This window comes from Sphingomonas sp. P3_C5 (genome assembly GCF_056402635.1).
This window is the reverse complement of the sequence record NZ_JBFUHA010000001.1, coordinates 961078-1010000: the sequence shown is the minus strand read 5'-3', so window position 1 is coordinate 1010000 and position 48923 is coordinate 961078. Positions and strand designations below refer to the sequence as shown.

The window sequence follows — 48923 nt, the reverse complement described above, 5'->3', positions numbered from 1 at the left end:
TTACGTATGGATACGTGAAGGACTTGCGAGTAACGACCTAATTTAACCGAGCACCTGGCACCTTGAATGCCAGACCCGGGGCCGCCGCCCACATGTCCCTTCATCTAAACCGACAATGTCAAAGAGCGCAAAAGCCCGACGCCTTACCAATCCCCTTTTTAGTGGGGCGGTCTGGCGCCTGGTTTATGGTGACTGCAGAAGCGAACCGTCTGGTCCGTCGCTGCGGTGGAGCTCATTTAGGTGGGCTTCCTTTTACCGTCAACGCCTTTTTGCAATTTTCTTACACTCACCCCCGAAACCCGCGGAAATCTGCGGTTTACGGCTCTGAAAGACCCTTTGGCGCAGGGTGTTTGGACCATGGAATCGGCCGAATCACCCCCGAATCACGAGTTTGACTCGCTCAAGAAGCAGGTCAGGAGCGCGATTATATGGCGTTCGGGCAGCCAGATCCTCGCTCAGCTGGTGCAATGGGCGGCGACCTTCCTCGTGATTCGGATCCTGGCCCCTTCGGATTACGGCCTGTTCGCGATGACGCAGGTGATCCTGGTCTTCCTCAACATGCTCAATGGCTATGGTCTGGCCAGCGGGCTCATCCAGCAGAAGGAGATCGGCCAGCGCGAGATTCGCCAGCTGTTCGGCATGCTGCTGTTGCTCAACGTCTCGCTGGGTGCAGCGCAGTTCCTGCTCGCCCCGCTTGCCGCGGCTTATTATCGGCAGCCGATCGTTGCCGATATGCTCCGGGTGCAGGCGCTGCTCTATCTCGCCACCCCCTTTATAGCGCTGCCGGCAGCGCTCCTTTCCCGGTCGATGGATTTCCGGCTGCAGGCGCGGGTCAACATCATCGCGTCGATCGGCAGCGCGAGCACGGCGCTTGGCGGCGCGCTTGGCGGCTTCGGTGTGTGGACGCTTGTGTTCGCGCCGATCATGTTTTTCACGATCCGCGCGATCGGCATGACGATCGCCGCGAACTCGCTGGTCTGGCCGAGCTTCGATTTCCGCGGCGCGGGCAATATCGCCCGCTATGGCGGGATCATGGCCGCGGGCCAGCTCTTCTGGTTCGCGCAGAGCCAGGCCGATGTGTTCATCGCCGGCCGCTATTTCACCGCGCATATGCTCGGCATCTATACGACCGGCCTGTTCCTCACCCAGATCTTCGTCTCGAAATTCGTGCCGCCGCTGAACGAGGTGGCTTTTTCCGCCTATGCGCGGATCCAGCACGATACACAGGCGGTGGCGACTGCGTTCAACCGCAGCGTGGCGATCATCATGATCGCCGCCCTGCCCTTCTACTTCGGCCTCGCCGCGACCGCGGAGCCGCTGGTGCTGACCGCTTTGGGGGAGAAATGGCGCGAGGCGATTCCCGTCGTCCATCTGCTCGCACTGGCGATGCCGTTCATGACGCTCCAGGTTCTGCTCCAGCCTGCCTGCGACGCGCGCGGCTATCCGGGAATCGGCGTGCGCAACGGCGCGGCCGGGTCGGTCGTGCTGGCGATCGGCTTCCTGATCGGAGTGCGCTGGGGACCGACTGGCCTCGCGGCGGCATGGATCTGCGCTTATCCAGTCTATCTCGCGATCAGCATGTGGCGGGCACTCCCCGTGATCGGCACTAATGTTCGCTCAGTCGCCGACGCGATAGCCCCCGCCTTGCTGGCCGCGCTGGCAATGGCGGTGGCGGTAAGTGTCGCAGACCGGGCCTTGCCGCCCCTCCATCCCTTGCCAAGGCTGGCGATTCTCGTTGCGATCGGCGGCCTGGTCTATGGTGGCTGGCTGCTCGCCTTCTCACGCCAGGTCGTGCGCGAGCTGATCGCGATCGTCCGGCACCGTCCGCTTCCTGCCACGGCGCCGGCGAGCGGCTTCTGACGTGCGGATAGAGTCCGACCTGTACAATGTTCTGTACAGACGAAAAGTGTCAGCACCCGCATGACATTTCCAACCGACGCGCTCGAAGCGACTGCCGCTGGCACCGTGATTCAACCGCGCCCATAGCTGCGCTAACTGGAATGATCGCAGCGGAAAGCCGCTATGTCTTTCTCATCGTCGGCAACGGAAACGACCCTGATCTTCAGGGACGCCGCTCCTAGGCTGACTGTATATAGCTCCGCATCGCCTCGGCATCCGCCTCGATCCGATCGATGCGGTATTTGACGAGGTCACCGATCGAGACGACGCCGATCACCCGCCCGCCCTCGACCACCGGCAGATGACGGATTCGCCGTCGCGTCATCAGCGAGAGCGCGCCGATCGCGGCTTCGCCCGGCCCGACCGTGATCGCAGGCGCGGTCATCACCTCACCGACCTTGAGGTCGAGCGCAGCCGCGCCATGACTCTTCAACGCGTGGATCACGTCGCGCTCGGAAAAGATGCCGCTGACCGAGGGACCGTCCATCACCGGCAGCGCGCCGATTCGTCGGTCGGCAAGCAATGCGACCGCCTCAGCCACGCTCTGGTGCGCAGTGACCGAAACCACTTCGCGCCCCTTCCCGCTCAGGATCGCTGCTATCGTCATCGACCTTACTCCTCCTGCGTGGATCGGTTTTTTCCCGAGTCCGTTGAGGCGCTTGAGGATTCCACGTTTGGCGAGCAATGGGAAGCATGAGCGAACGCAAACCCGGGCTTGATGACACCGAATACGCGGCTTTTGCCTGGGGCCGGTATCGGCGCATCATGCTTTGGATGAGCCTATTGTCTCTAATCGCCGGCATCGTGGCCGCGGTGGCGCTCAATCACTTCTACGGTCCGCTCAACCTGATCGCGATCCTGGCGGCGATCGGAGGCATCGGCGGATCGGTGCTGATGGCATCGGCGCTGATGGGGCTGGTGTTCCTGAGCTCGGGCAGCGGGCATGACGAGTCGGTGGATCACCGCGAATAAGTCTCGCGCGATGCCCGTTAGCGCTCGACCTCCAACTTCAGCGCAAAATCGAGCTTCGCCTCGCCATCGGCAGGCACCGTCACCCGCCACATCCTGCTGCCCTTTTGTTCGACCAGCTTCTCGCTTGCCGAAACAACAGGGTAGGGAATCATGAATTCGAAGCGTTGCGGCTTATCCCGCGCATTGGTGACCCGAATCGCAAAAGGCCTGAGCCCCTCCGCCGGGGGCCGCGCCACGATCCGATAGCGGACATCGCTGCTCGCGCCCGCCTGCAACTCGACGTCCTCACCGATCGCGCGATCGTCGAGCTGGCTTTCATAGATCAAAAGGGGCGCTCCACCGGCCTTCTCGAACAGCGCGACACTGCCACCGGGAAGCGGCAGGCCAAGGCCTTTCCTCTCGCGATTTTCGGTTCGCAACACCAGGTCGCTCGGGCTGCTTTCGAGCCCGGCATCATGCTCGTTATAGTCGAAGTCGTCAAAACGAGCGGTGTAGATCCGGTCGAAGCGAATCTTGCGGCGGTCGATCATCGCTACCTGCTTCCGGCTCCGCGCCGCCACAGTAACAGGCTCGGGGATGCGGTAGAGCTTGAGGTCGCCCAACTCCTCCTGAGTCGCCACCATCACCACCGCGACCGCGACCGGCGTTGCCATGGCCATCGCCCGAAAGCGTGTCCCAGTGACGACAATGTCGGAATATTCCCCCACCACAAAATCCGGTGACGGCGGCGGCGGCGGTTTGGCAATGGCCCAGCGATCATGCGTGCTCGTAATATCCATCGGCCAGCATTGAAGATGCAGCTCGGGCGTCGGCCCCTCGGGCTGCGACCGACTACCCTCCGTGTTCGGCGCGCCGGCAATCGCCTGGGTCCGCGCGCCGGAAAAGCCCTGGCTGCCGCCATTCGCCACCGTCATCCAGGCAAACAGATCGAGTGTCTTGCCATCATCGGCGATGCTGGCGACATAGTTGGCGGACCAGTCGAAGCCCTGGGACAGATAGGATAGCTGAATAGTCGCGGTCGCGGGCGCAACGCTCTCGGTCACGACCGAGAGCGTTGGTCTGGCGAAGAGATCGTCAGGCACGCTCGGATAGGACAATGCTTCGGGGAGGCCTGAACAGCCGAGCGCCTCAACCCCTTCGGCAGTGGTCAACACAACACCACCGCCCGGGCCCGCTTGAATGATTGCATCCTCCACCGAGACCTTCCCCGTAGCGCGACTGGTCCGGGTGACGGTGACGCTCCGCTTCAGATACGCGTCGATCAGGCCGGCGGGCGAGAGCAGCCGCAGATCGCGATTTTTCTCCCTCACCCCGCGCGGCAGACCGGTCACGATGGCGGTTTCGGGGAGCATCCCCTCAGCGACGCCTTCGAAGCGGAGGATCGCTCGACCGGCGGGCAGGCTGATTGTCCGCGTCTCGGTGATCAGCGCATAGCCGCCTGGCCAGCTCGAATCGATAGCACGCCCATTGCGTCCGCGGTCGGGGTAGAGCGTCACCGATGCGGCATCGACCCGGTCGGATATGACAATCGTCTGCGCCGCAGCCGGAAGCGCAGCGGCGATCGACAAAGGCAGGAGGAGACTGCACCGCCGGACGGTATGGCCGAGCATCAGCCTCGCCTGTCGAGCGCGATGTTGAGCGAAGCGGCGCCGTTCGCCGGCACGGTTATCCGCCAGACCTTGCGGCCCTTGCGTTCCACCAGGGCGCTGTCAGTCGACGCGATCCTGAGCGGCAGCGCCAGCTCGAAGATTTCAGGAGTCGCCCGGGCATTGGTGACGCGGACGGTGAAGGGCGCTCGCCTGCCGGTTCGCGGCCGGGCGACGATGATATAGCGCAGATCGGTGCTCATCCCGGCGCCGAACTCAACCTCCTCCCCGATCGCGCGATCGGCCAGATTGCTCTCAGCGACGAGCATCGGCGCGCCCCGAGCGGCCTCGAAAACCGCCACTGCGCCGGCCGGCAAGGCGAGGCCAAGGCCTTTGGTGTCGCGGTTCTCGGTCCGTAATATCAGGGCAGCCGGTCGGCTCGGCATCTCGCCGGGCGGTGTATAGATCGAGGCGTTGAAGTCACCGGTATAAATCCTCTCGAACGGCACGCCTTTGCGATCGATCATCTTGACCTGCTTGCGGCTTTGGGCGGCAACCGTGACTGGCTCGGGAATGCGGTACAGCTTGAGGTCGCCCAAATCCTCCTGCTGCGTCATCATGTCGGACGGCGGCGGGGGCGGCGGCGGGGGTGGCGGGGGCGGCGGCGGGAGTATCTTCCTTCTGTTCCGGCGCGATATGCTGTCAACGATCATGAACGATTCGCGCACGAGAATCCGCGGCTCCGGCGGGGCGCGATCAATGCTCCATTTGGGGTGGGTGCTGGTGATGTCCATCGGCCAGCATTCGAGGTGAAGCGCGGGTGGAGGCCCCGTAGGCAGCAGGCGGGTCGGTTCGCGGTGCAGTCGGCCGGCGACCGCCTGCGTGTTGGCACCGGTAAAGCCCTGGCTGCCACCATTGGCGACCGTCAGCCAGGCGAACAGGTCGAGCGTCTTGCCGTCCGCCCCTACGCGCGCGACATAATTGGCGGCCCAGTCGAAACCCTGGGCGAGATAGGAAAGCTGCACCGTCGCAGTGGTCGCCACCGCGCTGTCGGTCACGACTGAGAGGGTCGGTCTGGCCGACAGATCGTCTGGCACGCCCGGATAGGAGAGCCGCTCGGGAAGGCCCGAGCAGCCGAGCGCCTCGACGCCGTGCGCTGTCGTCAGCACGACGCCGCCGCCCGGGCCGGCCTGGATGACCGCGTCCTCCACCTTCACCGCGCCGGTCGCCCGGTTGGTGCGGGTGATGGTGACGCTGCGCTTGAGATAGGCGTTGACCAGCGCCGCCGGCGACAGCAGCCGCGCATCGCGATTCTTCTCGTTGATTGGCTTCGGCAAGCCGGTGACGATCGCCGTCTCGGGCATGGTTCCTTCGGATACGCCTTCGAACCGGATCACTGATCGGCCGGCAGGCACGGCGATCGTCCGCGTCTCGGTGATCAGCGCATAACCGCCAGGCCAGCGTGGGTTGATCGCGCCCTCGCCGCGTCCGGGCTGGCGATACAGGGTGACGGACACGGCATCGATCCGAGCCGACACAACGAGCGTCTGTGCCGCGACGGTAGTCGCGGTGGTGAGCAGGCCGAGCAGGATGGCGATGCCGCGCATCAGCCTCGCGTCTTCAGCACCAGACTCAGTGACGCGTCCCCATTGGCGGGGACGATCACCCTCCAGACCTTGCGGCCCTTATGTTCGACCAGCGCCGTGCTGATCGAGGCAATGCCGGCCGGTGGCATTGCGAGCTCGAACGTCTCCGGCGTCGGCCGCGCATTGGTGACGCGCACGGTATAGGGCGCGCGCTTTCGGGTCCGAACCTGCGACGTGATTGCGTAACGGACATCACTGCTCGTGCCGGCACCGAACTCGACCTCATCGCCAATCGCGCGATCTTTCAGGTTGCTCTCGCCAACCAGCATCCGCGTTTCGCCAGCCGCTTCGAAGATCGCGACCTGGCCTGCAGGCAAGGGCAGGCCAAGGCCGTTGATGTCGCGATTCTCCGTCCTCAAGACCAATGCCGCCGGCCTGCCCCCGCCTGGCTGGCCGTAGCCTGCGGCAGTGAAGTCGGCGGTATAGATGCGGTCGAAGCGGATCCCCTTCCGGTCGATCATCGCCACCTGCTTGCTGCTTTGCGCCGCAATCGTGACAGGTTCGGGGATACGGTAGAGCTTGAGGTCGCCCAGTTCCTCTTGCTGCGCCATCATCGGTGGCTCGGGCGCCGCGAACCTCATAAGGGCTACGCCCGGCACGCGCTGAAGGACCTCCGAGATACTTTTGTCAGGAAGGGCCCCGATTTCGTCAGCGGTGATAGCGGTTATAGTAGCTATTCGGTCGATACCCCATTTCGGATGCGTGCTGGTGATGTCCATCGGCCAGCATTGCAGGATGAGCTCGGGCGGCGGCGCCTTGGGCAACCGTGCGGCTGCCTCGCGGTGAATCCCGCCTGCAACCGCCTGGGTGCCGGCATCGGCAAAGCCCTGGCTTCCGCCATTCGCGACCGTCAGCCAGGCGAACAGGTCGAGCGTCCTGCCGTCCTCGGCGACGCGCGCGACATAATTGGCTGCCCAATCGAACCCCTGCGAAAGATAGGAAAGCTGCACCGTCACGGTCCCCGCCTCGCTGCTGTCAGTCACCACCGACAGGGTCGGCTTGGCGGACAGCCCTTCGGGCACCCCAGGATAGGACAAAGATTCGGGCAGCCCCGAGCACCCCAGCGCTTCAACCCCATCGGCCGTAGTCAGCAACACCCCGCCGCGCGGCCCCGACTGGACCACCGCCGCCTCCGTCCTGACCTTCCCCGTCGCACGATCAGTGCTGGTGACGATGACGCTCCGCTTCAGATAGGCGTTGATCAGCGACGCCGGCGAGAGCAGCCGCGCATCGCGATTCTTCTCGTTTATCCGTTTAGGCAAGCCGGTGACGATCGCGCTTTCCGGCAGCATCCCCTCCGACACGCCTTCGAACCGGATCACTGATCGACCCACCGGCACGGTAATCGTCCGGGTTTCAGTGATCAGCGCATAGCCGCCGGGCCAGCGCGGGCTGATCGCTCCCTCACCCCGGCCCGGGTCGCGGTAGAGCGTGACCGCCACCTTATCGATCCGCTCCGAATCGACGACCGTCTGCGCCGCCGCGGGTGCGGCGGCGAGCAGGGCAATCAGAAGGGCCAGGCGCCGCATCGTCAGTAGCGCGTGTCGAACACCACGCTGAGCGATGCCTTGCCATTGGCCGGCACGGGCACCTTCCACTCCATCCGGTCAGCGGAGATACGATTGCCGGCGACGGACGGCTCGATGATCCGGACATCGCCCCACAAGCCGTCCTGCGCGAAATCGATCGTCACCGGCTCGGGCCGGGCATTGGTAAAATCATAGCGCATCGTCGTGCGCCACCGGCTCGACGACAGTCGCTTGCGTTCGACCACCACCGCCATGCCTTTCACGTCGAACGCCTCGCCGGTGCGGATCGACATTTGCGATCCCATCGGCGTGGCGTCGATCCGATTTTCGCCGATGAACTGCGGATCGCCGCGCGCGTCGCGCATATAGACGCGGATCGTGCCCGCCGGGAGCTGATCGCCGAGCCCGCCACTTTTCGACGTCGAGAATTTGAGCACACTCAAGGCGCTCCGCGGCTGCTCGTTCGTGCCGAGCCAGCCATTGGTCCATTCATAGGCCTTGCGGCCCGGCGCCCCCTTCACGTCGAGGAAGCTCACCTGCTTCTGCTGCGCATTGGCGATCGTGGTGCGATCGGCGAGCGGATAGATATAGTAATTGCCGAGCCGTTCATGGATGCTCGTCTCGGTTCCGGCCTGGTCGAGCCGGGCATCGGCAAGCTGCGAGAAACCCTGCGCCCCGCTATTGGGGTTGCCCGCCACCAGCAGCACGTTCGCGTCGCGATAGGTTGTGCCGGTGCTGTTGGTGAGCGTGACCCAGCCCTGCATGTCGACCGCACCCTTTGCCTCGTCGAACAGCATGACATAGTCGCTGGTCCAGCCGAGCCCGGGCGTCAGATAAGTGAGCGTCGCTGGCACCCGCCCGGCGCGCGCGACCTGGAGCGTGACTGACAAGGTCGGCCGCGCACGCAGATTCTCTGGCACCTTGTCGAACACCACGCGCACCGGCAGCCCGTCATCGCGAAGCACCTCGATCCGCTGGCCGATCTGGAGCACGATGCCGCCATTGGCCGCCAGCACCTTGGCCTGCTCGCGCGTCTCGACGCCCGTCGCTGGGTTGGTGCGCACGATCGTGACGACTGAGCCAACCGCCTTTTCCATCAGCTTGTCGGGCGACAGCAGATCGAAGTCGAAATTCTGCTCGACAATGCCGATGCCGGGGCCGGCCAGCGTAACCGTCTCCGAGCGGATCTGCGCCGACACATCGGGAAAATCCTGCCGCGTGCGGCCCGCCGCCAGATCGAGCTGGCGAAGATCCTGCACCAGCGACTGGCCGTTCTGATAAATAGTGACCGCCACGTCGCCCTGAGCATTGGGCGTCCGAACATCGGCGCTCGGGGCAATTTGCGGAGCCGTTTGAGCCTGAGCCACCAAGGGCAATGCTACAAGCGCCGTCGTTGCCACCCACAAACGCATCGCCACCTCCCCAATGATTTAGGCCATGCTAGGGGCAAGCGCTCGCAGGTCAATCGAAGACGAGAGATAGCGTCGCCTACTCCCGATTGTCTTACCTGCGCGCCCAACGAAAAAGGCCGGCCCCGCTGCTGCGGAACCGGCCTTTTCGAACTTATCGGTCGATCAGCTCGCCGAGGTCGTCTCGCTCGCTGGCGGACGGCCACGGCGACGGCGGGGCTTTTCCTCGGCCTCGTCGGGCACCACGGCTGAAACGTTCAGCGACGGCGGCAGGAGATCGGCCTCGAACATGGCGGGAGCCTCTTCCTCGACCACGCGGCGCGGCGGACGGCCGCGGCGCGGACGCTCCGGGGCTGCGGGTGCCGGCTCGGGGGCTGCGTCCTGGACGGCAGGAGCCTCCTGACGAACCGGCGCTTCGCGCTGGATCTGTTCGCGCTGGGCCTGTTCCCGCTGGGGCCGCGCTTCACGACGCGGCGCGCGATCTTCGTCATCCTGCGCATAAGGCGCACGGTTGCCGCGGTCCCCGTTGTTGCGGTCCCCGCCATTACGGTCATTCCCGTTGCGATCGTCGCGGGCATAACGATCGTTATTGCCCTCATAGCCATTGCCGTTGTTGCGCGAGCGCGGGCGCTCGTCATCATATTGGCCTGGCTGCTGTCCGGACTGCTGCCCATATTGCTGGTTGCCGTTGGGGCCTTCGTTCTGGCGATTGCCACGATCCTGGTTGCCCCGGTCCTGGCGATCCTGCCTGTCCTGATTGCCGTTCTGGCCGCCATTATAGCCATTGCCGTTAGACTGGCGCGGCTCGGCGACGCGAGGCTCCGGGCGCGCGATCGGCTCGCCGTCCTCGTCATATTCCTGCTCGTCTTCCTCGTACGGAGCGCCGCCATTCTGGCGCCGGTTCTCTTCGAAGCGCGAGCGCGTCTCGGCGAGGACGCGGAAATAATGGTCCGCGAACTGCAGATAATATTCAGTGTTGACGCGGTCGCCCTGCATCTGGGCGTCTCGCGCCAGCGTCTTGTATTTCTCGAGCAACTGGGCGGCATTGCCGCGCGCGCGGTTGTCGATCCGGTTGCCATTATCCTGGCGGCCCGGGTTACCTTGCGGGCGCTGTTGCTGCCCGCCACGACCGCGACGGCGGCCGGCCTGACGATTATTGATCAAGTGTTGTTGTCCTGTCCTTCGAAACCAACTCGGTCGTGCTCCAGAAATGTGGATGCATGTCCCTTGGCTCGTCCACGCCGACCATCGACGAAACGCGCCTGCCACGGTCGCCGGACGACAGCGACTTCATGACGAAGGGAGCGGGCAACAGCCCGTTTTCAACCGGTTATGAAGAAAACGCGTGCCCCTGCCCCGCTCATAGCGGCTGACGGGCCAATCTCCAAGAGGAATATTGTGTCGATTTCGGGACTTTTCAAGTGACGACCAGCGCGCGGGGATTGCCGCCAAGATCGTGACGGAGGCCGACAGAGAAGCCTTGTGCGGTAAGGAGCGCGGTTACCGCATCGGCCTGGGTCGAACCGATCTCGAGAATCGCAGCGCCGCCGGGTGCGATCAGGCGGGGGAGCTGCGGCGCGATGATGCGATAGGCGTCGAGGCCATCGGCACCCGCGAACAGGGCGATATCGGGCTCATAGCCCTGCACCTCGGCAGGTAAGGTTTCGCTGGTCCCGATATAAGGCGGGTTCGACAGGATAAGGTCGAACTGCCCTTGAAGGCCCTTTGCCCAGTCACCGAGCTTGAAACGCGCCCGATTCTCCATCCCGAGGTCGTCCGCGTTGAGCTCGGCGTAGTCGATCGCCTTCTCAAACGAATCGATCCCGAGGCCATGGGCGTGCGGCCATTGATCAAGCGCGGCCAAAAGCAGCGTGCCCGGGCCGGTCCCCAAATCGAGGATCGTCGCTGGTGAACGCCCGGCAAAATGCTCGAGCGCCGCCTCGATCAATGTCTCGCTGTCGGCGCGCGGGACCAGCACACCGGGCCCGACCTGAAGCTCGATCGTCCAGAAGGCACGGGTGCCGGTGATATAGGCGATCGGCTCATGCGCGAGGCGGCGGGTGACGAGGGGGGCGAAGGTTCCGGGGGCGGGGTCGTCGAGATGACGGAGGAGCAGCGCTTCCCGCGTGATGCCGAGGGCGTGGGCCATCAGCAATTCGGCATCCAGGCGGGGGGTTTCGGAAACGCCAGCGAAGGCGCCGGCCACTTCAGTGAGCGCCCTTCTTACCTCCCCTCCCGCTTGCGGGAGGGGATTGAGGGGTGGGCTCCCGCTCACCGCACGCGCTCCGCTTGTGATTGGCCGGGCGCCCGCTCCCAGTGGCGCGGCAGCCCTGCCCCCCGGGCAGGGCCAAGAGCCGCGCCACTCCTCCCGCAGGCGGGAGGGGAGAAATCAAGCATCAAGCGACGCCAGCCTTTCAGCCTCGTCCTCCGAGATCAGCGCCCCGATCAACTCGTCCATCTTGCCGTCGAGAATTTCCGGCAGCCGGTGCAAGGTCAGGCCGATCCGGTGATCGGTCACCCTTCCATCCGGGAAATTATAGGTCCGGATCCGCTCCGAGCGATCCCCCGACCCGACCATCGATTTTCGCGCACCCGCCCGCTCGCTGTGCAACCGGTCGCGCTCGAGCTCGTACAGGCGGGTGCGGAGCACTTTCATCGCCTTCGCCTTGTTCTTGTGCTGCGACTTCTCATCCTGCTGGATGACGACGAGCCCGGTCGGGATATGCACGATCCGCACCGCCGAATCAGTGGTGTTGACGGACTGCCCGCCCGGACCCGAAGACCGATAGATATCGATCCGCAGATCCTTGTCGTCGATCTTCACATCGACCTCTTCCGCCTCAGGCAGCACCGCGACGGTGGCAGCTGAAGTGTGGATCCGTCCGCCCGCCTCAGTGACGGGCACGCGCTGGACGCGGTGGACGCCGCTTTCGAACTTGAGCCTGGCGAACACGCCCTTGCCCTCGACCGAGGCGATCGCTTCCTTGAAACCACCCGAATCGGAAGAGGAGGCCGAGATCAGCTCGACCCGCCAGCCCTGCGATTCGGCATAGCGCTGGTACATGCGGAACAGATCGCCCGCGAACAAAGCCGCCTCGTCGCCGCCGGTCCCGGCGCGGATCTCGAGCATCGCCGCGCGCTCGTCGGCCGCATCGCGCGGCAGCAGCGACAGGGCAAGCGCGCGCTCGGCATCAGGGAGGGTCGATCGGATCGACTCGATCTCCTCGCGCGCCATCGCCCGCATCTCGGCGTCGCCATCCTCTTCCATCTGCGCAAGCGTCTCGAGCTCAGTCCGCAAGCGCTGCACCTCGCTCGCCGCGCGCGCGACCGGCTCGAGCTCGGCATATTCCTTGGAGACGGCGACAAAGCGATCGGACGGCAGGTCGCCGGTCGCCATCTGCGCCTGCAACTCATCGCGCCGCGCCTCGATCTGCGCGATCCGTTCGGGGGAGATGGTGGTCATGAAGCTTGCAGCGCCCCGGCCAGATCAGCCAACGCAACCTGCGACTGCTCGCCGGAACCGAGCGTCTTGACTGACGCGACGCCCTTGGCGAGCTCGTCGTCGCCGAGGATCACGGCGAAGCGCGCACCCAGTGCATCGGCCTTGGCCATGCGGCGCTTCATGTTGCCGCGATACGCCATGTCGGTCGCGATGCCCGCGCGACGCAGGTCCGCGAGGATACCCATCGCCAGAGCCTCGGCCGCCTCGCCCATCGGAATGATCACCGCGTCGATCCGCTCGGCTGCCGGCTCCTCCAGCAACATCGCCAGCCGCTCCACGCCGGCTGCCCAGCCCACGCCCGGCGTCTCGGGCCCGCCGAGCGACCCGATCAACCCGTCATAGCGCCCGCCCGCCAGCACCGTGCCCTGCGCGCCGAGCCGGTCAGTCACGAACTCGAACGCGGTGTGGCGGTAGTAATCCAGCCCGCGCACCAGCCGGTCATTGCGCGTCCACGCCACCCCGGCCGCGTCGAGCCCCTTGGTCACACGCTCGAAGAACGAGCGCGCCTCGGCCGTCAGATAGGTGTCGATGCCGGGCGCGGAATCGGCGATCGGCCGGTCCTTCGGATCCTTGCTGTCGAGGATCCGCAGCGGATTGCGCTCAAGGCGCGTCTTGCTGTCCTCGGACAGATCGCCGGCATGCTGCTCGAAATGGGCGACAAGTGCGGCGCGCCAGGCATCCCGCGTTTCGGCATCGCCCAAAGTATTGAGCTGAAGCGTCACGCCGTCCGAAATACCGAGTTCGCGGAGCAACTGATCCGCCAGCACCAGCAGCTCGACATCAGCCGCCGGCTCGGCCGCGCCGATCACCTCGGCGTCGATCTGGTGGAACTGGCGATAGCGGCCCGCCTGCGGAGCCTCGTAGCGGAACACCGGCCCGGCGATAGCGAGCTTCAGCGGTGCATATTGCTGCCAGCCCTCGGTCAGATAGGCGCGCGCGATCCCCGCGGTGAATTCAGGCCGCAACGTAATTGAGCGCTGGCTCTTGTCTTCGAAGGTGTACATCTCCTTCGATACGACGTCAGTCGTCTCACCTAGCGAACGGGAGAAGACCTCGGTCGCCTCGAACACCGGGATTTCGAGCCGGCGGAAGCAATAAAGCCGCCGCACCTTCTCGAACGCCTCGAGCACGCGCGCGAAGCGGCGTTGCTCGTCGCCGAAGATATCCTGCGTGCCGCGGATGCGTTTGGGGGTTTCGATACGGGCCATAAGGCGGCGCTATCTATGCGACGCGGCGGTGAAGCGCTAGGCCCCGCTCATGGGTAAAGCGCGCACCGGCATCGCTCTGGGCAGGAAGATCGCTCCACCGCGTTTCGTGGCCTTTGTCGGCGTGCTCATCATCGGCCTCGCCATTCTGATCCCGCGGCTCGGCGTCGGCATTGGGACGATGGTCGCGTTCGACATCGCCAGCGCTCTGTTCCTGGGGCTGGTAGCTCCGCTGCTCGGCAGCGAGGCGGCCGACATGCGCCGATATGCCAGGGACAATGATGCCAACCGCGCCTCGCTGCTCGGCCTCTCCGCACTCGTGTCCCTGGTGGTGCTGGTCTCGGTCGCGAGCGAAATCCATGGCGGCAAGGGCAATGCGATCATGACGGCGCTCCTCGTCGCCACGCTGATACTCGCCTGGCTGTTCTCCAACACGGTCTATGCCCTGCATTACGCCCATGTCTATTATTTCGACGACGGCACCGGCGTCGACAGCGGCGGCATCGAGATCCCGCGCTGCGACGAGCCCGATTACTGGGATTTCGTCTATTTCAGCTTCACCCTCGGCATGACCTTCCAGACATCGGACTGCCAGATCACCTCCTGGCGCATCCGCCGTATCTCGATCGGCCATTGCCTTGCCGCGTTCGTGTTCAACCTGGGCGTGCTCGCTTTCTCGATCAACGTGATCGGCGGCAGCTGAGCCGCCAGCGTTTACTTGACCAAAGGCTCGTATCGCCGGTCCAGGGCAATGGCCCGAGCCTGGTCCGCCTCGGCCCGTTTCGCATCGCCGCGCTGCCGCCAAACAAGGCTGCGGCCATAATAGTTGCGCGCGGCGTTCGGCCCATAGCGTACCGCCTGGTCGAGGTCGGCAAGCGCTCGCTTCAACTCTCCCTTATGCGCATAGGCCAGTCCACGATTGAGATAGGCAAAGGAAAGCCGCGGCGAGACAGCGATCGCCTGATCGAAGGCCGCAATCGCTCCGTCGAGGTCATTATGCCACGCTCGCGACAGGCCATCGGCGACATGGGCGGCCGCGCGACCGACGGGGCCCGGCGCGGCGGGATCGACCAGGGCCGTGCAACCGCCAAGGCGACGGCTCGGATCGTTCACCGTACACGCGTTCCAGTCGCCACGACTCGCCGGCTTTGCCGTCGATCGCCGCTGCGCGGTCACCACCAGGTCACGGGAGAATCCCTCGGCCCGGGCATCGGAGGATATGTTGGCCTCGGCCATCCGACCAGCCACGGGCGATCGCGGCGGCGCGATGCTTGCGGGAGGCGGCGGAGGAGCGGCAGCAGGCGGCGGGGGCGCCGCATCGGCAAGCTCAACTCTGCCCTGCACAGAGACGTCCTTGTCGAGCCGCTTTTCCTCGGCCAGCTGCGCCTGAGGGGCTGAAAAGGACGCCACATTCGGCTTGTCGCTTGCCTTGGCGCGCAGGGCGTCGACCGGGGTAGCGCACTTGCCCCCCGCGCAACGCGCCTCCTCGCTGGCGCTGGCGCTGTCGGCGACAGCCGATGATGATGACGGTTCACGCTTGAGGGCGTTTGCCGGCGCACCGTCCGCGGCCAATGTGGGCGACGCGGACGGGAGCCCGGCAGCCGCCTCGGACGCCGCGGGCGCGTGAGGAGCACCGGCCGGAGCCTCCGGGCTGACGCTGCCGAACTGGTGATCGCCGGACATCCAGATCGGCAGGCCGATCAATGCGACCAGCGCGACGGTGGCGAAGGCGGCGAATTGCGGGCGAACGATCCTCCCCCGCCACGGTGTCGACGTCGGCGCGCGCGATCGATCGGCCAAAGGCGGCGCGCTCCCGCCCCCATCGAAGCGCCGCAGCGCTTCAGCGATCGCCGCGTCGCGCCGGGCAGGCCTGGGCGGTGGCGGTTCGGGCAAAGCCGCCGAGATATCGCCATCGATGCTCATTCCGGTCCCTTATCAGCCACGCGCGAGGCGCGGCCCGTATCAACGCAGCGAGGCGGCAGCGGCAGCACTGGCGACGAGGCGCGGCGGGAAGAGCGGAAAACCATCTGCCGGCCTTATAGCTGCTATTGCGGGCTGGTCGAATGCATGATCGGTGCCCAGGGGTGCGACGGCAGGCATCACCCTGCCGCCGCACCCGCTGCCTCTAACGATCGAGCCGGGCGAGCGCTCCCGCCGACTTCGCCGCGCGAACGAGCCTGACGAATTCGGAGCGATAGCCAAAGCCATCCTCGCCCCGCGCTCCGAGGGCCACCCGCAGCACATCGTCATAGGTCATCGATCCGCTGTACTTGCCGCCGCGCAACAGCTCGGCAAAGGCCGCGACGCCGGTCGCGAAACGCGCGTCCTGCGGCGCATCGTCGAAGCTTCGGGCTTCCGACGTCCGGTCGATCGGGGTCGAGATCAACCGGCTGGTGTCCGATTTCGGCAGCTTGTAGCGGATCTTCACAAAGCCATATTCGCGGCCTTGCGGAGCCACCGGCTGGGAAGGCCGCGAATAGCGCAGGTCGCCGATCGCACGCGGACCGCCGACCGGCACAACCTCGTAGAGCGCGGTCACGGTCTGACCCGAACCGACATCACCCGCGTCGACCTTGTCATTCTCGAAATCCTCGCGGTTCAGCATCCGGGTCTCATAGCCGATCAGCCGATATTCGGAGACGGTCGCCGGGTTGAACTCGACCTGGATCTTCACGTCCTTGGCGATCGGGAACAGAGTCGAGCTCGCTTCGTCGACCAGAGTCTTTCTTGCCTCGCCGATCGTGTCGATATAGGCGGCGGTGCCGTTGCCGTTCTGCGCCAGCGTCTGCATCAGCGCGTCATTGTAATTGCCCATGCCGAAGCCGAGCACGGAGAGGAACACGCCCTTGCCGCGCTCGCGCTCGATATAGCCCTTGAGCTCGTCCTGGTTGGTGATGCCGATATTGAAATCGCCGTCGGTCGCCAGGATGACGCGGTTGACGCCCTCGCGATCGAGATTCCGCTCGGCCAGCGCATAGGCCTGGCGAATACCTTCGGCGCCCGCGGTGCCGCCGCCGGCGCCGAGCCCGTCGATCACCGCCAGGATCTTCTCCTTCTCGCTTGCCCGCGTCGGCGGCAGCGCAGTGCCCGCGTAACCGGCATAAGTGACGATCGAGACGCGGTCACTTCCGTCCAGCTGGTTGACCAGCATCGACAGCGACTGTTTCACCAAAGGGAGCTTGTTGGGCTCGTTCATCGAGCCCGAGGTGTCGATCAGGAAAACCAGATTGGCCCGCGGCCGGGTCGCGTGCTGAATCGCATAGCCCTTGATGCCGATCCGGACGAGCTTGCGGCCCGCCGTCCAGGGGCTCGGGAACACAGCGACATTGGTGCTGAACGGCTGCTCGGCGGACCGCGGTGCTGCGTAATTATAAGGGAAATAATTGACCAGCTCCTCAGTCCGCACCGCGGCCGGCTGCGGCAGGACATTGCGGTTGAGCGAGGCGCGAACGAACGAATAGGAGGCGGTGTCGACATCGATCGAGAAGGTCGAAACCGGCTCCTCCCGAACGGCCTTGAATATGTTCTGCGAGACCGCGGTGAACTTGTCGCGCCCGACATCATGATAGGGCGGCGGCATGACGGGGCCGGGCTCGAGATTGCCGGCAAAGCGCGAGGCCGCCATCATCTTGTCGGCCGTCATGCCCGGCGGCGGCGCGGAAGGCGAGGCAAATGCCTCTTCCCCGGCTCGCCCGTCATCGAGCTCGGCGCGCAGCGCGTCGCGGCGTTCCGCGGTCACCACAAGGTCGGAAGGCGCCGCCTGTGGCTGGTCCGATGCGGTTGCCGGGGCCTTGCGGTTGCCGGTTTCGCTGCAAGCCACGACAAGCACGGTGACCAGCCCGGCGACGAGGGCGTGACGCAGGTGGAGCGAAGAGGGTAAACGGGGCATAGAATTCTCCCAGATGGCAGCGGCGCGCAATCGTCCGCATGACACTGGGACGCGGCGGCTCGGGGAATCCTTGGGTCCGGCCGAAAATTATTTTCGGGCGGAATCATTTCCCACGACTGACCGATGGATAGGGGTTGCCGCCTGGCGTTTGAATTGAGCGGGTGAGTCGCTGGACATTGGACGTGTTGCCGTGCCCGGAGGAGGTCAGTGGCGGCTCATAGCCGCGGGTGGCGTGTTGGAAATGTCATGCGGACGCTGACATTTCCACCTATGTGATCTATGAGTAGTTATTACATAAATTCAATTATTTAAGCCAATATTTGCCGCGATGGCAATGTCATGCCCGCGCATTGAGTCACCCGCCGTCACCCTGCCCCGCCAGCATTCGCCTCACCTCATGCATCCGCCACGAGACAGTCGCTTCGGCGACGCCCAATATCTCTGCAGCTTCGGCATGGGTCAGCTGCTGGCCGGCGACGAGCACGGCCGCGTCGCGGTACGCCGGCTTGAGCCGGGCGATCGCGCTCTTCAGCCACATCGCATCGTGCAGGTCGCGGCCATCCGGTCCGCGCGTCAGGCCGGCAAGCACCGCCAGCCGTTCGGTAAAGCCGCTGAACGACCGGCGGCGGCGGCGATGGTCGCGACAGGCGTTGAAGACGATGCTGCACAGCCAGGTGGTGAACTTGGCATCGCCCCGAAAGCCGGCGATCTTCTCGACCAAAGTGCAGCAGACATCCTGGGCGATATCGTCGGCATCGGCACGCGATCCGGTCAGCTGCCAGGCAAGGCCATGAATCCGGTTATAGTGGCGCTCCAGCAGTGCGCCGAAGGCCTCACGATCGCCCTTGACCGCGGCGGAGAGCAACGCGTGATCCGGATCGTTCCCGATCTCCGCCCCAATGCCTGTCACGCGTCAGCGCCGGCCGCACTGCGTGCCGCGACCAGGAAGAGCCGCCGCCCCTCCGACCAGACTGTCGCCACCTCCACCACAGCCGCTCTGTGCATCATTCACACCGAGGATGCCATGGAGATGGCGGTGCGCACCAGAATAGGATAAGCCCGCGCGAAATATCGGGGAGTTTTCCGATGGCTTCCATCAAGCCACCCAAGAAGAGCGAATCGATCGAGGTAAGGCTGTCCCATGAGGCAAAAACGGCCTTTATGGAGCGATGCCGGCACGAACAGCTGACCGCCAGTGAGGCGATCAGGCTGTTCATAGACGACCGGCTCAATCCCGTTGCGAGCCCTCGCAGACGACGGGCAAGCTCATGGCGCATCGTGGTGGCGGGCGTTGCCGGAGCTGTGCTCGGCCTGGGAGTAGCCGCGCCGGCGCTGGCATGGGCCGGACAGGACAAGCGTCCCGCCTTCGACCAGCTCGACCGCAATCATGATGGTGTGCTGAACTATCAGGAATTTCGCTCGCGCTAGAGTGAGTCGGCCAGCATAAACCGAACCGTCACCCCGGACGTGTTCCGGGGTCCACCGGCCCACATTCTCTCAGCTTCGGTTCTCGGGACCCTGGCCCGGTGGATGCCGGAACACGTCCGGCATGACGGCTTGGCTTTGTCCGGACACGGTTTTCCACCGTCCGGACACGGTCTTGCTGGACCGCTGGAAGCAGCCGGCATCATCTGCCGGCATGACAGACACAGCCCCCACCGCACCGCCTCCACCAGCAGACACCAAAATCCGCTGGCTCGCCGAGATCCGCAACATCGTCGGCTTGATCCTCCTGGTGATCGGCCTTCACAGCCTGGTCGCGAAGCCGTTCTACATCCCGTCTGAATCGATGATGCCGGGCTTGCTGGTCGGCGATCGCCTCGTGGTCACCAAATATCCCTATGGGTGGTCTTATGCCTCGGCGACCTTTCATCTCCTGCCTTTCATGAAGGGACGGTTGTTCGGGCGCATGCCCGAGCGCGGCGATATCGTGATCGTGGCGCACCCTGAGAACGGCAAGGATCTGATCAAGCGCGCCATCGGCCTGCCGGGCGACGTGATCCAGCTGGTCGGCGGCAGGCTCTGGCTCAACGGCAAGCCGGTCGAAACCCGCGACATGGGCTATCGGCTGATGCCGATCGACGGCAATTTCCACTGCGATGCACACGATCCGGATCCTGAAAGAGCCTTTTGGGGATTCGCCACGGCTCGCGTCGTCGGCAAGGACGGAAAAGCCTATTGCCGCCTCCACATTCTCCGCGAGACCCTGCCCGGCGGCCGTTCCTGGGACACGCTCGATTTCGGCCGAAGCGACGAGGACGATTATCCGCCCTACACCGTCCCACCCGGCCAAATCTTCCTGCTCGGCGACAATCGGGACAATAGTGCCGACAGCCGTGTGCCGCTCGAGCTCAACGGCCTTGGCGGCGCGGTGCCGTTCGAGATGATCGGCGGCAGGGCTGAATTCATCACCTTCTCGCTGAACGGCAGCGCGACCTGGAATCCACTCACCTGGTTCTCAGCCTTCAGGCCCGATCGTGCCGGCGCGACGCTGCGGCCAGACGTATCGCGCTGAATTCCGGAATAGCTTCAGGACAGACAGGGCGCGTCACAAGATGAGGGTGCGGGCCCATCGACCGGGCCCTGGTGGCTGGCGGTCGGGGCTGGCCCTTGACGAAAGGCCGGGCGCGCACGGACATGCTTGCCTGCTCTTCAGCCTGGCTGTCCCTCTGGCGTCGCGTTCGATTCATCATTCGCCCGGTCATGTCATCACTCCGGCCATGGATTGTCCGACCATCGCCAAGCCGATTTCGTCTTCGGATTGAATCAACCTTCCGCTGTTTTCGCTGTTCCGTCCGCTGTTCGATCCTGTTTTACCGCTGTTATCCCCGCTGTTTTCCGCTGTTATGCAATAACAGCGGTATCTGCACTCAAGTCATTGATTTTTCGGAATGAAATTTTTCTGAAATCGCGCCATAACAGCGGAAGAAAAAATAAATTGCGCGGAGCAGCGGGAAACAGCGGAAAAACCGCGCGATTCGTTCCCGTGACGACACCAAATTGCATCCAGTACACCGCCACTGCCCAGCCACGTATCGCCCCTCTGGACGCAGGGTGCCTTGCTCTATTAAGCCACCGCGTTCGACCTCTTGCCGGAAGGCTTTCCCTCAATGATCCGTCGCGTCGCGCTCACCCTGCTGCTTGCCTCTGTCGCCGTTCCCACTCTCGCCGAGAATTCGAAGCCGCAGCCGGTGCCATGGGTCAACACCATCCCCGATGCACGCGACATTCCCTATCCCGGCACGATCACGCTCGACATCGACGCGACCGACACCAAGCGCGGCATCTTCACCACGAAGGAAGTGATTCCCGTCGCCGGGGCCGGCGAGATGGTGCTGCTCTTCCCGAAATGGCTGCCGGGCACGCATTCGCCGACCGGCCAGCTCGACAAGGTCGTCGGACTGCACATCCGCGCCGGCGGCAAGGCGCTCGCCTGGACGCGCGACCCGGTCGACGTCTTCGCCTTTCACATCAATGTGCCCAGGGGCGTGAAGACGATCGACGTCGATCTGCAATTCGCCTCAGCCACCGCGGCCGATCAGGGCTCGATCGTGATGGGGCCGGATATCATGCGGCTGCAGTGGAATTCGATGAGCCTGTATCCGGCCGGCTATTTCACCCGCCAGATCCCGATCAAGGCAACAGTGAAATATCCCGATGGCTGGCACGCCTCGTCCGGCCTGCCGTCGAAATCGGTCGGCTCGGTCTACAGCTATGACAAGACCAATTACGAAATCCTGGTCGATTCGCCGGTGCTCGCCGGGCGTTACTACAAGCAATGGCCGCTCAGCCCGCGCGTCAATCTCGACGTCTATGCCGACAATGCCGCCGAACTCGCCGCCACCCCGGAGCAGATCGAACTCCACAAGAACCTCGTCACCCAGGCGGTGAAGCTGTTCGGCGCGCAGCATTACGACACCTATGAATTCCTGCTCGCCTTCTCCGACGAGATTGGCGGCGCCGGCCTCGAGCATCACCGCTCGTCCGAAGACGGCGTGAAGCCCGGCTATTTCATCAACTGGAAGGAAAGCACCGGTTCGCGCAACCTGTTGCCGCACGAATATACCCATAGCTGGGACGGCAAGTTCCGCCGCGGCGCCGATCTCTGGACGCCCGATTTCCGCACGCCGATGCGCGATTCGCTGCTCTGGGTGTATGAAGGGCAGACCCAGTTCTGGGGCTATGTCCTGCAGGCGCGCTCCGGCCTCGTCTCGAAGCAGGATACGCTCGATCAATATGCGTCGATCATGGCGACGCTCGACAATCGCCCGGCGCGCAACTGGCGCGACCTGCTCGACACCACCAATGATCCGATCATCTCGCAGCGCCGGCCCAAGGGCTGGCTGAGCAATCAGCGCTCCGAAGATTATTACAATGAAGGCCTGCTGATCTGGATGGAGGTCGATTCGATTCTGCGCAAGGAATCGGGCGGGACGAAGTCGATCGACGATTTCGCCCGCAAATTCTTCGGCCTGACCGATGGCGATTATGGCGAAGTGACCTACACCTTCGACGACGTCGTCTCGGCTCTTAACGGCATCCAGCCCTATGACTGGGCCGGCCTGCTGCACAAAAGGACGACCGAGGTCGGCGCACCCGCGCCGATCAGCGGCTTTGCCGCCAATGGCTATAAACTCATCTATACCGAGGAGCCTGCGCCCACCTTCAGGCAGAGCGAGACCACGCGCAAATTAACTGACCTGACCTATTCGATCGGCTTCGCGATCAACAAGGATGCTGCGCTCACCTCGGTCCAGTGGGATGGCCCGGCGTTCAAGGCCGGGCTCACCGTCAGCGACACGATCGTAGCAGTGAATGGCGCCGCCTATTCCGACACCGCGCTGAAGGCGGCGATCACCGCGGCCAAGACCAGCAAGGACCCGATCGTGCTGCTGGTGAAGAGCGGCAACCGGATCGAGCCGGTCAGCATCGATTATCATGGCGGCCTTCGTTATCCGCATCTCGAAAAGATCGGCACCGGAGACGGCGGGCTCGACAAGCTGCTTATGCCGAAATGACGTTCTGACTGACGCCGCCCCGGCTCTTCACGGGCCGGGGCGGCTGTGCTCGCTGGAGAATCAGTGATGAAGCCCGTTATCGTCCTCGCCCTGCTCTCGGGCACTGCTCTCCTGTCGGCGGGTGCCGCCGCACAGAGTCTGACGAGCGCCATCCCGGCAGCGGTCGATACGCCCTGGCCCGGCACGATCACCCTCGATGTCGACGCGACCAATGTCGCGCAGGGGCTGTTCACGGTGCGCGAGACGATCCCGGTCAAGAGCGGACCGCTCGTCCTGCTCTATCCCCAATGGAAGCCGGGCAATCACGCGCCTTCCGGCCAGATCAAGAATGTCGCCGGGCTGACGATCACCGCGAACGGCAAGCCGCTCGCCTGGTCGCGCGACCCGGTCGACATGTACGCCTTTCATGTCGCGGTGCCGGCGGGCGTGAAGACGATCGAGGCGCGCTTCCAGTATCTCTCGCCGGTCGATAGCAGCGACGATTACCGCGTCGTCACCGCGCCGACCTTGCTCAACCTGCAATGGGAATCGGTCTCGCTCTATCCGGCGGGCCATTATGTCCGCGGCATCCAGGTGAAGGCGAGCGCCACCTATCCGGCCGGCTGGACTGCGTTCAGCGCGCTGCGGGGCGCGAAGACCGGCAACCGCGTCTCCTATGACCAGACCCGCTACGACATCTTGGTCGACTCGCCGGTCTATGCCGGGCTCCACGCGAAGCAGATCGCGCTCGACCCCGCCGTGTCGCTCGACATCGTCGCCGACACGCCCGAGGAACTGGCGATCACCCCGGAGCAGATCGCGACGCAGAAGGCGCTCGTCGTTCAGGCCGACAAGCTGTTCGGAGCGCGGCATTTCGACCATTATGATTTCCTGCTCGCGGCATCGGACGTGCAATCGGGCGATGGGCTCGAACATCATCGCAGCTCGGAAAATACGGTCGATGGCGACTTCTTCACGGAATGGGCCGCGAATGTCGGCGACCGCTATGTCACCGCGCATGAATTCACCCATAGCTGGAACGGCAAATTCCGACGCCCCTTCGATCTCTGGACCCCCGATTACCGCACGCCGATGCAGGACAGCCTGTTATGGGTTTATGAGGGCCAGACCCAGTTCTGGGGTGACGTCCTCGCGGCGCGGTCGGGCGTGTGGAGCAAGCAGGAATATCTCGACACGCTCGCCAATGTCGCCGCCAGCTACAGCGCCGGCACGCCCGGCATGGACTGGCGGTCGCTTCAGGACACCACCAACGATCCGATCCTGACCGGGCACGGCGACACCAGCGCCTGGGGAAGCTGGTCGCGCGGCTATGACTATTACCGCAATGCGGAGCTGATCTGGCTCGAAGCCGATCAGACGATTCGCGAATTGAGCCACGGCGCGAAGGGCCTCGACGATTTCGCCGCTTTGTTCTTCGGCGTCGAACCCGGCCAATGGGATCATGAAATGACCTATCGCTTCGGCGATGTCGTCGCGGCGCTCAACCAGGTTCAGCCTTATGACTGGGCGAAATTCCTCCGCCAGCGCCTTGACGGGACAAGCCCGACGACCACCCTCGCGGGCATCGAAAAGGCCGGATACAAGCTCGTCTTCACCGAAGAACCGAGCGCCACCACCAAGCAGGCCGGGTCCAAGATCAAGGGCACCAACCTCACTTACTCGCTCGGCCTGAACGTCAATGCGAAGGGCGCGATCACCAGCGTGCTGTGGAATGGCCCCGCTTTCAAGGCCGGCCTGACGCCCCACGACACGATCGTCGGGATCAACGGCCTCGTCTGGGATGCGCCCCGGCTGCGCAGCGCGGTTACCGCCGCGAAGACCGGCAAGGACCCGATCATACTGCTGATCCAGAATCACGATCGCTTCCGCACCGTATCGATCGACTATCATGGCGGGCTGCGCTATCCGCACCTTGAGAGGACCAGCACCGGCGAAGCCGGGCTAGATCGGCTGATTTCAGCAAAATAGGTATTCCCATGCGCATCGACATGATTCCAGTCGGCGACGATCCGCCGAACAGCCTCAACGTCATCATCGAGGTTCCCGTTGGCGGCGAGCCGGTGAAGTACGAATTCGACAAGAAATCCGGCGCCCTTTTCGTGGATCGCATCCTCCACACGCCGATGCGGTACCCGGCAAATTACGGCTTTGTGCCGCACACGCTTTCGCCCGACGGCGATCCGCTCGATGCTTTGGTGATCGCGCGCTCGCCCTTCATTCCGGGCAGCGTCGTCCGGGTCCGCCCGATCGCCGTGCTCAAGCTTGAGGACGAGGCCGGCGGCGACGAGAAGCTCATCACCGTGCCGGTCGACACGACCTTCCCTTATTACACCGATGTCGGCGAGAGCTCGGATCTGCCCTCGATCGTGCTCGCGCAGATCGAGCATTTCTTCACTCACTATAAGGATCTCGAACCCCAGAAATGGGTCCGGATCGGCAGCTGGGGCAATGCCGAGGAAGCCAGGCAGATCGTCGTCGCGGCGATCGAGGCAGGCAAGGCTCACAAGCCGGAATGACAATACGGGCAGCCTGGAGATGGTGTGCGGCGATAGGGATTGTCGCCTTCACCTGCTCCGGGCTGTTCGGCCGTATCCCGGGCCTGATCGCATGCGGGCCGACTGGTGGACTCGCACCGATCGCCGCCTTCGAGTTCGCCCGCACCATCGCCGATATCGCGGCAATGTTCGGGAGCGAGCCCTGCACCTCGACCTTCGTCGCGGCGCAGAAGACCGGGCTGTTGCTTGACGGGCTTGGCTTCATCCCAAGCTATACCGGCTTTCTGATCCTCGCCGCGATCGCCGCCGGCGCGCGGGGCCGGGTGAAGACGGTCCTGATAACCATGTTCCTCGTCGCCGCGATCAGCGACGAGATCGAGGGCTTTCTGCTCAACGCGATTCTCGATCAGCTGCCGGGCACACCAACTTTGCTCGGCGCCTTGTGGTGGGCGGTCCATGTGAAGTTCGCGCTCCTCGCCTTTGGGAGTCTGGCGATCGGTGCGCTCCTCGCTCGCGGACGATTGTTCCGGCGCCTGTTCGCCGCCGCTATCGTGCCCGGCAGCCTGCTGGCGATCTTCGGTCTTATGGCAGCGCCGGGCGCCTGGATGATGACTGGATTCACGATCGCCTGGGTCGCGCTGCTGCTCGCGGCGCTTACGGCTTCTTTCGCGCCTTCGCTTTTTTCGCCGGTGCCCGCTGCCCCGCAGCCAGACCAAGCAGCGCCCAGCGCCTGAGCTCGTCGGCGTCGTCATAAACATCGTCGGGTGCACGGCGATAGTTCATTGATTCAACCCGACCCTCGCTCATTGCATAGGTGAAACGCGGGCAACCGGCGGCGTCCCATTCGGCATCGCTCACCGCATCGGATTTGAACCAGACACTGTCGTCAGCAACAATCGCGAAGATCGTGCCATCACAATAGAGCGTCGCCCCGCCCATCATCTTGCGCATTGTGACGGTGCCGACCGGCTCCATCGCTTCGGCGATCCAGTCGACAAGTCCCTGATCGAACGCCACCGCCTCTTCTCCCTAGCTTTGCGTGGTAAGCTTGAGGCCGGCGATGCAGGCAATCACCCCGAGCATCAGCAGCAATCGCGGCAGGCTCGCCGCCTCGCCATACCAGGCGATCCCGACGATCACCGTCCCCAGCGCGCCGATCCCGACCCAGACGATATAGGCAGTGCCCATCGGAATCGAGCGCGATGCCGTCTCGAGCAGCCACAACGACAGCGCGGCCGCTCCGAGAAAGCCGAGCGTCCAGGGAATGTTACGAAAGCCGTCGGCGTGGCGAAGGCAGGTGGTGAAGCCGACCTCGAACAGCCCGCCGATAGCGAGCAGCACCCATGCCATTAATCGCGCCCCGCAAGTCTGGTGAGCGCACCGCCCGAGACGCGGTTGACGATCCATTCGTCCAGCGGCTCGGCGCCCATCGCCTTGTAGAAATCGATCGCCTTCTGGTTCCAGTTGAGCACCGCCCATTCGAACCGCGAGCAGCCGCGATCGACCGCTATCGCCGCGAGGTGGCTGAGCAGCGCCTTGCCGACACCCGATCCGCGCGCCGCCGGCGTCACGTACAGATCCTCGAGATACAGGCCGCGCCAGCCGGTCCAGGTCGAGAAATTGTGGAAGAAGAGCGCCATGCCGAGCGGCTCGCCGTCCCGTTCCGCCATCACCGCCTCGGCGACCGCCCGTTCACCGAACATCGCCTCGTGGAGCAACGCCTCGGTCGCGACGACCTTGTCGGCCGCGCGCTCGAACTCGGCGAGCTCGCGCACGAAGCGCAGGATGGTCGCGACATCCTCCGGAGTCGCGAACCGCAGGACCAGACTCATATCGCCGCCTCCACATCGGATATCTGGCCGCGCCCGCGCGCGGCGATCACGCACCCTGTAATGATCAACGCAGCGCCCGCCAGCGTGAAAGGCGACACCGTCTCGCCGAATATGATGAAGCCGAACAAGGCCGCCCAGAGGAACGAGGTATATTCAGTCGGCGCGAGATAGCTGGCCTGGCCCCGGGCATAGGCCCAGGATAGCAGCAGCAGCGAGACAGTCGCCAGCGCGGCGCTGCCGATAATAGCGGGCAGATGCACCAGAGCGGGCACCTCGCCGAAGAAAGGCAGTGCGAGCGCGAACAGCACCGAGACGATCAGGCTCTGGAAAAAGGCGATCTCGATCGGCCCCGCGACCTGCGCCTGCTGTCGCATCAGGACGATGTTATAAGCATAGCAGACGGCGGACACGAGGACGGCCAGCGTACCATGCAACGCTTCCGGGCCCATCTCTGCGCGGGCCTGACCGGTGAGGATGACGCCCACGCCGACGATCGCAAGCAGCGAAGCGATGATCGCGGTCCGGCCGACATGCTCCTTGAGCAGCACCGCCGCCAGGAACAAGGCGATCAGCGGCGCGATGAAGGTGAGCGCCACCGCCTGCGCCATCGGCACCCGCGCCAGCCCCCAGAAGAAGGCGATCGCCATCACCGCCGAGACCGAGCCGCGAATCAGATGGACGCGCATCACCGATTTCGCCGGCCAGGCAGTGCGCGTCGCCACGAACAGCACGCCGCTGATCGCGACACCGGCGAAGCTCCGCCACACCAGCGCATTATAGGCACCGAGCGCGAGGCTCAGGCCCTTCATCACCGCGTCCATCGCCGAGAACACGGCGATGCCGAGCGTGGCGACGGCGAAAGCGGCAAGGGCATTCGGGCTTTTCATCAGCGCCCGATAGCCCGGCGCGGCGGCGAGGTCACGCGGAGCCCGAAGGTCCGTGCAAGCTCAGTGCAGGATCATCTTGTCGCCCTTGATCTGCACATTGCTGATGTGGCGCAGATAGGAATGACCGAGCAGCGACATGTCTGCGCCCTCCAGCACGACACCGTACACATCGGTCGCGCGCTTGCCGTCGAGCACGATCTTGCCGATCCGGACTTCCTGGCCGCGCACCGGACCACCCGCGCCCTGGCCAACGATCTGGAACTGATAGGGATCGAAATCCACATGGGCGCGCCGGGCATCCTCCTCGGTCAGCGCGACCATGTCGGCGCCGGTATCGACCACGAATCGGATCGGCTCCCCATTCACGTCGGCAACGGCGAGGAAGTGCCCGCCACCGGAACGGTCGAGCACGGTGTCCACGGGCGCGTCCTCCGCCGCCAGGGCGGCAGCGGCCGGCGCCGGGCTTTTAGCCACGGGAATGGCAAGCCCGATGGCGATGCCCGCCACGACGACCACAGTGAGTACGATCTTCATGCGCGCCACTTTAGCGCGGCACGACTTAGACCGGCGATAACGGGTATGGCGAAGAAGGTCTTAAAGAGCTCGGGCGGATTAGACCTGGAGCCTGGTCAGAGCGCAGCTTTGTGCATAGCCCATGCCGCGCTTGAGGCCCGGATAGCCGCGCACCAGCGCCGCGGTCATCGCCAGCTCGAGCCGCACGACCCGGCTCTGCATCGCCTCGATGGCGTCGCCCAAAGCCGCCGCTTCCACAGACTGGGTCGCGATCGCCTGACCGAAGCGAAAGGCGGTGCCGAGATCGCCTTCAGCGGCGCCGGCGAGCAGCATATTCACCATCTCGCGGTCGACACCGTCCGCGAGCGCCGCGCGCGCGACGATCATCGCGCAGGCACCGCAATCCTCGGCCAGAACAGCCCCGATCCGCGCAGCGTGGAACAGGGCTGGCGGCGCTTCATGGCGGTGCGAGGACGCGGGCATGAAGCCCAGGAAGCGATCGAAAGCATGGCCCGGCGCATGGGCAAGCTCAGCGATATAGTCGCCGTCCCCCATCTTGGTGAGCACCGGCAGGACGATCGCGCGGGGCAGACCCGCGGGCGTAATGCGGCTGCGCGCGATCAGCACGCCCAGCGCGACCGCGACCAGCAGAGGCGGTCCGATCACGCCGGGGGCGTCGTTCCAGAAAATGCCGGGGCCGCAAATGCCGACGCTGACTTCGTAGATATGGATGCCGGCATGCACGGCCAGCCACAGGCCTCCCGCGGCGGCACCGAGCCAGCGCCCGCGCACATCGCGCGATGCCCAACCGAGCATCAGCCCGGAGGCGAGATAGGCGGCACCGATATCGCGGACGAAATGGGCGTTGTACGGGCCGGTGAAGCGCACCGTCGGCAAGAAGCCGTACCAGGCGAGCGGGTCGACGAGCATGAACAGCCCATTGGCGAGCGCCGCCAGCGCGGCGAGCGCAATCAGCAGTTGCGCTACCCGATCGAGCGCGTCCGGCTTGCCCATCTCTCCTCCCCGGCGAGCCCGCCGTCAGGCGGCGGCGCGCGCCTCGTCGGCAGCCTCGATCTCGGCTGCCTTGTTCTCGACCAGCTTGACGATGTGTTCGATCATGTCCTCGCTCTGCACCGTGTGATCGGTGACGCCCGACAGATAGACCATATGCTTGCCGTTGCCGCCGCCGGTGAGGCCGATATCGGTCTCGCGCGCTTCGCCGGGGCCGTTGACGACGCAGCCGAGCACCGACAGCGACATCGGCGTGCGGATATGCTGGAGCCGCTCCTCCAATGCCTGGACGGTGCGGATCACATCGAAGCCCTGGCGGGCGCAGCTCGGGCAGGAAACGACGCGGACGCCGCGATTGCGGATGCCGAGCGCCTTCAGGATCTCGAAGCCGACCCGCACTTCCTCCTCCGGCTCGGCCGAGAGCGAGACGCGGATCGTGTCGCCGATGCCGTACCAGAGCAAAGAGCCGATCCCGATCGCCGACTTGACCGTGCCGCCGACGAACCCGCCCGCCTCTGTGATGCCGAGGTGCAGCGGGCAATCGACGACTTCAGCGAGCTGCTGATAGGCGGCGACCGCGAGGAACAGGTCGGATGCCTTCACCGCGACCTTGAACTCGTGGAAATCATGATCCTGCAGGATGCGGATATGGTCGAGCGCGCTCTCGACCAGCGCCTCGGGGCAGGGCTCGCCGTACTTCTCGAGCAGGTCCTTCTCCAGGCTGCCGGCGTTGACGCCGATCCGGATCGCGCAGCCATTGGCCTTGGCGGCGTTGATCACTTCCTTCACGCGCTCGGCAGAGCCGATATTGCCCGGGTTGATGCGCAGGCAGGCAGCGCCCGCATCGGCGGCTTCGAGCGCGCGCTTATAGTGGAAATGGATGTCGGCGACGATCGGCACCCGGCTGGCCCGAACGATCTGACGGAGCGCCGCGGTGCTTTCCACATCGGGGCAGGAGACGCGGATGATGTCGACCCCGGCATCCTCGCAGCGGCGGATCTGGTCGATCGTCGCCTTGGCGTCGGAGGTCGGCGTGTTGGTCATCGTCTGGACGGTGACCGGCGCATCGCCGCCAACGGGCACATTGCCGACCATGATCTGGCGACTTTGACGACGGGTAATATCGCGCCAGGGGCGAACGGACATGGGATAACCTTTCGAGTTCGGGGCCCATATAGCGCCCCGCATGGGCTGGCGAAAGCGTTGCGCTCAGCCCTGCACCGATTCCCGATACCGCCTGCTTCCCTTCAGCTCGGTCCCGTCCTCCAGCACGACGGTGAAGTCGCCGCTGCGATCGGTCTCGATCCGGCGGATCGCCGCGCGGCGGACGAGGCGGCTGCGATGGATCTGGACGAAGCCGGCGCCCAGTTCCTGCGCCACACCCGCCAATGTCGCGCGGTGCAGCAGCGTGCGCGGAGCCCAGGCGATCTCCACATAATTGCCAGCGGCGGTGACATGGGCGATCTGGTCGACCGGCACCTGATGCGTCACCGCACCGTCCGCCACCGTCAGGACCTGCGGCGGCTCCGGGGCAGGCTGGGGTGTGGCGGCACGCGTCACCAGCCATCGGCTCACCGCGGCGAAACCGAGGAACTGGAGATAGGATGCCAGGTCCTTGCGATATTCGTAGAGCAGGCGATCCGATGCCTTGCTGAAGAACTGATAGTGGCTGCCTTCCGCCGCGTAATAAAGCTTCCTGAGCCCGACCATCAGCCCGACATGCCAGAGCGACAGCGGCACGCTGGCGAGGAGGATCAGCCCGACCGCGACCGGCCAGGAGAAGCGTGGCGGGCCGACATGCTTGACCAGCAACCAGATCACCGGCGCCGCCGTCAGCCAGGCGAGGATGCTGGTGCTTTCCCAGAGCCAGACATGAGTCCTGGTCTCCTGGATGCCCGCGACCGCGAAGTCGCTGAGGGTCGATTCGACGTCAGCCAGCATGACCGCGGCCAACGTCAGCACGAAGCCGGCACAGAGCGCGAGCGCGACCCGGCGCTGTGCACCGCTCATCCCGTCTCCGCCGCCGTTCGTCCCCATGCCTGTCGTCGTCGTCCCTGTGGTGCCGCTTCCCGCCCCATCCCGATACCGGGCCTGTGCGCCGCTCGCTAGCCGTCTCCGATCGAACATGGAGGCGAGCGATGGACCGACATTACGGAATGGACTGGCTGCGGATCGGGGCATTCGGCCTGCTGATCTTCTATCATATCGGCATGGTCTTCGTGCCCTGGGGCTTCCATGTGAAGACCGCGCATCCGGCCGACTGGGTCGCGGTGCCGATGCTGCTGACCAATGCGTGGCGGCTGACCTTGTTGTTCGTAGTGTCGGGCTATGCCAGCCGCGCGCTGTTCGCCAAATCGGCGAGCGTCCGCGGCTTTCTCGGCAATCGCAATGCGCGCCTGCTTTTGCCGCTGCTGTTCGGCATGGCGGTGATCGTACCGCCGCAAAGCTGGGTCGAGCTGACCGTCAAGCATAGCTATACCCACAGCTTCGTCTGGTTCTTCACGCGCGACTATTTCCGCTTCGGCGCGCTCGACGGGGTCATCCTGCCGACATGGAACCATCTCTGGTTCGTCGTCTATCTGTGGGCCTATACGCTGGTGCTCGCGGCGCTGCTCGCGCTGCCGCGTATGAGCGGGGCGCAAGCTGTGTTCGACCGGGTCTTTTCCGGCCTGCGCGTCCTGTGGGTGCCGATCGTCTGGCTGCTGGTGTTCAACCTGTTCCTGTTCCGGCGCGGCGAGGACACACATGACCTGTTCCACGACGGGATTGCACATCTCACCTACTTCGCCGCCTTCCTGTTCGGCTTCGGCCTTGCCGGCTCAAGGTCAGCAATGGCGGGGCTCGCGCGGTTCTGGCAGCTGTCCGCCTTGCTCGCGGTCGTCGGCTGTCTGATCGTGGCGTCGGTCGAGATCGCCTATCCGGGCTTCGCAATCCCGACGAAGCCGATCGGCGAGCTCTTTCAGGTCGGACGCCAGATGCAGGCCTGGCCGAGCATCGCCGCCTTGATCGGCATCGCCGAACGCTTCTGGAACCGCGACCATGCCTGGCGGCCGATGCTGACCGAAGCTGTCTTCCCCTTCTACATCATCCATCAGACCATCATCATCATCGTCGAATATTGGCTGCTCCCGCTACACATCGGCGCGGTCGCGGAGTTCGCGATCCTGGTGCCGGCGACTGTTGCCGGATGCTGGGCCTTTTATCTGGTCGGCAGGCAGATCGACTGGCTGCGGCCCCTGATCGGATTGCGGGGCGGGGTGCGTCGACAGCAAGTGGCCAATAGCACTGACAGCGAGCTTCGCACCGTATGAACGGACGGCCGGGGCGATTGCCCCGGCCGCACCACGCCCCGCCGCGCGGCGACTGGCGCGCTTAACCTAAAGACTCGCTATCGCGGACTGAGGCGCTAAAGGCCGCTGATGGATCGGCATTACGGCCTGGACTGGCTGCGTATCGGCGCCTTCGGCCTTCTTATCTTCTATCATGTCGGCATGGTGTTCGTGCCTTGGGACTTCCATGTGAAGACCAGCCACCCGGCTGAATGGGTCGCGATCCCGATGCTTGCGACCAATAGCTGGCGGCTGATGCTGCTGTTCGTCGTATCGGGCTATGCCAGCCGTGCCCTGCTGCTGAAGGGCGGCGAGGTTGGCGGCTTTGTCGGTTCGCGCAGCAAGCGGCTGCTGATCCCCTTGATGTTCGGCATGGCGGTGGTCGTGCCGCTGCAGCCCTGGATCGAGCTGATGGGCAAGCATGGCTATGCCCAGAGTTTCGGCTGGTTCTGGTTCCACGATTACTTCCGCTTCGGCAGCCTCGAAGGCATCATCCTCCCGACCTGGCAGCATCTCTGGTTCGTGGTCTATCTCTGGCTTTACACCATGCTGCTGGCGGCGGGAATCTGGCTGAGCCGGGGCCGAAGCGCGCAGGCATTTTTCGACCGTGCGTTCGGGACGGTCGCGGTGGTGATCGTGCCGATCGCGTGGCTGTTGCTGGTCGATATGGCGCTGCAGGGCGCGCGCGAGACGCATGACCTGATCAACGACACCATCGCCCATCTCCATTATCTGCCCGGCTTCCTGTTCGGCTTCGGTCTCGCCCGCTCGGCTCCGGCGATGGCGGCGATCGGCCGGTGGTGGAAAGCGGCAGCGGTGGTCGCGATCCTAAGCTATGCGATCGTTGCCGCCATCGAGTGGCGCTGGCCCGGCAGTGCAATGCCAAACCCGCCCTTCGGCTATATCTTCGCAACTGCCCGCACCGTGCAGGGCTGGTGCGCGATCATCGCGCTGATCGGCGTGGCCGAACGCTTCTGGAACCATGATCACCCGTGGCGGAAGACACTGACCGAGGCAGTGTTCCCCTTCTACATCATCCACCAGACCGTGATCGTCGGAGTCGAATGGATATTGCTCGGCCAGTATCTGCCCCCGGCCGCTGAATTCGCCATTCTCGTGGTGGCGACGATCGCTGGCTGCTGGGCCTTTTACCTGCTCGGACGCGAGATCAGCTGGCTGCGCCCGTTGATTGGATTGCGGGCCAAGCCCGCGCGATCCGGGCGCGCCACTGTGCTGGCGTCGCAGGCCTGACGATGGGCGATGCGGCAGGCTGGACGTTGGTGATCCATGGCGGGGCCGGGATGATGACTCGCGACCGCATTACAGACGAGTTCGATGCTGGTGCCCGGGCGGGTCTGGCGGCGGCACTGGAGGCCGGATCGGCAATCCTCTCCGCTGGCGGCACTGCGTTGGATGCTGTCGAAGCGGCAGTGCGGGTGCTCGAGGACGATCCACACTTCAACGCGGGGCGCGGCGCGGCGCTCAGCCATGAAGGCGTTGCCGAGCTTGATGCCGCAATCATGGACGGAAGCAGCCGCGCGGCGGGCGCTGTCGCCGGCGTGACGGCGACACGGAACCCGGTGAGCCTCGCCCGTGCGGTGATGACGGAAAGCAGGCACGTGCTGCTCGGCGGGGAAGGTGCCGACCAATTCTCGCGCGACCATGGCCTCGAACAGGCGGGGCAGGACTGGTTCATATTGCCCGAACGGCGGCGCCAGCTCGAGGAGCTGAAAGCCCGCGGCGCCGACTCCTTCGATGTCGACATGAAGTACGGGACGGTGGGCGCCGTTGCGCTCGACATACATGGCCATAGCGCGGCGGCGACATCGACCGGCGGCGTGACCGGCAAGCGCTGGGGCCGGATCGGCGATTCGCCACTAATCGGCGCCGGTACTTATGCCGATGATCACGCCTGCGCGGTGTCCGCAACGGGATCGGGGGAGTATTTCATCCGCCTTGGCGTCGCGCATGAGATCTGCGCGCGAGTCAGACTGGCGGAAGAGCCGCTGCAGGCGGCGGCCGACGCAGTGATGGCGGAGGTGAAGGCGCTTGGCGGCAGAGGCGGCGTGATCGTGACCGCGCCGGGCGGCGATACTGTGTGGAGCTTCAATACGGCCGGCATGTTCAGGGCGATGACCGATTCGAACGGCGCGCGGCGGATTGCCATCTACGGCGACGAATAGCCGCCCCCGCCCGCTTCCACCTCAAACCCGCAGCGGCTAGAGCAATCGGCATGAGTCGCATCCTCCCCGCTCTCGCCGCCGTCGCGCTTGCCGCCACCGCATCCCCCGCCGCCGCTTATTGGGAATATGGCCACCAGACGGTCGCCGAGATCGCGCGCGCCAATGTCCGCCCGCAGACCCGGGTGGCGATCGAGCGGCTGCTCCGTCAGTCGACCGCTCTGCTCGACACGCCGACCTGCCCGACGCGGACGATCGAGGAAGCCAGTGTCTGGGCGGACTGCATCAAGACGATCAAGAACCCCGACGGCAAGCGGCCCTATGATTACGCCTTTGCCTGGCACTTCCAGGACGTGAACATCTGCAAGCCCTTCGAGCTGGTAGAGCCCTGCAAGGACGGCAATTGCGTGTCCGCACAGATTGAGCGTGACGTGAAGCTGCTCAGGGACAGGCACGCGACGGCGAAGGACCGTGTCCAGGCGCTCATGTTCCTGATCCACTTCGTCGGCGATCTCCACCAGCCGCTCCATGCCGGCGAGAAGGACGACAAGGGCGGCAATGATGTCGGCGCCACCTATGGCATTTATTCGACGCCCCGTTTCAACCTTCACTCGGTGTGGGACGGGCCGCTCGCGGAGCGCGCGATTACGACCGGGCCGTCGCTGGTGCGCCGCTATCCCGCCGCGGTGCGCACCCGGATCGCCGCCGGCACCGTGACCGACTGGAGCCGCGAGAGTTGGCTGGTTGCGCACGACAGCGTCTATGCCAGCGCGCTCGCCGGCGATCCCTGCGCACCGAGCCCAGCGCATGTCACGCTCGACGATGCGACGATCGACAAGCTCGTGCCGGTGGCGAAGCTTCAGGTCGAGCGCGGCGGCCTGAGGCTGGCGAAGCTGCTCGACCAGGCCCTGAATTAAGCAGCGCAGAACCGCATCTTCTGTTGCCGGCAATGAGAAAGACACAGCGATTTCCCGCTGCGATCATGCCCGGTACCGCAGGTTCAGACGCGGTTGAATCGACGGGGCGACACTCTCAGTCTGTTGGAAATGTCATGCGGGTGCTGACACTTTTCAGCTGTACAGAACATTGTACAATGTTTGCACATTCGCTGACATGATCTCGTGCGTACCGATCTAGAGCGCTGCCCGCTCTACGCTTGACCACCCGCCACCAAGGGCCCGGAACGAGGAGATCGCCGCGCGGGCCGCTTCGGTCCGGGCCTGTATGCGCGCGTCCCGGGTCGCAAGCAGGCGATTGTCTGCGTCCAGGACTTCAATCAGGCTGACGACACCCCCTTCATAGGCGGCAAACGAGGCTTTGCGCGCGCGGGCCAGTGAGTCTTCCCCCTCGCCCAGGGTGCGTTCCTGCGCTTCGCGTTCGACCAGGCTGGAAAAGGCATCCTCCACCTCTTCCGAGGCGCGCAGAACCGCCAGCCGATAGGCCGCCAAGGCCTCGGCATCGCGCCCGCGCGCCGCGGCGATTTCCGCATCGACTCTGCCGAAATCGAAGATCCGCCACCGCAGGCCCAGCACCCCCTGCGCCTGCGTTGCCCCTGAACCGAACAGCCCGCCGGCCGCAGTCGTCGCGGTACCGAGCAACCCGCCAAGGGAGAGCTTGGGGTAATATTGGGACACGGCTTCCCCGATCCTTGCATTGGCAGCGATCAATCTCTGCTCGCTTGCCAGCAGATCGGGTCGCCGTCGCAGGAGCTCAGCCGGCCCGCCCGCCTCAGCGATCGCGGGCGGAACCGGGATGGGGCTGGGAGCCGCCAGCCGGTCACGATTGCTGCCGGGCTGAGATCCGAGCAGGACGTCCAGCGAATTCATGGCTGATTCGAGCGCTTGACGCAGGACCGGCAGTGTCGCGGCGACTTGCGACAAGGCCCCTTTCGCCTGGTTCAGCTGAAGCTCGGCAGCGATGCCCTTGCGGTATTGAAGTTCGATGATGTCGACCAGCCGGCGCTGCGTATTGATCTGATCGGTCGCGATCGCGATCCGGTTCTGCAAGCCACGGATCGCGACATAGGTTTCCGCCGTCTGCGCCGCGACCGCGATTCGCGCTCCCGCGACCTCCGCCTGCGACGCGACATAACCGGCACGCGCCGCCTCCTGCCCACGACGCAACCCGCCGAACAGATCGATTTCCCAACTCGCGCCGACACTTGCGTCATAGAGTTCGCCGTCGCGCGCGAAGCCGGGCGCGCCGCTCAGCAATCGGCCCGTTGGCGTTTCGAGCGACTGATGCGCTGAAGCCGCATTGGCCGCGATCTGAGCCGATGGCAGCAAGGCGGCGTTCGCGGAGCGCAGCCCCGCTTTCGCCTGGGAGACCCGCGCGACCGCTTGTGCCACGTCGAGGTTATGATCGAGCGCCTCCGCGATCAGCTGAGTCATCAAGGGATCGTCGAAGCCGTTCCACCAACTCACCAGATCCGATGGAACGGCAGCGGAGCGCGCAGCGACTGCCGGTTGCCCGATGAAGCGGCTGGCCGACGCAACCTCGGGACGGTGATAATCCGGCCCAACCGCGCAACCGCCCGCACCCAGCGACGCCAGAAGGAGACAGGCAATTCCGGCGTTTCGCATGGCACGCGTTCCTTTCTTGAACGAGTAACCAATATACGTTTTGGTCACAAGTTGTCAAACGGGCGCCCTATCGCTATACGTCCGGACAATGAGCGACCTTCAGGAGAGCCCCGTGGGCGGGCAACGCGGCCCGGCGGACCACAATATCCGCGAGCAGATCATCGCTGCGGCGTATGAGCATTTCGCCCATTATGGCTATGGCAAGACCACCGTTTCCGACCTGGCCAAAGCAATCGGATTCTCGAAGGCCTATATATACAAGTTCTTTGATTCCAAGCAGGCCATCGGTGAGGCTATTTGCAGCCAATTCCTGAACGACATTCTTGCTGTTTTGGAAGAGACGGTTCCTTCAGGCCGATCTGCGACAGAAAAGTTTCGCATACTGGTCGGGACGGTGACTGACACCGGTGCATCCCTGTTTTTCAGTGAGCGAAAGCTTTACGACATCGCTATCCACTCTTGCACCGAGAAGTGGCCATCCTCCCTCTCCTATATCGAAAATATCGAGCAGATCCTCGCGCGGATTATCCTGGAGGGGCGGGAATCGGGCGAGTTCGAGCGCAAGACGCCGCTTGATGAGACCTGTCGGGCCATCCTCGGCGCGATGAAGCCCTTCGTGAACCCAGTGATGCTTCAATATAATCTGGACGACCTGCAGCGTGAGAAGAACGAGGTGATCAGCCTGGTCCTGAGGAGCCTTGCACCCTGAAATTGTAACTAGTGACCAATTGACATATACGTCACATTGGTTCAGGCGGCATATCTCCTGATGAGAGATGTCCGCCATGCCGTCCCGAATTCTGTCTGTGCTTGTCGCCACCACAGCGTCGCTGTCCCTTGTCAGCTGCGGCACATCCGAGGCCGATCCTCGGACCGGACCTCAGCTGGTCCGTGTGACGACTCCCATCCCGGCAGCGGGCGCTGAACGCGAATTCACCGGCGTCGTCTCGGCACGCGTACAGAGCGATCTGGGGTTTCGGGTCGGCGGCAAGGTCACGGCGCGACTGGTCGATGCCGGGCAAAAGGTCCGGAGAGGCCAGCCGCTGATGCGGATCGACTCGACCGATCTGGCGCTCGCGGCAGCGACACAGGATGGCGCCGTCGCGGCAGCCCGCGCCAGGGCAGCCCAGACGTCCGCCGACGAAACGCGATACCGCGACCTTGTCGGCGCGGGCGCCGTATCCGCTTCAGCCTATGATCAGATAAAGGCAGCAGCCCAATCGGCGCGTGCGCAACTGGTGGCAGCCCAGGCCCAGGCGCGGGTCGCGAGAAACGAGACTGGCTATTCCACCTTGCTCGCCGATGCCGATGGCGTCGTGGTCGAGACGCTGGCGGAGCCGGGGCAGGTGGTAACGGCAGGGCAGATCGTCGTCCGCCTCGCCCAGGCTGGACCGCGTGAGGCGACGATCAGCCTGCCGGAAACCGTTCGTCCGGCCATCGGTTCGCCGGCGCGCGCCAGCATCTACGGCGCGGCGGCGGGGGGTGCCGCCCGGTTGCGCCAGCTGTCCGATGCAGCTGATCCGAAATCACGAACCTTCGATGCGCGTTATAGTCTGGAAGGTCCGCCGGCGGCCGCGCCGCTTGGCGCCACCGTCCGCATCGCCCTGCCGTTGGCCGGCAGAGCATCCGACGTGCAGATCCCATTGGCGGCACTCTATGATAGCGGGCACGGTCCTGGCGTGTGGGTTCTCACTGGCAGCGACCCGAAAGTCGCCTGGCGCCGGGTGACGATCGTCGGACTCAGCGACGAAACCGCAACCATCTCCCATGGCCTTGCCCCGGGCGAACGCATCGTCGCCCTCGGCGCCCATCTCCTGCATCAAGGCGAACAGGTCCGCGTGGATACCGCAGCGACCGCAGCGCTGTGAGCGGCTTCAATCTCTCGGCGCTCGCGGTACGCGAGCGCTCGGTCACGCTGTTCCTCATCATCGCCATCTCGGCGGCGGGCCTGTTCGCCTTCCTCAATCTCGGCCGTGCCGAGGACCCCAGTTTCACCGTCAAGGTGATGACCGTAGTCACTGCCTGGCCCGGTGCGACGGCGCAGGAGATGCAGGATCAGGTGGCTGAACCGCTCGAGAAGCGGATGCAGGAACTGACCTGGTACGACAGAAGCGAGACCTTCACGCGCCCGGGGCTCGCTTTCACCCAGTTATGGCTGAAAGACTCGGCCCCTCCCAGCGTCGTTCCCGAGCAGATCTACCAGGCCCGCAAGAAACTTGGGGACGAAGCCGCGAAGCTCCCCAGCGGCGTGATCGGGCCGCTGCTCAACGACGAGTTCGGCGACGTCACCTTCACGCTCTATGCCCTCAAGGCGAAGGGCGAACCGCAGCGGCTGCTGGTGCGGGAGGCCGAGAGCATTCGGCAGCGGCTCCTGCATGTGCCGGGCGTCAAAAAGGTGGAGATCATCGGCGAGCGGCCGGAGCGGATTTTCATCAATTTCTCGCATGATCGCCTGGCGACTCTCGGCATTGCGCCACGCGACGTCTTCGCGGCCCTCAACAACCGGAATCTCCTGGCGCCGACCGGTACGGTCGAGACCAAAGGGCCGGAAGTTCAGGTGCGGCTGGACGGTCAGCTGGACGATCTGGACAAGATCGCGCAGACACCCGTCACCGCCAACGGTCGAAGCTTCCAGCTTTCGGACATCGCCGAGATCAAGCGGGGATATGAAGACCCGCCAACCTATCTGATCCGCCATCAGGGCGAACCGACGCTCGAGCTGGGCGTCGTGATGAAGGATCGTTACAACGGGCTTCAGCTCGGCAAGGACCTCGACAAGGAGGTCGCCGCGATCACCGGCGAAATGCCCGCCGGCCTCAGCTTCACCAAGATCACCGATCAGTCGGTCAATATCGAGGAAGCGTACGGCGAATTCATGCTGAAATTCTTCGTCGCGCTCGTCGTGGTGATCGCGATCAGCCTCATCACCCTGGGATGGCGGGTGGGCGTCGTGGTGGCCGCCGCGGTTCCGCTGACGCTTGCGGGCGTGTTCATCATCATGCTGGCGACCGGGCGCGACTTCGACCGGATCACGCTCGGCGCGCTGATCCTGTCCCTTGGCCTGCTGGTCGACGATGCCATCATCATCATCGAAGCGATGGTGGTGAAGATGGAGGAAGGGCATGACCGGATCTTCGCCTCGAGCTGGGCGTGGGGGCACACTGCCGCACCGATGCTGGCCGGGACACTGGTCACCGCCATTGGATTGATGCCCGTCGGGTTCGCGAAATCGACCGCCGGCGAATATGCCGGCAACATCTTCTGGGTGGTGATGTTCGCGCTGCTGACCTCCTGGGTCGTCGCGGTCGTGTTCACGCCCTATATCGGGGTGAAGCTTCTCCCCAATATCGCCCGGATCGAGGGCGGCCATGAGGCGATCTACGGCACGCCGGCCTATCAGAGGCTGCGCAGGGCAATCGCCGGGCTGGTCGCGCGGCGCAAGATAGCGGTCCTGGCCGTCGCGGCGCTTTTCCTGATCGCGCTGCTGGGGCTCGGGCTCGTCAAGAAGCAGTTTTTTCCCATCTCCGATCGGCCGGAAGTCCTGGTCGAGCTGCAATTGCCCGAGGGCACCGGGATCGCCGCAACCACCGCGGCCACGATCAAGGTGGAGTCCTGGCTCCGGCGGCAAGCCGAAGCGAAAATCGTCACCAGCTATATCGGACAGGGCGCGCCGCGCTTCGTCCTCAATATATCCCCGGAAATGCCCGATCCCTCCTTCGCCAAGATCGTCGTCATGACCGACAATGCGAAGCAGCGGGAGATATTGAAGCGGCGAATCCGTCTTGCCGCGGCCCAGGGCCTCGCCCCTGAGGCGAAGATCCGCGCCACCCAGGTCGTGTTCGGGCCCCCTTCTCCATTCCCCGTCGCCTTTCGCGTGATGGGTCCCGACGTCGCGAAGCTCCGCACGATTGCGGAACGCGTCCGCACCGCAATGCTCGCCAACGGATCGCTGCGGCAGGTGAACACCGACTGGGGCGAGCGCGTGCCGGCGCTGCATTTCGTCATCGATCAGGACCGGCTGAAAGCGATCGGCCTGTCGACGCGGGACGTCGCCGAACAGCTCCAGACCTTCCTGACGGGCACGATTGTGACTGAAGTCCGTGAGGACATTCGCTCAGTGGGCGTCGTCGCGCGCAGCGCCGGGACCGATCGGCTCGACCCGGCGAGGCTCAATGGTTTTACCTTGGCCGGCAATGCGGGCGAGCGCATCCCGCTGGACCAGATCGGGCATACTGAAGTGCGGATGGAGGACCCGATCCTCCGTCGGTATGACAGGTTTCCGACGATTACCGTCCGCGCTGATGTTGCGGAAGGCACCCAGCCACCCGATGCCGCGAATCAGGTCCTGACGCAGATCGCGCCGATCATCGCCAGCCTGCCCGCGGGCTATCATATCCAGACCGGTGCTTCGCTCGAGGAAGCCACCAAGGCGAACAACGCTCTGGCCGCTGTCTTCCCGGTCATGCTGATCCTGATGATGGTTGTGATCATCTTCCAGGTTCGCTCGATGACCGCGATGGCGACGGTATTGCTCACCGCGCCCCTCGCGCTGGTCGGGGTGGTGCCGACTCTGCTTCTGTTCGACCAGCCATTCGGGTTCAACGCGATCCTCGGGATGATCGGCCTGGCCGGGATCATCATGCGCAACACCCTGATCCTGATCGGCCAAATCCACTCGAACGAGGCTGACGGGATGACTCCCTATCACGCGCTCGTCGAGGCCACCGTGCAGCGCGCACGGCCGGTGATCCTGACCGCGCTGGCCGCGGTGTTCGCGTTCATTCCCCTCACCTTCTCCGTCTTCTGGGGATCTCTCGCCTTCACGCTCATCGGCGGCACCATCGGCGGAACCGTGTTGACGCTCGCCTTCCTCCCCGCGCTCTATGCGCTGTGGTTCAGGATCAGGCCGGTTGGCGCTACGGCCGAGGGCCATTGAAGGGCCGGGGCCTGGACCGAGCAGAGCGAGGGATTCTCAGCGCGTCCGGCTTGCGTCACTCGCAAGGATATCCGCCAGGCTGCTGGTCTTCGCTTCCTGAGGAGACAGGTCGAGCCCGGACATCAGATCTTCGATATGAGTCTTCATGATCTGTGCCGCCTCCTCGCCTTTATGCGCCGCCAGGGCGGTCACCAGGGCGCTGTGGGCGCAGGATTCGCAGGTCGTCTCCCGGCGCTTCCAATAGAGCGCTATGATCAGGGACGATTGCGACAGAAGCTCTCTCACGAAGCCGACCAGCACCGCCTGTCGTGACATGTCGGCAATCAACAGATGGAAGTTCGCCGACATCTTTATCGACTCGCCTTCGGAGCGCGTGCTCTCCGTTCTCGCCTCTTCTTTCAGATGAGCTTCGAGCCGGGCGATATCGGCCCGGGTGGCGTGCGCTGCTGCCAGGGATGCCACTTTCGGCTCGATCAGGGCACGTGCCTCGAATATCTGCACGGCCTCTTCACGCGTCGGTTTGGCCACGAATGCGCCCCGATTGGGCTCCAGCACCACCAGACGATCATGCGCCAGCGCCTGCAGCCCGGATCTGACCAGCGTCCGGCTGATCGCATAGATCGACGCGAGTTCGTCCTCAGTGAGCTTGGTTCCAGGCGGCAGCCGATGCGCTATGATCGCATCACGCAGCGCGACGTACATCGGCGTCCAGCGGCGGGCGCGTATTTGCGCTTCGGCGGCATTTGACGCGGTTTCAGGCGATGGCTTTGCTTCACGCTTCATTTCAATCAGGTCCAGTTCCGCACCGCTACCGCACCTCTAGAACGGCGGCCGCCATTCGCTCGAGCGCTTCGCGAAGGACCGCCCTGGCACAGCCGAGATTCATCCGGACAAACCCTTCGCCGCCCGGGCCATAGGTCAATCCGTCGTACACATTCACCTTCGCATTGCGGGCAAAAAACTGCTGGACGTTGCCGACCCGCCGCTCCAGCGCGCGCACGTCGAGCCAGACCAGGAAGGACGCGTCGGGTCGCATCGGCCTGATCTCCGGCATGTGATCGCGCGCAAAGGCTTCGAGAAAATCGACGTTCGATTTCAGATAGCCGGTTAATTCGTCGAGCCAGGGGCCACCCTCGCTATAGGCCGTTTCGAGGCCGAGACGCCCAAAATAACTGGCGTTCAGCATGAAGCTCGCGCTCATCGCGGAAAACAGGCGCTGCCGCATTTCATTGTTCGCAACCGAGATGACCGCCGACGGGATTCCCGCCAGATTGAAGGTCTTTGTGGGGGACAAGCAGACGAACGACCGATCCGCCGCACCGTCGCCGGCCATTGGAAAGGGAATATGTGGCCGTTCCGATAGGCGGATATCGCAGTGAATCTCGTCCGATATGACGATCAACCCATATGTCTCGCAGACCGCGTTCAACGCAGACAGCTCCTCGATCGTCCAGGCTTTGCCGGCCGGATTGTGCGGATTGCACATCAGGAAAGCCCGGGCGCCGGACGCAGCCAGCGCCTCGAACCCTTCCAGATCAAGCTCGTAATGATCGTCGACCAGCCTGAGCTGGTTGATCAGCAGCGTGCGATCATTGCCGCGAATGACCTCATAATAGGGCGAATAGACGGGTGCCTGGACGATGATGCCGTCGCCGACTTTCGTAAACGTACGAATGATCGCGGCGACGGTCGGCATGATGGCCGGCGCCGGAAGCAGGGAGTCGAGCGCCGGCGACCATCCATGGCGCTCGCTGAACCATTGCCGCACAATCTCGTAATGGCGCTCATCCCGGCGCGTATAGCCATAGATTCCGTGATCGACGCCCTCGCGCAGTCGCTGGATGACAGCGTCAGGCGCGCGGAAATCCATGTCCGCCGTCCAAAGCGAGAGGAGACCCTCGCCCTCCACCCGGGGCGAGAATTCATCCCATTGATTCGCCCATTTGACCGAGCCAAATCCGCTACGGTCGTAAACGACGTCGAAACGGCTTTGAGGGCCGGATGGATTTCCGCTTGCGCGCCTCACCGCAATAGCTGCGCAAGGAACTGCTGCGTCCTTTGCCTTTGCGGTCTCTCGAAGAAGTCGCGTGGCGGCGCGACCTCAACGATTTCTCCGGCATCCATGAACATCACGCGATCGGCCACTTCTCTGGCGAACCCCATTTCGTGGGTGACGCAGATCATCGTCATTCCCTCCGATGCCAGCGAGACCATGGTGTCCAGCACCTCCTTCACCATCTCCGGATCAAGCGCCGATGTCGGCTCGTCGAACAGCATGACCTTCGGGCTCATGCACAATGCCCGCGCTATCGCCACCCGTTGCTGCTGTCCGCCGGAAAGCTGCGAAGGATAGGCCCCCGCCTTGTCCGCGATGTGCACCCGCTCGAGATATCGCATGGCCATGTCCTCGGCGGCCTGTTTCGGCATCTTCTTCACCCAGATCGGCGCGAGGGTGCAGTTATCCAGCACACTCAGATGCGGGAAAAGATTGAAGTGCTGGAACACCATTCCGACATCGCGCCGGACGCTGTCGATATGGCGAAGGTCCCGCGTCAGCTCGACTCCGTTGACGATGATCTGCCCGGTCTGATGTTCTTCGAGCCGGTTGATGCAGCGGATCATCGTGGATTTTCCGGATCCGGACGGCCCGCAAACCACCAGCTTTTCGCCCGGCATGACATCCAGATTCACGGTCTTGAGCGCGTGAAAGCCGCCATACCATTTGTTGACGTCGCGCAACGTGATCGCGGCGGTCGGCTGCGGCTCCGCGAGGTTGGGTGAGTCCGGCATCTCCGCTCCTATCGCCCCTGAACGCGCTGGAGGCGGCGTTCGATGGATTGGGAATAGCGCGACATTCCAAAGCAGAATGTCCAGTACAGCAGCGCGGCGAACAGATAGCCCGTCGAGGAAATGGTCGGGCCCGCCCAGCTCGGATCGATGCGCGCCGTTTCGACGGCCTGCAGAAAATCGGCAATGCCGACGACCGCGACCAAAGTCGTGTCCTTGAAAAGGCCGATGAATGTCGACACGATTCCCGGGATCACGACCGCAAGCGCCTGCGGAAGGATGATCAGGCGCAGGCGCGTAAAATAGCCGATGCCCAATGCCTCGGCGGCTTCATGCTGCCCCCTGGACAAGGCCTGAAGCCCCCCTCTCACTACTTCAGCCATATAGGCGGCGGCAAACAGGGCGGTGCCGATCATGGGGCGCAGCAGACGATCGGGCGTCAGATATTCCGGGACGAACAGCGGCATCATGAAGTTCGCCATGAAGAGCACCGTAATGAACGGCGCCCCCCGGACCGCTTCGATATAGGTCACGCTGACGGCCTTGACGATCGGCAGCTCGGAACGCCTGCCCAGCGCCAGGATGATGCCGAACGGCAGGGAAAACACGATGCCGACCACCGACATCAACAGCGTGATCAGCATGCCGCCCCAGAGAATCGTGTCCACTATGGGGAGGCCCAGAAGGGCGATACCGTGCAGCAGGAGAAAGGCGACGATCGGATAGACCAGAAAGAACAGCCAGGCAGCGATATTGCGATGGCGGGCGCGGCGTCGGAGAAGCCAGCCGGCAAGGATCGCCCCCATCGCCGCGACCAGATTGACTCGCCACCGTTCCTGCTCGGGATAGGCGCCGTAGAAGAGATAATCCCATTTCGCGCCGATAAAGGACCAGCACGCGCCGTCCGGATGGGCGCGGCAGACGTCGCTATTTCCGGACCAGACAGCCTGGAAGACCGCGAAATCCAGCAACTGGTAGGCGAGCCATAGCGCCAGCGCCGCGACCGCGATCGTGAGCAGCCCGGACGGCACGCTCGAAAAGAGATTGGTCTTCACCCAACGCAGAGGCCCCGCTCCGGAGCTGTCAGGCGGCGGCAGGGAGGGGCTGGCTGCGTACGCTTCCTCGCTCCGCAGAGTGATTTCATCGTCCATCTTACCGCTCCACGCGGGCAAGGCGGCTGTTGAACGCGTTCATCGCCGCGGACGTGAGCAAGGAGATCAGGAGATAGACGCCCAGCGTGATCGCCATGACCTGGACCGCGGCACCAGTCGCGTTGAGGACCGAGCCGGCAAACACCTGGACCAGATCGGGATAGCCGATGAACACCGCCAGCGAGGAGTTTTTGAGAAGATTGAGATATTGGCTGGTGAGAGGCGGAATGATGATCCGTAACGCCTGCGGCACGACGACCAGGCGGAGCGCCCTGGTGTGCGACAAGCCGAGCGCATAAGCCGCCTCGCTCTGCCCCCTCGAGATGGCCTGAATGCCGCCGCGCACGATTTCAGCGATGTACGTCGCCGTGTAGATCGACAATCCAAGCAGGAGGGCGGCGAATTCCGGATCGAGTTGCAATCCGCCGGTAAAATTGAATCTGTGTAGCACCGGATAGCTGATGCCCAGTCCGGCACCGCTCAGCATGAAGGCGCTGATCGGAAACGCCATCACTATAAGCGCGCCGATAGCCATGACATGGGGTTGACGACCGGTGCGTCGTTGTCGCCGTCTCCCATAGACAATCAAAGCCAGGCAGGCGGCCACCGCGCAAGCGAGCGCCACGATCACCGCGGTCGCGTCGCCGTGGAATTCGAGGCTCGGGAATATGATGCCGCGATTGCTGAGGACGATACCGCCCCAGAGATGGATCGCCGCCTTTGGTCTCGGCAGCGGTGTCAGGACTGCGTTGTACCAGAACAGCAATTGTAGAAGCAGGGGGACGTTGCGAACGATTTCAATATATCCGGCGGCCGCCTTTGCCGCGATCCAGTTGTTCGACAGGCGTGAGATTCCAACGACGAACCCGATGATCGAGGCGAACAAGATGCCGAGCGCGCTGACCAGCAACGTGTTGAGCAGGCCGACCCAGAAAGCCTGACCGAGCGTCGAAAGGCTATCATAGGGGATCAGCGCCTGATTGATGGAAAATCCGGCGGTTTGATCCCAGAAATGGAAGGTCAGCGGGATGCCGCGCTGCTGCATGTTCGAGACGGTCTGAACGGCGATGCCAACCAGAGCGGCCGCAATGCCAGCCGCCAGGGCGAGCTGATACAGCACCGCCCGCACCTTTTTGTCGTACAGCGAGAACGACGTCATCCCGGGTGATTTCCGCCGGCTGACAGGCGCGCCCGACAGTGAGTGTGATCCAATCAACGGATTGGCGGCGAATATTGAAGCCCGCCATGGCTATAGAGTGCGTTCATGCCGCGCGGGATCTTGAGGGGCGAATTCCGGCCGATATTCCGCTCGAATATCTCGGCATAATTCCCGACCTGCCTGATGACGTTGTACGTCCATTTCGGGCCGAGGCCGACATTCTTCCCGATATTACCTTCGACGCCGAGAAGGCGCCGGACATTCGGGTTCCTCGAGCTCATATTGGCATCGACGTTTGCCGATGAAACGCCATATTCCTCAGCGCTCAGCATCACGAACAAGGTCCATTTGGCGATGTTGAACCACTGGTCGTCGCCCTGGCGAACGACCGGCGCGAGCGGCTCCTTGGAGATCAACTCAGGCAATACCGCGCTGCTTTCGGGATGCGCCATCTGCATCCGCGCAGCATTCAGGCTCGACGTGTCAGCGGAATAGACATCGCATCGTCCGCGCTCGAATGCCCGGATCACCGCCTGCTCGTCGGCAAAGGCCAGCGTGTTGTACCGCATGCCCCTTGCGCGAAAATAATCAGCGATATTCAGCTCAGCCGTGGTGCCCTGCGATACACAGATCGTCGCCCCGTTCAGGTCCTTGGCGGAGGCCACATGGTCCTCTTTTTTCACCATGAAGCCCTGGCCGTCGTAGAAAATCGTCGCGGCGAAGAGCAGGCCAAGCGATGTGTCCCGCGAAGAAGACCAGGTCACGTTGTGCGCGAGAATGTCGATCTCGCCCGACTGGAGCGCCGTGAAGCGCTCTTTCGTGTTCACCGGAATGAAGCGCACCCTGGATGCGTCGCCGAGCACGGCAGCGGCGACCGCCCGGCAATAATCGACCATGAAGCCGGTCCATTTGCCGTTGCTGCCCGGCATGCTGAAGCCGGCGGTGGCGGGATTGGTCCCGCAGATCAGGAAGCCGCGGCTTCTCACCTTGTCCAGGGTTGACGCTGATGCCGATGTCGCGATGAATAGGGCTATCGCTGAAAATATTGCAGCAACGACTGTCCGCATCGCAAGGGGCCCCCAGGTTGGATTGGCTCTCCAGATCGCGTCGAAATACAGCGGCTCGATACCTGGCCCCATTGTCATTTGAGGTAAGCCCAACCCTGACCGCCGGTCAACCGAATTGTGTGGGATTAGGATACAGAATGTACTCGAAGGCACTCCATATTGTGTACAATTGGCCAGCCAACCTGCAACTCGGCCTTGCGCCTAGCGCTTTGGTCCCCAACGCCAATACCAGTCCCCATCGGTCTTGCGCCAGGTGATGACCAGCATCGCCGCCGTCAGCGTAAAGGCGATCACGATCTTGGGCAGTATCGCGCTCACGAAATGCATATCGAGCAGCAG

45 protein-coding genes (1 of these 45 running past the window's edge) are annotated in these 48923 nt (G+C 64.2%); 17 read left to right on the top strand and 28 right to left on the bottom strand.

Features of this window, described 5'->3' with window-relative positions; translation table 11 throughout:
• The first annotated feature begins 357 nt into the window (after positions 1–357).
• A complete protein-coding gene (locus tag AC1DVS_RS04900; protein WP_478020741.1) occupies positions 358–1860 on the top strand; it encodes a lipopolysaccharide biosynthesis protein in 1503 nt (500 codons plus the stop codon).
• A 217-nt stretch (positions 1861–2077) separates the two neighbouring features.
• Here AC1DVS_RS04900 and AC1DVS_RS04895 read toward each other — a convergent pair whose 3' ends face one another.
• Positions 2078–2506 (bottom strand): CBS domain-containing protein, encoded by a 429-nt coding sequence (locus AC1DVS_RS04895; RefSeq protein ID WP_478020740.1) that lies wholly within the window; start codon positions 2504–2506, stop codon positions 2078–2080.
• An 86-nt stretch (positions 2507–2592) separates the two neighbouring features.
• On the opposite strand from AC1DVS_RS04895, the gene AC1DVS_RS04890 reads away from it, so the two are divergent.
• Positions 2593–2871: a hypothetical protein gene (locus tag AC1DVS_RS04890; RefSeq protein ID WP_478020739.1), complete on the top strand. Its 279-nt coding sequence runs from the start codon at positions 2593–2595 to the stop codon at positions 2869–2871.
• Between the two features lie 17 nt (positions 2872–2888).
• On the opposite strand, the gene AC1DVS_RS04885 is transcribed toward AC1DVS_RS04890, so the two are convergent.
• The 8 genes from AC1DVS_RS04885 to hisS form a co-directional block, all read right to left on the bottom strand.
• Positions 2889–4481 carry a DUF4139 domain-containing protein gene (locus tag AC1DVS_RS04885; protein ID WP_478020738.1) on the bottom strand — a complete coding sequence of 531 codons (1593 nt, stop codon included), beginning with the start codon at positions 4479–4481 and terminating at the stop codon, positions 2889–2891.
• Positions 4481–6064: a DUF4139 domain-containing protein gene (locus AC1DVS_RS04880; protein WP_478020736.1), complete on the bottom strand. Its 1584-nt coding sequence runs from the start codon at positions 6062–6064 to the stop codon at positions 4481–4483. Before AC1DVS_RS04880 ends, AC1DVS_RS04885 begins: the two co-directional genes overlap by 1 nt.
• Positions 6064–7632 carry a DUF4139 domain-containing protein gene (locus tag AC1DVS_RS04875; protein WP_478020735.1) on the bottom strand — a complete coding sequence of 523 codons (1569 nt, stop codon included), beginning with the start codon at positions 7630–7632 and terminating at the stop codon, positions 6064–6066. The genes AC1DVS_RS04880 and AC1DVS_RS04875 overlap by 1 nt, the downstream gene beginning before the upstream one ends.
• Before the next feature lie 2 nt (positions 7633–7634).
• Positions 7635–9044, bottom strand: a complete 1410-nt coding sequence (locus AC1DVS_RS04870; RefSeq protein WP_478020734.1) for a DUF4139 domain-containing protein — start codon at positions 9042–9044, stop codon at positions 7635–7637.
• 162 nt (positions 9045–9206) lie between these two features.
• Entirely contained in the window at positions 9207–10205 is a 999-nt protein-coding gene (locus AC1DVS_RS04865; RefSeq protein ID WP_478020733.1) for a DUF4167 domain-containing protein, read from the bottom strand.
• Positions 10206–10458: 253 nt separating this feature from the next.
• Positions 10459–11247 carry a peptide chain release factor N(5)-glutamine methyltransferase gene (gene prmC / locus AC1DVS_RS04860; protein WP_478020732.1) on the bottom strand — a complete coding sequence of 263 codons (789 nt, stop codon included), beginning with the start codon at positions 11245–11247 and terminating at the stop codon, positions 10459–10461.
• A gap of 183 nt (positions 11248–11430) precedes the next feature.
• Positions 11431–12504, bottom strand: a complete 1074-nt coding sequence (gene prfA, locus AC1DVS_RS04855; protein WP_478020730.1) for a peptide chain release factor 1 — start codon at positions 12502–12504, stop codon at positions 11431–11433.
• Entirely contained in the window at positions 12501–13751 is a 1251-nt protein-coding gene (gene hisS / locus AC1DVS_RS04850) for a histidine--tRNA ligase (RefSeq protein WP_478020729.1), read from the bottom strand. Before hisS ends, prfA begins: the two co-directional genes overlap by 4 nt.
• Before the next feature lie 49 nt (positions 13752–13800).
• Between hisS and AC1DVS_RS04845 the strand changes: the two genes are divergently transcribed.
• A complete protein-coding gene (locus AC1DVS_RS04845; protein ID WP_478020727.1) occupies positions 13801–14451 on the top strand; it encodes a DUF1345 domain-containing protein in 651 nt (216 codons plus the stop codon).
• Between the two features lie 11 nt (positions 14452–14462).
• On the opposite strand, the gene AC1DVS_RS04840 is transcribed toward AC1DVS_RS04845, so the two are convergent.
• The 3 genes from AC1DVS_RS04840 to AC1DVS_RS04830 form a co-directional block, all read right to left on the bottom strand.
• Positions 14463–15671 (bottom strand): tetratricopeptide repeat protein, encoded by a 1209-nt coding sequence (locus AC1DVS_RS04840; RefSeq protein WP_478020726.1) that lies wholly within the window; start codon positions 15669–15671, stop codon positions 14463–14465.
• A gap of 202 nt (positions 15672–15873) precedes the next feature.
• Positions 15874–17637 (bottom strand): vWA domain-containing protein, encoded by a 1764-nt coding sequence (locus tag AC1DVS_RS04835; RefSeq protein WP_478020724.1) that lies wholly within the window; start codon positions 17635–17637, stop codon positions 15874–15876.
• A 355-nt stretch (positions 17638–17992) separates the two neighbouring features.
• Positions 17993–18502: an RNA polymerase sigma factor gene (locus AC1DVS_RS04830; protein ID WP_478020722.1), complete on the bottom strand. Its 510-nt coding sequence runs from the start codon at positions 18500–18502 to the stop codon at positions 17993–17995.
• Positions 18503–18505: 3 nt separating this feature from the next.
• On the opposite strand from AC1DVS_RS04830, the gene AC1DVS_RS04825 reads away from it, so the two are divergent.
• From AC1DVS_RS04825 to AC1DVS_RS04795, 7 genes are all read left to right on the top strand, one after another.
• Positions 18506–18694 (top strand): hypothetical protein, encoded by a 189-nt coding sequence (locus AC1DVS_RS04825; protein WP_478020720.1) that lies wholly within the window; start codon positions 18506–18508, stop codon positions 18692–18694.
• A 29-nt stretch (positions 18695–18723) separates the two neighbouring features.
• Positions 18724–19065 (top strand): hypothetical protein, encoded by a 342-nt coding sequence (locus AC1DVS_RS04820; RefSeq protein ID WP_478020718.1) that lies wholly within the window; start codon positions 18724–18726, stop codon positions 19063–19065.
• A gap of 211 nt (positions 19066–19276) precedes the next feature.
• On the top strand, positions 19277–20152 hold the full coding sequence (lepB, locus tag AC1DVS_RS04815) for a signal peptidase I (RefSeq protein WP_478020716.1): 876 nt from the start codon (positions 19277–19279) through the stop codon (positions 20150–20152).
• Positions 20153–20747: 595 nt separating this feature from the next.
• On the top strand, positions 20748–22655 hold the full coding sequence (locus AC1DVS_RS04810; RefSeq protein WP_478020715.1) for a M61 family metallopeptidase: 1908 nt from the start codon (positions 20748–20750) through the stop codon (positions 22653–22655).
• Between the two features lie 66 nt (positions 22656–22721).
• Positions 22722–24623, top strand: coding sequence for a M61 family metallopeptidase (locus AC1DVS_RS04805; RefSeq protein ID WP_478021263.1), 1902 nt, complete (start codon positions 22722–22724; stop codon positions 24621–24623).
• An 8-nt stretch (positions 24624–24631) separates the two neighbouring features.
• On the top strand, positions 24632–25171 hold the full coding sequence (gene ppa, locus AC1DVS_RS04800) for an inorganic diphosphatase (RefSeq protein WP_478020713.1): 540 nt from the start codon (positions 24632–24634) through the stop codon (positions 25169–25171).
• Entirely contained in the window at positions 25168–25884 is a 717-nt protein-coding gene (locus tag AC1DVS_RS04795; RefSeq protein ID WP_478020711.1) for a hypothetical protein, read from the top strand. Before ppa ends, AC1DVS_RS04795 begins: the two co-directional genes overlap by 4 nt.
• On the opposite strand, the gene AC1DVS_RS04790 is transcribed toward AC1DVS_RS04795, so the two are convergent.
• From AC1DVS_RS04790 to AC1DVS_RS04755, 8 genes are all read right to left on the bottom strand, one after another.
• The gene (locus tag AC1DVS_RS04790) at positions 25805–26167 is read right to left on the bottom strand and encodes a TfoX/Sxy family protein (protein ID WP_478020709.1); all 363 of its coding nucleotides are present in this window, start codon (positions 26165–26167) and stop codon (positions 25805–25807) included. The two genes, AC1DVS_RS04795 and AC1DVS_RS04790, sit on opposite strands and share 80 nt — an antisense overlap.
• A gap of 12 nt (positions 26168–26179) precedes the next feature.
• Positions 26180–26500: a DMT family transporter gene (locus AC1DVS_RS04785; RefSeq protein ID WP_478020707.1), complete on the bottom strand. Its 321-nt coding sequence runs from the start codon at positions 26498–26500 to the stop codon at positions 26180–26182.
• Complete coding sequence (locus AC1DVS_RS04780) at positions 26500–26982, bottom strand: N-acetyltransferase family protein (RefSeq protein WP_478020705.1); 483 nt, start codon at positions 26980–26982, stop codon at positions 26500–26502. Before AC1DVS_RS04780 ends, AC1DVS_RS04785 begins: the two co-directional genes overlap by 1 nt.
• Entirely contained in the window at positions 26979–27869 is an 891-nt protein-coding gene (locus tag AC1DVS_RS04775; RefSeq protein ID WP_478020704.1) for a DMT family transporter, read from the bottom strand. The genes AC1DVS_RS04780 and AC1DVS_RS04775 overlap by 4 nt, the downstream gene beginning before the upstream one ends.
• A gap of 60 nt (positions 27870–27929) precedes the next feature.
• Positions 27930–28403, bottom strand: coding sequence for a retropepsin-like aspartic protease family protein (locus tag AC1DVS_RS04770; protein WP_478020702.1), 474 nt, complete (start codon positions 28401–28403; stop codon positions 27930–27932).
• A gap of 78 nt (positions 28404–28481) precedes the next feature.
• Positions 28482–29396, bottom strand: coding sequence for a hypothetical protein (locus tag AC1DVS_RS04765; RefSeq protein ID WP_478020701.1), 915 nt, complete (start codon positions 29394–29396; stop codon positions 28482–28484).
• A gap of 24 nt (positions 29397–29420) precedes the next feature.
• Positions 29421–30539, bottom strand: a complete 1119-nt coding sequence (ispG, locus tag AC1DVS_RS04760; RefSeq protein WP_478020700.1) for a flavodoxin-dependent (E)-4-hydroxy-3-methylbut-2-enyl-diphosphate synthase — start codon at positions 30537–30539, stop codon at positions 29421–29423.
• A gap of 63 nt (positions 30540–30602) precedes the next feature.
• A complete protein-coding gene (locus tag AC1DVS_RS04755) occupies positions 30603–31403 on the bottom strand; it encodes a LytR/AlgR family response regulator transcription factor (RefSeq protein WP_478020699.1) in 801 nt (266 codons plus the stop codon).
• 128 nt (positions 31404–31531) lie between these two features.
• Between AC1DVS_RS04755 and AC1DVS_RS04750 the strand changes: the two genes are divergently transcribed.
• From AC1DVS_RS04750 to AC1DVS_RS04735, 4 genes are all read left to right on the top strand, one after another.
• Positions 31532–32704 (top strand): acyltransferase family protein, encoded by a 1173-nt coding sequence (locus AC1DVS_RS04750; RefSeq protein WP_478020698.1) that lies wholly within the window; start codon positions 31532–31534, stop codon positions 32702–32704.
• 108 nt (positions 32705–32812) lie between these two features.
• Positions 32813–33973, top strand: a complete 1161-nt coding sequence (locus AC1DVS_RS04745; protein ID WP_478020697.1) for an acyltransferase family protein — start codon at positions 32813–32815, stop codon at positions 33971–33973.
• Between the two features lie 2 nt (positions 33974–33975).
• Positions 33976–34905, top strand: coding sequence for an isoaspartyl peptidase/L-asparaginase family protein (locus tag AC1DVS_RS04740; protein WP_478020696.1), 930 nt, complete (start codon positions 33976–33978; stop codon positions 34903–34905).
• Positions 34906–34955: 50 nt separating this feature from the next.
• Entirely contained in the window at positions 34956–35819 is an 864-nt protein-coding gene (locus AC1DVS_RS04735) for a S1/P1 nuclease (RefSeq protein WP_478020695.1), read from the top strand.
• 216 nt (positions 35820–36035) lie between these two features.
• Here AC1DVS_RS04735 and AC1DVS_RS04730 read toward each other — a convergent pair whose 3' ends face one another.
• A complete protein-coding gene (locus AC1DVS_RS04730) occupies positions 36036–37484 on the bottom strand; it encodes an efflux transporter outer membrane subunit (RefSeq protein WP_478020693.1) in 1449 nt (482 codons plus the stop codon).
• 88 nt (positions 37485–37572) lie between these two features.
• Here AC1DVS_RS04730 and AC1DVS_RS04725 point away from each other — a divergent pair, with 88 nt between their 5' ends.
• From AC1DVS_RS04725 to AC1DVS_RS04715, 3 genes are all read left to right on the top strand, one after another.
• Positions 37573–38193 carry a TetR/AcrR family transcriptional regulator gene (locus tag AC1DVS_RS04725; RefSeq protein WP_478020691.1) on the top strand — a complete coding sequence of 207 codons (621 nt, stop codon included), beginning with the start codon at positions 37573–37575 and terminating at the stop codon, positions 38191–38193.
• Between the two features lie 184 nt (positions 38194–38377).
• Positions 38378–39352: an efflux RND transporter periplasmic adaptor subunit gene (locus AC1DVS_RS04720; RefSeq protein WP_478020689.1), complete on the top strand. Its 975-nt coding sequence runs from the start codon at positions 38378–38380 to the stop codon at positions 39350–39352.
• On the top strand, positions 39349–42420 hold the full coding sequence (locus tag AC1DVS_RS04715) for an efflux RND transporter permease subunit (RefSeq protein ID WP_478020687.1): 3072 nt from the start codon (positions 39349–39351) through the stop codon (positions 42418–42420). Before AC1DVS_RS04720 ends, AC1DVS_RS04715 begins: the two co-directional genes overlap by 4 nt.
• 36 nt (positions 42421–42456) lie before the next feature.
• Here AC1DVS_RS04715 and AC1DVS_RS04710 read toward each other — a convergent pair whose 3' ends face one another.
• The 7 genes from AC1DVS_RS04710 to AC1DVS_RS04680 all read right to left on the bottom strand — a co-directional run.
• Positions 42457–43122, bottom strand: coding sequence for a GntR family transcriptional regulator (locus AC1DVS_RS04710; protein ID WP_478020685.1), 666 nt, complete (start codon positions 43120–43122; stop codon positions 42457–42459).
• A gap of 106 nt (positions 43123–43228) precedes the next feature.
• Positions 43229–44446, bottom strand: a complete 1218-nt coding sequence (locus AC1DVS_RS04705; RefSeq protein ID WP_478020683.1) for a MalY/PatB family protein — start codon at positions 44444–44446, stop codon at positions 43229–43231.
• Entirely contained in the window at positions 44443–45210 is a 768-nt protein-coding gene (locus AC1DVS_RS04700; protein ID WP_478020681.1) for an amino acid ABC transporter ATP-binding protein, read from the bottom strand. The genes AC1DVS_RS04705 and AC1DVS_RS04700 overlap by 4 nt, the downstream gene beginning before the upstream one ends.
• An 8-nt stretch (positions 45211–45218) precedes the next feature.
• A complete protein-coding gene (locus AC1DVS_RS04695) occupies positions 45219–46358 on the bottom strand; it encodes an amino acid ABC transporter permease (protein WP_478020679.1) in 1140 nt (379 codons plus the stop codon).
• Position 46359: 1 nt separating this feature from the next.
• A complete protein-coding gene (locus AC1DVS_RS04690; RefSeq protein WP_478020677.1) occupies positions 46360–47517 on the bottom strand; it encodes an amino acid ABC transporter permease in 1158 nt (385 codons plus the stop codon).
• A 53-nt stretch (positions 47518–47570) separates the two neighbouring features.
• Positions 47571–48503, bottom strand: a complete 933-nt coding sequence (locus AC1DVS_RS04685; protein ID WP_478020675.1) for an amino acid ABC transporter substrate-binding protein — start codon at positions 48501–48503, stop codon at positions 47571–47573.
• Between the two features lie 282 nt (positions 48504–48785).
• Positions 48786–48923, bottom strand: the 3' portion of a protein-coding gene (locus AC1DVS_RS04680) for a hypothetical protein (RefSeq protein ID WP_478020673.1). 132 nt of this gene lie beyond the right edge of the window; 138 of the gene's 270 nt are visible here — the last part of the coding sequence; its start codon lies beyond the right edge, outside the window — the gene reads right to left on this strand; its stop codon occupies positions 48786–48788.

Coding starts and splice junctions, on each gene's coding strand:
- AC1DVS_RS04900 (WP_478020741.1), top strand. CDS start 358: ATGGAATCGGCCGAATCACCCCCGAATCACGAGTTTGACTCGCTCAAG.
- AC1DVS_RS04895 (WP_478020740.1), bottom strand. CDS start 2,506: ATGACGATAGCAGCGATCCTGAGCGGGAAGGGGCGCGAAGTGGTTTCG.
- AC1DVS_RS04890 (WP_478020739.1), top strand. CDS start 2,593: ATGAGCGAACGCAAACCCGGGCTTGATGACACCGAATACGCGGCTTTT.
- AC1DVS_RS04885 (WP_478020738.1), bottom strand. CDS start 4,481: ATGCTCGGCCATACCGTCCGGCGGTGCAGTCTCCTCCTGCCTTTGTCG.
- AC1DVS_RS04880 (WP_478020736.1), bottom strand. CDS start 6,064: ATGCGCGGCATCGCCATCCTGCTCGGCCTGCTCACCACCGCGACTACC.
- AC1DVS_RS04875 (WP_478020735.1), bottom strand. CDS start 7,632: ATGCGGCGCCTGGCCCTTCTGATTGCCCTGCTCGCCGCCGCACCCGCG.
- AC1DVS_RS04870 (WP_478020734.1), bottom strand. CDS start 9,044: ATGCGTTTGTGGGTGGCAACGACGGCGCTTGTAGCATTGCCCTTGGTG.
- prfA (WP_478020730.1), bottom strand. CDS start 12,504: ATGACCACCATCTCCCCCGAACGGATCGCGCAGATCGAGGCGCGGCGC.
- hisS (WP_478020729.1), bottom strand. CDS start 13,751: ATGGCCCGTATCGAAACCCCCAAACGCATCCGCGGCACGCAGGATATC.
- AC1DVS_RS04845 (WP_478020727.1), top strand. CDS start 13,801: ATGGGTAAAGCGCGCACCGGCATCGCTCTGGGCAGGAAGATCGCTCCA.
- AC1DVS_RS04840 (WP_478020726.1), bottom strand. CDS start 15,671: ATGAGCATCGATGGCGATATCTCGGCGGCTTTGCCCGAACCGCCACCG.
- AC1DVS_RS04835 (WP_478020724.1), bottom strand. CDS start 17,637: ATGCCCCGTTTACCCTCTTCGCTCCACCTGCGTCACGCCCTCGTCGCC.
- AC1DVS_RS04820 (WP_478020718.1), top strand. CDS start 18,724: ATGGCTTCCATCAAGCCACCCAAGAAGAGCGAATCGATCGAGGTAAGG.
- lepB (WP_478020716.1), top strand. CDS start 19,277: ATGACAGACACAGCCCCCACCGCACCGCCTCCACCAGCAGACACCAAA.
- AC1DVS_RS04810 (WP_478020715.1), top strand. CDS start 20,748: ATGATCCGTCGCGTCGCGCTCACCCTGCTGCTTGCCTCTGTCGCCGTT.
- AC1DVS_RS04805 (WP_478021263.1), top strand. CDS start 22,722: ATGAAGCCCGTTATCGTCCTCGCCCTGCTCTCGGGCACTGCTCTCCTG.
- ppa (WP_478020713.1), top strand. CDS start 24,632: ATGCGCATCGACATGATTCCAGTCGGCGACGATCCGCCGAACAGCCTC.
- AC1DVS_RS04795 (WP_478020711.1), top strand. CDS start 25,168: ATGACAATACGGGCAGCCTGGAGATGGTGTGCGGCGATAGGGATTGTC.
- AC1DVS_RS04785 (WP_478020707.1), bottom strand. CDS start 26,500: ATGGCATGGGTGCTGCTCGCTATCGGCGGGCTGTTCGAGGTCGGCTTC.
- AC1DVS_RS04780 (WP_478020705.1), bottom strand. CDS start 26,982: ATGAGTCTGGTCCTGCGGTTCGCGACTCCGGAGGATGTCGCGACCATC.
- AC1DVS_RS04775 (WP_478020704.1), bottom strand. CDS start 27,869: ATGAAAAGCCCGAATGCCCTTGCCGCTTTCGCCGTCGCCACGCTCGGC.
- AC1DVS_RS04770 (WP_478020702.1), bottom strand. CDS start 28,403: ATGAAGATCGTACTCACTGTGGTCGTCGTGGCGGGCATCGCCATCGGG.
- AC1DVS_RS04765 (WP_478020701.1), bottom strand. CDS start 29,396: ATGGGCAAGCCGGACGCGCTCGATCGGGTAGCGCAACTGCTGATTGCG.
- ispG (WP_478020700.1), bottom strand. CDS start 30,539: ATGTCCGTTCGCCCCTGGCGCGATATTACCCGTCGTCAAAGTCGCCAG.
- AC1DVS_RS04755 (WP_478020699.1), bottom strand. CDS start 31,403: ATGAGCGGTGCACAGCGCCGGGTCGCGCTCGCGCTCTGTGCCGGCTTC.
- AC1DVS_RS04750 (WP_478020698.1), top strand. CDS start 31,532: ATGGACCGACATTACGGAATGGACTGGCTGCGGATCGGGGCATTCGGC.
- AC1DVS_RS04745 (WP_478020697.1), top strand. CDS start 32,813: ATGGATCGGCATTACGGCCTGGACTGGCTGCGTATCGGCGCCTTCGGC.
- AC1DVS_RS04740 (WP_478020696.1), top strand. CDS start 33,976: ATGGGCGATGCGGCAGGCTGGACGTTGGTGATCCATGGCGGGGCCGGG.
- AC1DVS_RS04735 (WP_478020695.1), top strand. CDS start 34,956: ATGAGTCGCATCCTCCCCGCTCTCGCCGCCGTCGCGCTTGCCGCCACC.
- AC1DVS_RS04730 (WP_478020693.1), bottom strand. CDS start 37,484: ATGCGAAACGCCGGAATTGCCTGTCTCCTTCTGGCGTCGCTGGGTGCG.
- AC1DVS_RS04725 (WP_478020691.1), top strand. CDS start 37,573: ATGAGCGACCTTCAGGAGAGCCCCGTGGGCGGGCAACGCGGCCCGGCG.
- AC1DVS_RS04710 (WP_478020685.1), bottom strand. CDS start 43,122: ATGTACGTCGCGCTGCGTGATGCGATCATAGCGCATCGGCTGCCGCCT.
- AC1DVS_RS04700 (WP_478020681.1), bottom strand. CDS start 45,210: ATGCCGGACTCACCCAACCTCGCGGAGCCGCAGCCGACCGCCGCGATC.
- AC1DVS_RS04695 (WP_478020679.1), bottom strand. CDS start 46,358: ATGGACGATGAAATCACTCTGCGGAGCGAGGAAGCGTACGCAGCCAGC.
- AC1DVS_RS04690 (WP_478020677.1), bottom strand. CDS start 47,517: ATGACGTCGTTCTCGCTGTACGACAAAAAGGTGCGGGCGGTGCTGTAT.